This is a genomic window from Nostoc sp. DedSLP03 (genome assembly GCF_034530815.1).
GTDB lineage: Bacteria > Cyanobacteriota > Cyanobacteriia > Cyanobacteriales > Nostocaceae > Nostoc.
Genome location: NZ_JAVRCK010000017.1, coordinates 1 through 50,975, shown reverse-complemented (window position 1 = coordinate 50,975; position 50,975 = coordinate 1). Strand labels below are relative to the sequence as shown.

The 50,975-nt window shown below is 40.4% G+C and carries 44 protein-coding genes; 19 read left to right on the top strand and 25 right to left on the bottom strand.

Features of this window, described 5'->3' with window-relative positions:
• The 3 genes from RM368_RS10785 to RM368_RS10775 form a co-directional block, all read right to left on the bottom strand.
• Positions 1 to 690: Uma2 family endonuclease (locus RM368_RS10785; protein WP_322694070.1), on the bottom strand; the 690-nt coding region annotated here is incomplete at its 3' end.
• Positions 691 to 1,023: 333 nt separating this feature from the next.
• Positions 1,024 to 2,673: a PRC-barrel domain-containing protein gene (locus RM368_RS10780; protein ID WP_322694069.1), complete on the bottom strand. Its 1,650-nt coding sequence runs from the start codon at positions 2,671 to 2,673 to the stop codon at positions 1,024 to 1,026.
• A gap of 18 nt (positions 2,674 to 2,691) precedes the next feature.
• Positions 2,692 to 2,889, bottom strand: coding sequence for a hypothetical protein (locus tag RM368_RS10775; RefSeq protein WP_322694068.1), 198 nt, complete (start codon positions 2,887 to 2,889; stop codon positions 2,692 to 2,694).
• An 839-nt stretch (positions 2,890 to 3,728) separates the two neighbouring features.
• Here RM368_RS10775 and serA point away from each other — a divergent pair.
• From serA to RM368_RS10760, 3 genes are all read left to right on the top strand, one after another.
• Positions 3,729 to 5,309 carry a phosphoglycerate dehydrogenase gene (serA, locus tag RM368_RS10770; protein WP_322694067.1) on the top strand — a complete coding sequence of 527 codons (1,581 nt, stop codon included), beginning with the start codon at positions 3,729 to 3,731 and terminating at the stop codon, positions 5,307 to 5,309.
• A 71-nt stretch (positions 5,310 to 5,380) separates the two neighbouring features.
• Positions 5,381 to 6,301 carry a 50S ribosomal protein L11 methyltransferase gene (gene prmA / locus RM368_RS10765; protein ID WP_322694066.1) on the top strand — a complete coding sequence of 307 codons (921 nt, stop codon included), beginning with the start codon at positions 5,381 to 5,383 and terminating at the stop codon, positions 6,299 to 6,301.
• Between the two features lie 130 nt (positions 6,302 to 6,431).
• A complete protein-coding gene (locus RM368_RS10760) occupies positions 6,432 to 7,709 on the top strand; it encodes a hypothetical protein (protein WP_322694065.1) in 1,278 nt (425 codons plus the stop codon).
• A gap of 17 nt (positions 7,710 to 7,726) precedes the next feature.
• On the opposite strand, the gene RM368_RS10755 is transcribed toward RM368_RS10760, so the two are convergent.
• The 10 genes from RM368_RS10755 to RM368_RS10710 form a co-directional block, all read right to left on the bottom strand.
• On the bottom strand, positions 7,727 to 8,926 hold the full coding sequence (locus tag RM368_RS10755; protein WP_322694064.1) for a DUF4159 domain-containing protein: 1,200 nt from the start codon (positions 8,924 to 8,926) through the stop codon (positions 7,727 to 7,729).
• Between the two features lie 80 nt (positions 8,927 to 9,006).
• The gene (locus tag RM368_RS10750; protein ID WP_322694063.1) at positions 9,007 to 10,041 is read right to left on the bottom strand and encodes a phage tail protein; all 1,035 of its coding nucleotides are present in this window, start codon (positions 10,039 to 10,041) and stop codon (positions 9,007 to 9,009) included.
• Between the two features lie 135 nt (positions 10,042 to 10,176).
• Positions 10,177 to 12,372, bottom strand: a complete 2,196-nt coding sequence (locus tag RM368_RS10745) for a putative baseplate assembly protein (protein ID WP_322694062.1) — start codon at positions 12,370 to 12,372, stop codon at positions 10,177 to 10,179.
• On the bottom strand, positions 12,369 to 12,782 hold the full coding sequence (locus tag RM368_RS10740) for a GPW/gp25 family protein (protein ID WP_322694061.1): 414 nt from the start codon (positions 12,780 to 12,782) through the stop codon (positions 12,369 to 12,371). Before RM368_RS10740 ends, RM368_RS10745 begins: the two co-directional genes overlap by 4 nt.
• Before the next feature lie 598 nt (positions 12,783 to 13,380).
• Positions 13,381 to 13,878 (bottom strand): PAAR domain-containing protein, encoded by a 498-nt coding sequence (locus RM368_RS10735; protein WP_322694060.1) that lies wholly within the window; start codon positions 13,876 to 13,878, stop codon positions 13,381 to 13,383.
• A gap of 28 nt (positions 13,879 to 13,906) precedes the next feature.
• Entirely contained in the window at positions 13,907 to 15,640 is a 1,734-nt protein-coding gene (locus RM368_RS10730) for a VgrG-related protein (RefSeq protein WP_322694059.1), read from the bottom strand.
• Positions 15,641 to 15,756: 116 nt separating this feature from the next.
• Positions 15,757 to 16,320 carry a hypothetical protein gene (locus RM368_RS10725; RefSeq protein ID WP_322694058.1) on the bottom strand — a complete coding sequence of 188 codons (564 nt, stop codon included), beginning with the start codon at positions 16,318 to 16,320 and terminating at the stop codon, positions 15,757 to 15,759.
• 38 nt (positions 16,321 to 16,358) lie between these two features.
• Entirely contained in the window at positions 16,359 to 19,694 is a 3,336-nt protein-coding gene (locus tag RM368_RS10720; protein WP_322694057.1) for a hypothetical protein, read from the bottom strand.
• A gap of 23 nt (positions 19,695 to 19,717) precedes the next feature.
• A complete protein-coding gene (locus RM368_RS10715) occupies positions 19,718 to 20,242 on the bottom strand; it encodes a phage tail protein (protein ID WP_322671283.1) in 525 nt (174 codons plus the stop codon).
• On the bottom strand, positions 20,242 to 20,481 hold the full coding sequence (locus tag RM368_RS10710) for a hypothetical protein (RefSeq protein WP_322694056.1): 240 nt from the start codon (positions 20,479 to 20,481) through the stop codon (positions 20,242 to 20,244). The genes RM368_RS10715 and RM368_RS10710 overlap by 1 nt, the downstream gene beginning before the upstream one ends.
• Before the next feature lie 194 nt (positions 20,482 to 20,675).
• On the opposite strand from RM368_RS10710, the gene RM368_RS10705 reads away from it, so the two are divergent.
• The 4 genes from RM368_RS10705 to RM368_RS10690 all read left to right on the top strand — a co-directional run bounded on the left by RM368_RS10705 (position 20,676) and on the right by RM368_RS10690 (position 24,274).
• The gene (locus RM368_RS10705; RefSeq protein ID WP_322694055.1) at positions 20,676 to 21,938 is read left to right on the top strand and encodes a hypothetical protein; all 1,263 of its coding nucleotides are present in this window, start codon (positions 20,676 to 20,678) and stop codon (positions 21,936 to 21,938) included.
• A gap of 197 nt (positions 21,939 to 22,135) precedes the next feature.
• Complete coding sequence (locus tag RM368_RS10700) at positions 22,136 to 22,381, top strand: hypothetical protein (RefSeq protein WP_322694054.1); 246 nt, start codon at positions 22,136 to 22,138, stop codon at positions 22,379 to 22,381.
• Positions 22,382 to 22,414: 33 nt separating this feature from the next.
• Positions 22,415 to 22,786, top strand: coding sequence for a hypothetical protein (locus RM368_RS10695; protein ID WP_322694053.1), 372 nt, complete (start codon positions 22,415 to 22,417; stop codon positions 22,784 to 22,786).
• A 57-nt stretch (positions 22,787 to 22,843) separates the two neighbouring features.
• Positions 22,844 to 24,274 (top strand): DUF4157 domain-containing protein, encoded by a 1,431-nt coding sequence (locus RM368_RS10690; protein WP_322694052.1) that lies wholly within the window; start codon positions 22,844 to 22,846, stop codon positions 24,272 to 24,274.
• A 9-nt stretch (positions 24,275 to 24,283) separates the two neighbouring features.
• On the opposite strand, the gene RM368_RS10685 is transcribed toward RM368_RS10690, so the two are convergent.
• Entirely contained in the window at positions 24,284 to 25,156 is an 873-nt protein-coding gene (locus RM368_RS10685; protein ID WP_322694051.1) for an NAD(P)-dependent oxidoreductase, read from the bottom strand.
• 167 nt (positions 25,157 to 25,323) lie between these two features.
• Here RM368_RS10685 and RM368_RS10680 point away from each other — a divergent pair, with 167 nt between their 5' ends.
• Positions 25,324 to 25,932 (top strand): COP23 domain-containing protein, encoded by a 609-nt coding sequence (locus RM368_RS10680; RefSeq protein WP_322694050.1) that lies wholly within the window; start codon positions 25,324 to 25,326, stop codon positions 25,930 to 25,932.
• A 31-nt stretch (positions 25,933 to 25,963) separates the two neighbouring features.
• On the opposite strand, the gene RM368_RS10675 is transcribed toward RM368_RS10680, so the two are convergent.
• Both RM368_RS10675 and RM368_RS10670 read right to left on the bottom strand, forming a co-directional pair.
• Positions 25,964 to 27,577, bottom strand: a complete 1,614-nt coding sequence (locus tag RM368_RS10675) for a tetratricopeptide repeat-containing serine protease family protein (protein WP_322694049.1) — start codon at positions 27,575 to 27,577, stop codon at positions 25,964 to 25,966.
• 168 nt (positions 27,578 to 27,745) lie between these two features.
• Positions 27,746 to 28,489, bottom strand: a complete 744-nt coding sequence (locus tag RM368_RS10670; RefSeq protein ID WP_322694048.1) for a tetratricopeptide repeat protein — start codon at positions 28,487 to 28,489, stop codon at positions 27,746 to 27,748.
• A 642-nt stretch (positions 28,490 to 29,131) separates the two neighbouring features.
• Here RM368_RS10670 and RM368_RS10665 point away from each other — a divergent pair.
• On the top strand, positions 29,132 to 30,865 hold the full coding sequence (locus RM368_RS10665; RefSeq protein ID WP_322694047.1) for a trypsin-like serine protease: 1,734 nt from the start codon (positions 29,132 to 29,134) through the stop codon (positions 30,863 to 30,865).
• 193 nt (positions 30,866 to 31,058) lie between these two features.
• On the opposite strand, the gene crtO is transcribed toward RM368_RS10665, so the two are convergent.
• The 4 genes from crtO to RM368_RS10645 all read right to left on the bottom strand — a co-directional run bounded on the left by crtO (position 31,059) and on the right by RM368_RS10645 (position 37,201).
• Entirely contained in the window at positions 31,059 to 32,753 is a 1,695-nt protein-coding gene (gene crtO / locus RM368_RS10660; protein WP_322694046.1) for a beta-carotene ketolase CrtO, read from the bottom strand.
• 105 nt (positions 32,754 to 32,858) lie between these two features.
• On the bottom strand, positions 32,859 to 33,617 hold the full coding sequence (locus tag RM368_RS10655) for a DUF2993 domain-containing protein (RefSeq protein WP_322694045.1): 759 nt from the start codon (positions 33,615 to 33,617) through the stop codon (positions 32,859 to 32,861).
• Between the two features lie 341 nt (positions 33,618 to 33,958).
• A complete protein-coding gene (locus tag RM368_RS10650; RefSeq protein ID WP_322694044.1) occupies positions 33,959 to 35,335 on the bottom strand; it encodes a cytochrome P450 in 1,377 nt (458 codons plus the stop codon).
• Positions 35,336 to 35,818: 483 nt separating this feature from the next.
• The gene (locus RM368_RS10645) at positions 35,819 to 37,201 is read right to left on the bottom strand and encodes a cytochrome P450 (protein WP_322694043.1); all 1,383 of its coding nucleotides are present in this window, start codon (positions 37,199 to 37,201) and stop codon (positions 35,819 to 35,821) included.
• Positions 37,202 to 37,387: 186 nt separating this feature from the next.
• Between RM368_RS10645 and RM368_RS10640 the strand changes: the two genes are divergently transcribed.
• From RM368_RS10640 to RM368_RS10605, 8 genes are all read left to right on the top strand, one after another.
• Positions 37,388 to 39,601: a phosphoketolase gene (locus RM368_RS10640; protein WP_322694042.1), complete on the top strand. Its 2,214-nt coding sequence runs from the start codon at positions 37,388 to 37,390 to the stop codon at positions 39,599 to 39,601.
• Between the two features lie 219 nt (positions 39,602 to 39,820).
• The gene (locus tag RM368_RS10635) at positions 39,821 to 40,114 is read left to right on the top strand and encodes a hypothetical protein (RefSeq protein WP_322694041.1); all 294 of its coding nucleotides are present in this window, start codon (positions 39,821 to 39,823) and stop codon (positions 40,112 to 40,114) included.
• 167 nt (positions 40,115 to 40,281) lie between these two features.
• Positions 40,282 to 41,214, top strand: coding sequence for a hypothetical protein (locus RM368_RS10630; protein ID WP_322694040.1), 933 nt, complete (start codon positions 40,282 to 40,284; stop codon positions 41,212 to 41,214).
• Between the two features lie 311 nt (positions 41,215 to 41,525).
• The gene (locus RM368_RS10625; protein WP_322694039.1) at positions 41,526 to 41,786 is read left to right on the top strand and encodes a DUF2281 domain-containing protein; all 261 of its coding nucleotides are present in this window, start codon (positions 41,526 to 41,528) and stop codon (positions 41,784 to 41,786) included.
• Entirely contained in the window at positions 41,773 to 42,186 is a 414-nt protein-coding gene (locus tag RM368_RS10620) for a type II toxin-antitoxin system VapC family toxin (RefSeq protein WP_322694038.1), read from the top strand. Before RM368_RS10625 ends, RM368_RS10620 begins: the two co-directional genes overlap by 14 nt.
• Positions 42,187 to 42,365: 179 nt before the next feature.
• Complete coding sequence (locus RM368_RS10615) at positions 42,366 to 42,629, top strand: type II toxin-antitoxin system ParD family antitoxin (RefSeq protein ID WP_322671300.1); 264 nt, start codon at positions 42,366 to 42,368, stop codon at positions 42,627 to 42,629.
• Positions 42,630 to 42,634: 5 nt separating this feature from the next.
• Entirely contained in the window at positions 42,635 to 42,958 is a 324-nt protein-coding gene (locus RM368_RS10610) for a type II toxin-antitoxin system RelE/ParE family toxin (protein ID WP_322694037.1), read from the top strand.
• A gap of 77 nt (positions 42,959 to 43,035) precedes the next feature.
• Positions 43,036 to 43,263: a ribbon-helix-helix protein, CopG family gene (locus RM368_RS10605; protein ID WP_322694036.1), complete on the top strand. Its 228-nt coding sequence runs from the start codon at positions 43,036 to 43,038 to the stop codon at positions 43,261 to 43,263.
• Here RM368_RS10605 and RM368_RS10600 read toward each other — a convergent pair.
• Together RM368_RS10600 and treS are read right to left on the bottom strand one after the other, a co-directional pair.
• Positions 43,260 to 43,412, bottom strand: coding sequence for a hypothetical protein (locus tag RM368_RS10600; protein WP_322694035.1), 153 nt, complete (start codon positions 43,410 to 43,412; stop codon positions 43,260 to 43,262). The genes RM368_RS10605 and RM368_RS10600 overlap by 4 nt on opposite strands.
• Before the next feature lie 155 nt (positions 43,413 to 43,567).
• Positions 43,568 to 46,954, bottom strand: coding sequence for a maltose alpha-D-glucosyltransferase (gene treS / locus RM368_RS10595; protein WP_322694034.1), 3,387 nt, complete (start codon positions 46,952 to 46,954; stop codon positions 43,568 to 43,570).
• 633 nt (positions 46,955 to 47,587) lie between these two features.
• Here treS and RM368_RS10590 point away from each other — a divergent pair.
• Together RM368_RS10590 and RM368_RS10585 are read left to right on the top strand one after the other, a co-directional pair.
• On the top strand, positions 47,588 to 47,947 hold the full coding sequence (locus RM368_RS10590; RefSeq protein WP_322694033.1) for a hypothetical protein: 360 nt from the start codon (positions 47,588 to 47,590) through the stop codon (positions 47,945 to 47,947).
• A gap of 89 nt (positions 47,948 to 48,036) precedes the next feature.
• Positions 48,037 to 48,264: a PIN domain-containing protein gene (locus RM368_RS10585; protein WP_322694110.1), complete on the top strand. Its 228-nt coding sequence runs from the start codon at positions 48,037 to 48,039 to the stop codon at positions 48,262 to 48,264.
• A 96-nt stretch (positions 48,265 to 48,360) separates the two neighbouring features.
• Here the strand turns inward: RM368_RS10585 and aroH are convergent, their stop codons facing one another.
• The 3 genes from aroH to RM368_RS10570 all read right to left on the bottom strand — a co-directional run bounded on the left by aroH (position 48,361) and on the right by RM368_RS10570 (position 50,565).
• The gene (gene aroH / locus RM368_RS10580) at positions 48,361 to 48,771 is read right to left on the bottom strand and encodes a chorismate mutase (protein WP_322694032.1); all 411 of its coding nucleotides are present in this window, start codon (positions 48,769 to 48,771) and stop codon (positions 48,361 to 48,363) included.
• 131 nt (positions 48,772 to 48,902) lie between these two features.
• Entirely contained in the window at positions 48,903 to 49,724 is an 822-nt protein-coding gene (gene sppA, locus RM368_RS10575) for a signal peptide peptidase SppA (protein ID WP_322694031.1), read from the bottom strand.
• A gap of 544 nt (positions 49,725 to 50,268) precedes the next feature.
• Positions 50,269 to 50,565: a hypothetical protein gene (locus tag RM368_RS10570; protein WP_322694030.1), complete on the bottom strand. Its 297-nt coding sequence runs from the start codon at positions 50,563 to 50,565 to the stop codon at positions 50,269 to 50,271.
• Positions 50,566 to 50,975: the final 410 nt, after the last annotated feature.

Genomic DNA, 50,975 nt, shown 5'->3' with positions numbered 1-50,975 from the left:
TTGTTGGGCGCGTTGCGCTTCTTGTTGGGCGCGTTGCGCTTCTTGTTGGGCGCGTTGCGCTTCTTGTTGGGCGCGTAGTGTTTCTTGTTTTACTTGTTCTGCGGGCGTGAGATAACGTTGTCCTTGCTCGTCATACCAATACATCCATTCCCGCGTTACACCACAATAATTTCCCCTTTCGCAACCAATTCCCAAGTTAATTTCTGGTAGCCAAACGGGGTTTCCCTTTTGCAATTCATACTTACCATTAACTAACTTATGTACTTCCAGATGCGGTTTGCGGCGGCGGCGAGAGGAATAAATCACATAATAAAGTACACCTAAAGCCTCATATTCAGCCAATTTAGTAGTGTATTCCTTGCGATAATTTTGAGAAACTACTTCTAGGACGAAAATCGGTACAACGTTTTCATCCCACAGCACATAACTAGGACGCAGTTCCTCATCATAAAAGCGCTCTACTCCTAAACTCAAAAACCCATCTGGCACAATTGGCGGTTTATCAGGATGATAATAAATACCCATATCTATCGCAAATAACCAGTCCATGCGCTCTGACCAAAGCATCAGTAAGATCGCCTTCAGCAAGCCTGGTATCAATTCTTGCAGTTCATTATCCACAGGCGTTTCATCAGAGTCTGGTAGTTCCTCGGCTGAGGGCAAGTACCTTGGCAAGTTGTACTCTAACATGGCTGGTTTTCCCAAAACTCAAAGGATATTTGGTTCTATTTAGCTCACCAGAATTATAGCGATTTCTCTGCTAGCAATTAACGCCCATGAATAGTATTGGAACAGGAACGTGCATCAAGCCCAAAATTATTTATGTATTTGAGCTTGAGCAGTTGCCCTAAAATATGTCCATTTGTGCGATCGCAATCTCTATCCCAGGAAAAATGATATGTGATGTAGAAATTTTGTTGCGATCGCACAAATCAGTGGTTAGCGCATATTTTTGTTCTATCTAACTTGCTCGCACACGATAAATAATCATCTTGACCTTTTTTGATTATTTTATGGGCAAAGTCACAAGATCGATTCGGATTCAAGTTGCGATCGCCCATTACCATGATGTACTAAGGCTGCTGTTCCATGTTCTGAAGCACGTAACTCTTTGTCAGAGATTTGTGGCTCCTTGGTATAGACTGAACTTAGTAAGATATTCAGAACTCCACTTGTTTCAGCTTGGCTGACGGCGCGATGTGTAATCAATTCACCTACATTTAATATCACGTTGTCTTCTGGGTCAAGAATAACACGAGTAACTGGACGACCCAATGCTTGTTCAATCCGTTGATTTTTTATTGCCTGTCTGCTGCGTCCTTGTAACTTTTCTGTCTTCGCTTTCAAAGCTTGCCAGAAAGTGTTGAGATTCTCTTGAGCGATGCTTACTCGATCGTCCAGTTGAACTTTATTTTCTAACCATCTGTCACTTGCGGTAGAACGGACTGCGGTTGCCAGATTCAGACCGACAGCGTTCAGCAATTCTGCTTCTTTACCGTAAATCCGAGCGCGATTGAGAAGAGATTCTGTCACAATCTGCCCAGATGCCGCAATAATTAAGCCATCATCAGTACGCACTGTTCGCAGGACTCTGCGCCCTCTTGCCTGCTGGATCGCTACATTTGCTGCCAAGGAATCAACTGAGTGACGCAGACTAGCGGCGCTGCTCTGAGTTACGCTCCCAATTCGATTGCCAATAGATTCTGTTGCTGCTTGCAAATTGCGGCTGATGTTGGCAGTCAAACTGCCATCCGTAGCTCGATAGAGTTCATCAAGGATACCCAGGCGATCGGCCGCTTCTGCATCAATTAGGGTGACTTCTTGACCCTTTAGTAGCAGTACATTCCCATCTGGAGTCAGCACATCCCGCTCGAGACGCTTGCCAATCACATATACTTTTTGTTCGGCAGGATCGACCAAATTGTTAGTCAGGGAAGCAGTTGCATCTCGATTGAAGTCTTGTAGTTTGCTGCTAGTAGCATTAGTTGCGGCTTGCAATTGCTCACTTGCATTCTGGCTTGCTGACTGTAGCTCGCGGTTCACTTTCTCTACCGAGCTTTGTAGTTGCTCATTCACAGTTTGAGCTGCTGTTTGCAGTCTGCGGTTAGTAATCTGGGCCGAGTCCTGCAATTTATCTCCAGTTGCCTGAACGGCTCCTCGGATACCACCAACCTGTTCTTCCATCAATTGAGCAATTTCTGGAGGTACAAAAGCAACATCATCACCAATTTTCAGTGTTTCGCTAGCAGGAACAAACGATCGCCCCGAATAAGCATCGGCAAATACACCGCCAGAAACTTCGTATCCTTCCACCAGTCCACTATGCTCATCAAAGAACAAATCCACCAATCCACCGAGATAAAGTCCCTCTGTAGTTAGAATTTTCTTTTTTTTCAGGACGATATTCTGGTGCAGAATCTCTTTAATTACAGGGACACGATGTGCCTTCACAACCGATTTTTTCGAGTTAACTACGATCGCATCTGACCCGATGGCTTGTACCTCTTGTAAAGGAATCACTTTTGCGTCTCGAAACAGTCCCTTCTCTGCTACTAGAAAACCCAAAAGTTGATTGCGTTCCCGATCGACAATTAAATCGATGATTCGGACAATTTTCTTACCTGTGTCGTAGGTAACGACCACTTTATCGAGAATATCAGTACCTTTAAGCATTATATATCCCTGGTCTTTTTATTGATTTGGTTGTTGAATTATTTGTTCGTTAGTCGCCCGAAACTTCAATTGAAAATATCGTCCTTCTCGTCCAAAACCGGGAACTATATCAATCACACCAAAGTATTCGGAAAGTACCCCAAATATGGCCAGCAAAATGATTAAGCTGGTGATATTCGCTCCAGTATTAGATCGTTGTCCTACTAGTCTAGGCATTTGTTTTTTATTTATTGTTGTTTTCTAGGGCTAACCTTACTGAAAAAATCGTACAAGACTATTGATATATTTTTTATCTACAATTTGCCTTGATTAAATTTAATCTTTAGGAATAAAAAAATAAAAATTACTAATTCTAAAGATAGCTACAATCCGGTTTGCCTTCAATCTTTTGGAAGTAACTATTTTTAGTGAATTGAGCTTTATTCATCTTCAATAGAACATCAAACTTCTCAAAAAGCTTTCACGACTTCCTTTGACTTTTGCATAAATATTTTATGGTAAGATGGAGGTTTTACCAGAAAGCTAATGGTAATATGCGATACGAACAAGTCAAAAGCCGATCGGTTGGTGAATTTAGCGCCTGTTTGGGATAAAAGTTGCAATATTTTGCTTTGACTAAGGGGTACCACTTGTGGTATCTAGAAATAGCCAAGATTTTGATAGATATAATAGTTACTCGCTCGTTTCGTGGTTGTCTATAGCATTGCCCGATCTGAAGTTGCAGCCCAGTCAAGAATACGGGCATTTTTACCCCACTCAGAAAGTTGCTTCAGCCGAGAAAATTTTGGTAACTCTTAACTATTAATAAATATATCGGTGCTTAGTGCTATTCATGCTTTATATTTAGCGACATGATGATGCAAATAGCCACTCACCTTCAAATACTTAGGAGGCAGTATCCACCGAAAGCAACTCATGCTTTGATACCACCACCAGATAGTGTAAGTTAAGGTTAAGTCGATATTCAAACGAATAATTTTTGCTGAATTGCGACAGATAAAGACTAAACTAAAAAGTCTTGTGCAGCAAAACCTGTAGCTTTAAATGAAGTAATCATGTCTAAGGTTCTTGTCTCTGATTCGATTGACCAAGCTGGAATTGACATCCTTTCGCAAGTTGCAACCGTTGATGTCAAACTAGGTCTAAAACCAGCAGAACTGATCGCAATTATTGGTGAGTATGACGCGCTAATGATTCGCTCTGGTACGCGTGTAACTCAAGAAATCATTGATGCCGGCACCCAGCTAAAAATCATCGGTCGTGCTGGTGTGGGTGTGGATAATGTGGATGTTCCTGCTGCCACCCGCCGGGGAATTGTGGTAGTCAATTCTCCAGAAGGAAATACAATTGCCGCCGCCGAACACGCGCTAGCAATGATTTTGGCTTTGTCTCGCCACATCCCCGATGCTAACGCTTCGGTGAAACGTGGTGCGTGGGATCGCAATAGTTTTGTTGGTGCGGAAGTCTACAAAAAGACTCTCGGCGTTGTCGGTTTGGGAAAAATTGGCTCCCATGTTGCGGCGGTAGCTAAGACAATGGGGATGAAACTCCTAGCTTACGACCCTTTTATTTCTACAGAACGAGCCGAACAACTTGGCTGTCAGTTGGTGGAGCTAGATTTACTCTTCCAGCAAGCAGACTATATCACCCTACACATCCCGAAAACCCCAGAAACCACCCATTTAATCAATGCCACAACCTTGGCAAAGATGAAACCTACAGCTCGGATTATCAACTGCGCTCGTGGTGGAATCATTGATGAAGTAGCTTTAGCAGCAGCTCTGAAAGCGGGTAAAATCGGCGGTGCAGCCTTGGATGTGTTCGAGTCAGAACCTTTGGGTGAATCGGAATTGCGATCGCTAGGCAAAGAAATCATCCTCACCCCCCACTTGGGAGCCTCTACCACAGAAGCTCAAGTGAATGTGGCCATTGATGTTGCCGAACAAATTCGCGATGTCCTCTTAGGACTACCAGCACGTTCAGCCGTTAACATTCCCGGACTCGGCCCCGATGTGTTGGAAGAACTCAAACCCTATATGCAACTAGCAGAAACTCTCGGTAATCTAGTGGGACAACTAGCTGGTGGAAGGGTAGAAGTACTGAATATTCGACTACAAGGGGAACTCGCGACCAACAAAAGTCAGCCTTTAATCGTCGCTGCCCTCAAAGGACTACTTTACCAAGCTTTGCGGGAACGAGTAAATTACGTAAATGCCAGCATAGAAGCCAAAGAACGCGGAATTCGGGTAATTGAAACCCGCGATGCTTCCATTCGAGACTATGCCGGCACACTGCATCTAGAAGCCACGGGTACTTTAGGTACTCATTCTGTTACAGGTGCTTTGTTGGGTGAGCGGGAAATCCACCTCACCGACGTTGACGGTTTCCCGATTAACGTCCCACCCAGCAAATATATGTTGTTTACCCTGCACCGCGATATGCCAGGGATTATCGGCAAACTTGGTTCCCTACTCGGCAGTTTTAATGTGAATATTGCCAGTATGCAAGTAGGTCGTAAAATCGTCCGTGGTGATGCCGTCATGGCTCTGAGTATAGATGATCCTTTACCAGAGGGCATTTTGAATGAGATTATAAAAGTCCCTGGTATTCGGGACGCGTATACAGTAACACTTTAGAAGTCAGGAGCCAGGAGTCAGAATAAATAATTCCTCCTGACTCCTGAATTCTGACTCCTGAATTCTGAAAAATGGCAAACACCTGGTGGGAAATACAGATTTTATGCGAACCAGACCTAGAAGATACGATCTTTTGGCGACTGGAAGATTTTGGCTGTCGTGGTACGGCTAGTGAAAACAAAGGAAATTCATCTTTAGTCAGGGCTTATCTGCCGACAATTCAAACACAGCTTTTAGATTTAGCAGCGCTGTCGCTATGGCTGCGTCAAGATGCCCTCTGTGTAGGAATTTCATCTCCCTCCTTGCAATGGCAGTTAATTGATGAGGAAGATTGGGCGACTAGCTGGAAACAATATTGGCATCCACAGGAAATAGGCGATCGCTTCTTAATTAACCCCGCTTGGCTACCATTACCAGAAACAACGGAACGATTAGTAATTCGCCTCGATCCTGGTGTAGCATTTGGTACGGGCAACCATGCCACCACTCAGCTATGTTTGGAATCTCTGGAAATGCGACTAAGTGGAGTTCCGCAGTCCTTTGTGGGTAATAGTGGCAAACATGAACATCTGGTAATTGCGGATATTGGCTGTGGTTCTGGTATCCTTTCCATTGGGGCGCTGTTGTTGGGTGCTGAGAAAGTCTATGCAGTGGATACTGACCCTTTAGCGGTGCAATCAACTATCAGTAATGGTGCGCTGAATGATATTAGCCCAGAACGTTTACTACCTGCACAGGGAAGTGTAGACGTTTTGACAAAACTAATTGAAAGCCCAGTGGATGGTATTGTCTGCAATATTTTGGCTCATGTGATTATTGAATTGATTCCAGAAATGAGTGCGATCGCTAAACCTGAAACTTGGGCGATATTCAGTGGAATTTTACTAGAACAATCTAAAGCTGTTGCTGATGCTTTAGAAGAAAATGGCTGGGTTGTTGCTACCCTATGGAAACGCAAAGAATGGTGCTGCTTAAATGTACGGCGTTCTTAATTCGGTATAAATTATCGTCATTCTAAATTATTCGTAAACAATTAGATCCCCAACTTCTCAAATAAGCCGGGGATCTTTAAGTAAGTGACATAATATATAGATTACCCACTATTGACTTTTGAAACTAGCGATGAAAGAACGGCTACAAATCCACAAAAAAGCTGACTCATCCGCTTATTCGTCAGAGCAAAGTCAGTTGCAATCGTATTTATTCACTACCCACTCTCAACTTGCCTCCAAGAAGCCTATAGTACAGGCAAAGGTAGAAAATCAGAAATTTCAACAATATCAGTTTGAGGCAACGAAACTCCAAATACAAGCCAAGCATGGCACGATCACGCCAGAGGGACAAGAGCGACTCACTGTATTGCAAACAAAGATGAATGAGTCTTTGCAGCAAGGGAAGGAACACTCTTCGCAGTTTGGTCATAACCTGAGCAAAATGGCGATAAAACGTGCTGATAGCGTGTCAATAGGAGAAATACAGCCAAAACTGACTATTGGTCAATCAGAAGATCGATATGAGCAAGAGGCCGATAGTGTTGCTACTTCTGTAGTCAATCAAATTAATCGATCTCCTCTGCAAAACCAGGATGCACAGCAGACGATACCAGCTAATCAGAACGAACAAGCAAAGTCTGAAGAAATATTAGCAGCAAATAACTCAGCAGATAAAAAACAAAAATTTTTACAAGAATATTCACTAGCCAAAACACTAGTCAATGGTATAGATGACACATTACCACAAGATAAAATACTGGAACAACTTTTCAAAAACTTTGTAAATATCCAATTTCAATACACAATGGTAAGCAAGAGTCCAGAAACACTCTTAAAAGGCTCTCCAGAAGGAGATTGTCAGACATTAGCCCGTGCTTTTAAAAAAGTTGCAGAAGAGTATTTTGGCATTGAGAAAATCGCAATTGAAAGTATCGCCAAACCTTTTTTGAGTGAAGCTGGAGCTACCCCATACCAAGGGAAAAAACCTAATTGTGATGATGGAAAACGATGGTTTTTCCAAAACCATTATTGGGCTAGCTGGAATGGAAAAATTTATGATGTTTTATTCCTTAGCAATAAACGAACCGAAGCTGATATGGCAAAACAGGTGCAACCACTCACATCAATGTTGATGCCTGAACAAGAATACTATCAAACAGAAAAAGGAAAAATTGTATATCCCATTGTCAATAAATACTCCACTGTCGAGGTTTCGATTTTTGAAAAACTGAAAAACTTTGTTAATAATCTCGGTCAGTTTTTCTCCAATAGTATGAGTACGATAATTAATAAAATTCGGTCTTTATTTGCCCAAAGTGGAAATAATACCAGTGGTTTGGATTCTCTCATGAGAGAACTGGAACACGACAAAAATAATAGTGCGATCGCAAATAACCAAACTCAATAATCTTACTAAGTTGGCTTTCACCACTGCCCGGAATTATCTTCTTGTTGCAACCCAATTAACTGTCGCCGCTTCCAAGCATAATGAAGAATATTAATTCCTAATTCCTGAGCTGTCCGAATGGTCAATCTGGGTAAACTCAAATCTCTATCCAGCCCCCAAGCAGTTGCTAAATCTCCAATTACTAAAATAATTCCTCCACCAATTAACAGTTTTATCTGTTGTTGATTAACCATTGGTAAGGCAGCAAATAAGAAAGGTTTTGTCCTTAAAGGATGACTTCGTTGCAATTCTTCTAAAGGTCTTAAAGGACTCTCTAATTGTTGTGCCAAAGCTTGAGTACTCTCAATTAGAGGATTAGCATTTGTTGGTGCATCAACAAAAAGTACACCACCTAAATTTAAATAATTTTTGAGGGATTCAAATTCGAGACTATTTAAAGAAATTGCTTGTCCACCTGTGAGATAAAGGATGTCATAGTCTTGGATGTTTTCTGCTAAAGAAACCTGACCTGGTTCATCAGCCCCTCGCAAACTTGGGTACAGGGGTTCTACTGCTTGTAATAAATATGAAAGGCTGAAAAAATTACGCGCACATTCAGGATCGCTATGAGTCGCCTGTGCCATACATACAAGTGCTTGAGGACGCATTTGTGCCTGACGACGATAGCGCAAATCAATATTATTATATCCAGGAAAAAAAGCATCCGCAGGTTGGGTAATGTCAGTATGTCCTGGTTGTAAGAGTATTCGACATATTTCTATTTCTGAACTGGCTGGTGTAGAGTTTATTTGGTCAATTCGATAAGTTTCTTGAACAATATCTCTTTGCTGCCCGCGCTGCAATTCATCGGGATCTACATAGCTAACTACTAAGTAAATCATGAGCGGTTCAGAACTTACTACTTCTAAATCGATGGGAAAATCATAAGAAGTTGGTACAACAATTAAATTACCTGCTAAATCAATTGCAATCCCAGGTTGAATTTGTACCCAACGTCCATCTCGATATCTAGCTTCAACTTGGCTAGGGGCAGTTACATCTCGCACGCCTAAACCGCAGACAATTCCTGGTTGATTTAAACTTTGATATTGAGCATTTTGCCGATTACGGTGATATTCATGGGCTGTGCGCCAGCGTTCCGCATTGATTAATAAACCGTCTGCGGCTTGCAGGCGTTCAAAGGATTTAATTGGTGGGGGTGGGAAAGGATGAGACATAATTAATTCAAAATTCAAAATTCAAAATTCAAAATTAAGAAAAGCTCAGGCAGAGGGGCAGGGAAAATAAGTTTAAAATTTTATTGGCTAGAAGGATTTTCGATAGATAATTCATAGGTGCAAAAAGCAGGTTTTTCTTGTTCTATGATTCTTTTAATAAGTTCTTCGTTGATAACGCCACTAGAAATATTTGAACGCAAACGCACTATAAAATGATATGGTTGTCCGCCTGCTAAAACTGCATTTCCTAATTGTGCATCTCCGATAATAAAACTTGGGCCAAAAGGTTCTGTAATACTAATATGTTTATCAGCTTCATTCGGTAAATGTTTGTCTAGCGGTAAACCAGTATAAAGATGCAAGTAAAGACGCAATCCTTTACGAGTTCCTCGCCAGCGATAAAGTTCTACGGCTCGGCGAATTAAACGCCGTTGTTGCTGAAGATCCCAAACAGAATCTACTTGCCAAGCAACCCAATGAGCCATAAAGGGTAGTAATGCTTGCGGTGCTGTCAAAGGATCGAGGTTTGCCCACATGACGTTATAACTATCAACTATTGGTTGAAAAGCTTGCTCAAATATTTTCATAAAGCGACCAATAAAGTCCACTTCCCGATACAAAATTGGCAATAATTCCATGTATGCAGTATAAGGACGGATGTATAAATCAAAATACTCGCTTCTCTCGATTTGTTCGTTGTCCGTACCTGGGTCTATATGTAGAGTAATTAGGCTGCGAAAATTGAGTGTTAGTTTGTCTTTTTTTCCAGGAGAAATTGCTTCTTGGTCTTCAAAAAATGTGTCGGGAATTGAGAAGTGGAGAACAGCATCCATTTGTCCACGAGGCGGTATCTCACTGCCTTCTGTACCAATCTGACACCACTGGGATGGGAAGTTTCCCTCAACGCTTAAGCTTACCCGTAAAGGACGTTGTTCTAAGTTTTGCACCTGCACAATCATCTCGCTGGGATGTCCAGGATGCAAAAGCAAACTACGTCCAGCTACATCAATATTTTCGGCATTTGCAAATGCTAAACCTGCCACAGGTAAAGCTTCGGGAATTTGCATTGGCGTTAATTGAATGCTTACAGCTGGACTAGAGCGACTTTGAACCATAGGATTGGGGACTGGGGATTGGGGATTGGGGGCAGGGGAGAAATCAATTCAAAATTCAAAATTCAAAATTCAAAATTGAAGATTCAATCCCCATACTCAATGACAAATGACAAATGACAAATGACAAATGACAAATCAACGATTAATGATTTGGATGTCGTGATTGGAACGCAGATTTGTATCAGCCCAAGAACATATCAAACCTTCCGATCCCGGATCGATCAATTGTTCTGGTGATGGTTGTCGCCGCCAATTTTCTCCTTGCTTGCGGATGGGAAATAGCAAGACGGGGCCTAAATGACGCACGCCTGGGGTTTGTTGCAGTAATGCCACAATATCTGATGTATAAACTGGTCGCCCAAATGGCCAACCTTTGCCGTCGATTCCTCCAGTTAATGGATTTAAATATTTATACAACGATCGCCTTAAATTCCGACGAATTTCTTCACTGGCAAAAGGATTATTGTAGGCTGGCTCTAGAGCAATTTCTGTCTGTACCGAAACACCTACGTAATTCGGCTCTTGTAACTCTACTTGTACCCCTAGTAAGCGTCTTTCATCTAAATAACTCAAAATTTGCTCTTGCAGGGCATTACTCAGGGCAAAATCTTCTGGTGTCATCCCATTGCCTTGGGCGATCGCATCCGTATTTGCATAAGGAACTACCAGCAAACTAACTATACCAGCTTGCCTCCGAGAATTTGCTGGCAAACACCGGACGCGAGCGATCGCACCAGCACCCGCTTGTTGAGTTAAAACTTCAAAATCTTCAGCAGTGACGGCGCGATCGCGCGTGCGGAGGATGCGGGGAGCCTTCATCACAGCTTGTTCTAGCGATTCGGCATCTGCTCCATTGATTGCTGGTACGCGATTGACCACACTAGCAACATAAGGATATGCAGACTTCAAAAATTGAATTGCCCCAGTTTGCACATTGCCTTCTCTACCACCGCCTGTACGATAACTAACCATCCTAATCTCTGCACCACGGGGAGGAATTGCCCCATATTGATGTTCCGACTGGTTATTTTCGAGAATTTGTACAGATGTGTCATCTAGTGATGGTTGCTGAATTCGCGTTCGCACCTGTGTATGCTGTTTAAGTTGGCTAGGTTCCCGAATCAGCGGCCCGAATTGGATTGTACCAGTGATGGAATCAATGGTGTAATGGAAGTTATGCGGCCCAGAATCAGCAAAATCTCTCACCTCAGTCCACTTTTGCGGCAAACCACCAGCCGGAGTAACTAAAATATACTCATCTTCTCGGCGTTCTAAAATTGGTGCTGTTTGTAACTGGAAACTTTGACCGGGTGTACCATCACTAATTCCCAATCGCTCATCTTGAATCAGCGTACTATGGCTAGCCCTAACAGTACCGCCAATTGAACGCACTGCTAAACCAATAATTCGTGGCGGACGATTGTAACCAGTTTCATTCGATTCTGTGCTTACAAAGCTACAGCGCAACCAGCGGCCTCGGTAAGAGGTAAAATTAGCCACAGGCCAAATTTGAGGTAAATGCAGACGTACTTCTGCACCTTGAGACGGGTTTTCACCTTCTTGGGCGATTTCATAAAAACTGAAACCGCGAGTTTTATCATCTGATTCTTGCAATAAAACTGATTGCCAATTTTCCCCATCCCAAGCTTCCCATCTCCGGGGTGGTTGATTGGGGTTAATTCCCGCAGGGGTAGCCGCAGCCCCTTGGAAAATAATTTCTAAAACATTAGCGTCTAAAGGATCGTCAGAATTAATTGCTAAATAAAAGCAGTTACCAGGCTGGGGTTCCTCTTCAAAAATCGGTTGTTCGTTACCTGTCCAGTAACCGTTAGATTGACGAGTCCAGGAAGTTGTGACTCTTTCGCGCAGAGATTGGGGAATATCTTCGGTAGTTTGGGCAGTTAAGAAATGTTGGATGCGAGGTTTGCCGATAATTAAAGGAGAATCTGTGCTGAAGGTAATTGCTTCTGTGGTTTCAGTGCGAATAGTTGAAGCTTCTAATCCGGCGGGAATCGTGTAGGCTTCAGGGAGTGCAGCGCTTAAATAAAAAGTTAATTCCGTGCGGGCTGGGGCGGGAGGCTGGAGACGAATACCTAGTAATTCTAAAAAAGCAACATAATTTTTTCGAGGTACTTGGTTGAATCTGAGCAACATTTGGTCGGTTAACCAAGCAAATAATTCAATGAGCGTAATTCCTGGGTCGCTGAGGTTGTGGTCAGTCCATTCTGGACAATAGCGAGGAATACGCATAATACATTCTTCCACCAAATCATCAAAGGCGCGATCGTCTAAGTTGGAAGAAGGTAATTTCGGTAAAAAATCAAAGTTCACGATTCCTCCCCAGCTGACACCAAATAATAAGGATAAACAAAACTATAAATATCGGGACTGTCTTTAAGCCGATAATTGATGATGATGTCCACTCTGCCACGCACAGGGTCAGGATCGGTAACAACTTCATCGATAGTAATGCGTGGTTCCCAAACTTCTAAAGCTTCTAAGACATAAAGACGGATTCGCAGTAGGGTATCGCTATTCAAAGGTGCAAACGCCAGTTCCGACAGGCGCGAACCAAAGGTAGGGCGATAAACTCGCTCACCTACACCTGTGCGGAGGATAATCCAAATAGATTCTTTAACTTTTTGATCTTCACGGCTAAGTTGTATCCCACCTTGCACGTTTAAATGCAGTGGATAAGCCCAACCTGTTCCCAAATAGGCTCGTTCACGACCATAAACCATATCTGGCACTTAGACAGCTGTTACATGGATATCTTCAAAGATATCGGCACAGAAGTTTTAAGCCTATTCGCCAAAGGTCGAACCCTGCCGATAATTCAAAATTCAAAATTCAAAATTCTCTGAAACTGGGAACGAGGTTTAAGACAAGAGTGAGAAATTATTGAGATGTACTACAGTTAATTTCTAGTCTTGAGTACAAAGACCTTTATTTAAACTGTAACTGAATCGTATTAGAATATATTATTAAAAAAGTAATTCCAACCAAGATAAACAAGATTAAAGTAGCAATTAGACCACGATGGAGAGAGATAGCATTAAGAAGTACTAATAGCCATATCAAAGCAACCTCAACTGCACTAGAATCGGTAGAAGAGTCATAACCTTTACTAGCTGAGGAGTTCGTAAAAAACCAAACCAAGGAGGCTGTAACCATATCTGGATAACCTCTATTTCTAGGAAAAAAATTTGTAAACCTACTATTGCTATCAGTAATTCAACGATCCCCTGAAATAATTTACTTATCATTTTTCTGCTATAGTCAAACCTCTTTCAGATAAATAATCACGAATTGCGGCTGATTTAGTGCTTATTTCTCCAATCAACCGCCAATCAAAACAGTGGGATTACCTTTGATAATTTTATTCGGCGGCCCTAATGCTTCTAAAACAGTGTCGCCCATCCGAGAGGCAGGCAGATTGTTAATCAGCACTGTCTGACTACCGTCAATCACAACCCCAGGGCCGTGAGGAGGGACGGGCAAGGGTGTGGCGCAATTATGAATATCAGCACCAGCAGCAGCAGCAGCGATCGCACTACCCATAGTAGCTGCTGATGTTGCCTTTGTAGTTTGTTCCGCAGCTAAGGCAGCAGGTGCCCCTGGTGTACCAGCTGCCGCTAAAGTAGCAGCCTCAGCGGCTTGGATAGCTGTATCAGAAGCGGTTTTGGCAGACTGCAAACCTGGTACTGCGGCAGCAAGCACACCCCGCCACGCAGGTAAAGACCCAATCAACACATTGGGACTACCCGGCCCTCCTGTTAAAACTGGGGGTAAGGGGTGCGCTACGTTGTCAGTAATTCTTGCTGCTGGTCTACCCACGACAACCTCCTATTGTGTTAATTACGAATTAATTAAGTCGAATCAACGCACCTTTAACTGTAATCGTACCGTTGGCTGAAATATCGATATTTCCGGCAGCATCTAATGACATATTACCTGTTGATTTCACTGAAACAGATTTAGCCATATCGTCCATTTTGATTCTATGACCGCCTTTGGTTTCAATCTCTATGCACCTTTGACTGTCATTAAGATATATTTTGTGACCGTATTCAGTTTCTACGCGAATACCTTTTTTGCTAGTTCCTTTATCTTCTTCAATAAACTGTAGTGTATGACCTACACGAGTTTTAATGGTGCGTAATCTTACACCGTTTGTAACTGAATCCCTTACCTTTTCTGGTGGTGCATCCTTGCCATTCCATACTCCGCCAATAACGTAGGGACGGTGGATATCGCCATGCTCAAAACCTACTAAAACTTCATCGTTTACCTCTGGTAAACAGTCAAAACCTCTATTTTTGCCTGCTCCCACAGCTACAACTCTCGCCCAGTCACTTGTATGTTCTTCTGTGAGCGTGGGAAACTTAACCTTCACCCTACCCCATGCCTCTGGGTCTTTGTTATCAGTGACAATCCCCACTAATAAAGTCTCAGATGGCTGGAGACGTTTTTCTGGAGATAGAGTTGTGAATAAGCTACCAGAACGTAGTCCCCGCACGCTGAAATAAGTTTCATAAACGCGTTGACTAAAGAAATGGCGGGTTTCTGTAACATAATACTTACCACTATAGCGATCGCCCATACCCTGAAGATTAATAACCCGTCCCGGACGAATCTCAGGATTCCCTTCTGCTTTGGCATCTGCATAAACAAATTCTCCCCCTAGTTCATCACACAAAGCCTGAGCCATCGTGTCTGCTTGTTTTTTGCTGGCAACAGGTTTATCTACAACAATCATTTTGGGAGATTTAAGATTAGAAAATGCATTACTAGTACTACTTCCTAGCCGATTACCTGTCTCGGTTATTTGCTTTTCTTTCTTGGCTGTTCCACTAATCAATTTTTTCTGGGTATAGTCCCAGGCGCGTACTTCTACAGAACTTATCTGTTCAGCACTGGTAACGCGGGTACTAAATTTATTAATATCAACTAGCCATTTTAATGATAAAGAACCCTGAGTTTTTGGTTTGCAAAAATTGAGTTTTTCCTCTGTAATAAATAACTCAAAACCAATGCGAGCAGCCCTTTCTCGCAAAAACTCCATATTGGTTTGATTTTCTTGAAATACATACTTATGAACTTCACCAGTTGCCTCTATATTGCCCAGTTTTATGCCTACTTCTTTAACTATTTGCTTGACTATATCGCTATCAGTTTTATTTAAAAAAGAACGATTATAACGACCTCTGTGCAGACGATGAGAAATATCATAACCGCGAACAATGATATCAGCTTCAGATTTTTCATTGAAGTTAACTTCCATCGCTGTAATTTCGCCTTCAATGAGGAATTCTCCTACCTCCTCTTGGAAGTTATTATCTAGAGTCGTACTAGAAGTAAAACCCAATTTCACTTTTTTACCAATTTTAAATAAAGGCTCATGTCGCCAAGCTTTGTTTTCTGGTCGGTCAGATGCGGGAATATAGCTGTTATGGATTACTAGCGTAAACATTGCTGGTAAATGAAGGCTTTCTTCGATTGTGATTTGCAATAAATCCTTCATTAATTCAGGAGAAGCCTGTTTTCCATCTATCTGTATTTTAGGTTCGCTTAAATAAAGGCTTTTTTTTGCAGGCATAATTATTAATTTATAACTTATGGAATGTTCAGTAACACCTCTTTGGCTAAAGACGCGATTCATCGCGTCTCTACAAATGGTCTATTTGTCGCATTCTTTTTTCAAATTGGTATTACTTATTTTGTTTTACTCAGTGTTTGTCCTTTTGGATCTCCCGCACGAGCATTGCCTGTAGAAGCAGATTGACGGCCTCCAGGAAGGTTATTCTTATCTACTTCTTGCAAGGCTATATCTACCAGTGCCCTTACTGGTGTACCATCACTCAAAAACATATTTAAAGTGTAGGTTAAACTCGTGATTACACAATAAAAATACTCGTTCCCCCATGTAAATATATAAACAGGTGGTCGTTTATCAGTTGCTTTACTGATAGTTTCTACACCTTTCTTAATTTTATCTATATATTTTTTCATCACCGATTCTTTTGTTTCATAAGTATCATAAAGTAACTGTTTGAGCGTAAATTTGTAAGGTTCAACGCCAGAAAAGTTTACTTTCGGAAGTAGAGTAGTTCCTCTATTACCATCCTTACTTTCCCACTTAACAGTTCGAGAGAAACTAATATCTGTAGGATTAAACATTAATTCAATATCTGGCGCTTCACCGTTATAAGCTACAAGTTTGGCTTTCTCAAGTTGCGGTTGACGTTTTTGAATAACAATAATTGCTGGACTTGCCATTTGAGTATTTCTCCAAAAATTAATTCTTAAATACAAATTTACCAAGGTAATCTACCAGAGGAACCACCATGTCGTTCTCGCTCAATTTCTATTCGTTGTCGTAATCTGCTATAAACTTCACGAGCTAGAGCTTCAAGATCGGCTGTATCATCTTTATCATCTCCTTGAGAAAATGAAGATGCGCTCTCTATCGTCTCTGTTACTGGTGCTATTTCTCTAGATATGTCGGGTGGAGTGACTTCTTCCCCATCAGCAAAGCCTCTAGGTGAAGGAAGATGTTTAGCAAAAACTTGTGGTGATTCTGAAACATGAGAATATTCATAATTTTGGCTATTAAATTCTCCATCATGAAAATTAAAGCTCGTGAATTCATCATCATTTCCATTTAGTAAATCTTCTACACTTGACCATTGAGAAGGTGTATTTGACCATTGAGAAGATGTTTTAGTGGGAGAATTTGCTTTGCGGAAAATCAGGGGAGGCGATGAGTATTGAGGTGAGGATTCGCCTACATCAATTGTTTCATTGTGAAGGGTATGAATCTCTGGAGAATTGAGGATCGAAAGTCTCTGTTTATTAATATTCAACCCCAAGGAAGAAGGAATTAAAGAATTTGATATCTCAGGTGAATCAGTCTCAGCACTTTTTAGCTGTAATGAAGTGTCTGGAAAAGAATCGACTTTAGTCGGAGTCTCTGAAGAAATTGTTTCTTCTGGTTCTGTGGAATTGGGTGTCTGTAAACTTGGAAGAATAATATCTTGGGGTGTTCCACCCGTGTTGATGTGATGTAGTAGGGGTAGATTCTTCTGTGCATCTCTAGTATTAATCACAAACTCCCCAGGCGTAAGCATTGCAGGTACTGTATCCGAGGCTGCTATCTGCTGGCGATTTTCAACGCGGGAATCTGTTACGTGGCCACCAGTAGCATAACCTTTAGGTGCTGGCAAATTTTCTGCGATCGCATTTTGCTCAACTTGAGGTACTGTGTTTACCTCATTTTGTGGGGAGGTTGGATTATCTGAGGTATCAACAAAGGTTAATATTTCAGGATTTTCTTCATTTGTTACCGCAGAGGTAAATTCTGATTCTACTATTTGTTCATTGTCAATAATTTTCCTGAAAATACTCGCAGTTTCAACAATCTCAGGTGATGTAGGAGTAATTATTGGTATTTCAGAAATCTCTGGTGATGTGGCGGAAAGTGGTGCGATCGCAGTTTCACCAATTTCAGGCGATGTCGGAGTAATTATTGGTATTTCAGAAATCTCAGGTGATATGGCGGAAAGTGGTGCGATCGCAGTTTCACCAATCTTAGGCGATGTAGGAGTAATTATTGGTGTTCCAGAAATCTCTGGCGATGTGACGGTAAGTGGTGCGATCGCAGTTTCACCAATCTTAGGCGATATGGCGCTAATTATTGGTGTTTCAGAAATCTCTGGCGATGTGACGGTAAGTGGTGCGATCGCAGTTTCACCAATTTCAGGCGATGTAGCGGTAATTATTGGTATTTCAGAAATCTCAGGTGATATGGCGGAAAGTGGTGCGATCGCAGTTTCACCAATTTCAGGCGATGTCGGAGTAATTATTGGTATTTCAGAAATCTCAGGTGATGTAGCGGAAAGTGGTGCGATCGCAGTTTCACCAATTTCAGGCGATATAGCGTTAATTATTGGTATTTCAGAAATCTCTGGTGATGTGGCGGAAAGTGGTGCGATCGCAGTTTCACCAATTTCAGGCGATATGGCGCTAATTGTTGGTATTTCAGAAATCTCTGGCGATATGGCGCTAATTATTGGTGTTTCAACAATCTCTGGTGATGTAGCAGAAAGTGGTGCGATCGCTGTTTCACCTATCTTAGGTGATGTAGGAATAATTGTTGGTATTTCAGAAATCTCTGGCGATGTAGCGGAAAGTGGTGCGATCGCAGTTTCACTAATCTTAGGTGATGTAGGAGTAATTGTTGGTATTTCAGAAATCTCTGGCGATGTAGCGGAAAGTGGTGCGATCGCTGTTTCACCTATCTTAGGCGATGTAGGAGTAATTGTTGGTATTTCAGAAATCTCTGGCGATGTGACGGAAAGCGGTGCGATCGCAGTTTCACCTATCTTAGGCGATATGGCGCTAATTGTTGGTGTTTCAACAATCTCTGGTGATGTGGCGGTAAGTGGTGCGATCGCAGTTTCACCAATTTCAGGCGATATAGCGTTAATTATTGGTATTTCAGAAATCTCTGGTGATGTGGCGGTAAGTGGCGCGATCGCAGTTTCACCTATCTTAGGTGATGTAGGAGTAATTGTTGGTATTTCAACAATCTCAGGTGGTACTAAAATGGGCTGACTTTCTGTAAATTCGTTATTAGTACTCTCAAGATAGCTGTCACGTTGCAGTGAAGTTAGATTTATTAAAGCATCTGAGACATTAACCACCATAGCAGACTGTGACTCTGAAATTACTAACGGTTCATGATTATCAGAGTTTCTGAATAAATTAGGTGTATCTTCAATATCATCTAAAGTAGGTGTTAACTGAACAGGTATATTTGCTAAAAAATCACTTGAAACATTGGAATCAATTTCTTGTTGTATTGCAATAGGATTTTTTGCAACTGAAGATTCAGAATTAGGTACAGCAATATGCTCTACTACAGTATTTTCATCATTCACCAAAGGATGAAGCAAAGTAGGTGCATCATCAAGTTCAGGTGAGGTTAGTGCTGACGGCAAACCTAGAGAGTTATCAACGACAGCATTATCCAGTTGCAATGTAGGTATTTCCAAATTAGTCTCAATAGACAGAGGCTCATCTGATGTTAATAAGCTATTTTCATTACTATTAATATTAACATTTTTTTGAACACTCTTCTTAGCTACAGATGGTTTTGCTGCTTTCCTAGATTTTGAATTGGATTTTTTCTCAAGTAGTTTTTGAGATTTATTTGCTTTTTTTGATTTAGATTTACCTTTAATATTTAATTGTTGCGAGGTATCATCACTTGTTTTTTTATCAATTCGATTTGGCAGTATATCTGGAATACTGTTTTTTAATATTTCATCAGTATTAATATGACTATTTTCGGGTAGAGGAATTGAATCAAAAGAATCAGATTCAAATAATGGTAAATCACTATTTATATCTTGATTATCCCAACTATCCCAACCTATTAATGGTTGTATCGATGGTTCATTTTCACGAGATAATAAAAATTTAGAGGATGTAACTAATGGTAGCTTAGTTTGTATCGGGCTAATAAAATTACTTCCTGAATGCAGAGAATGAGATTGTTTTCTCAATATCATTCTCTCAGGATTTGATAAAGATGATATTACCCCAAGGGGATGAATATTATTTCCTAGTGGAGATTGAATAATTTGCATAGTTATCGTTGAAAAATAGCCAATTAGCTAGAAACGAAATACCCACTTTTTTGATTCCGTTGTACAGAAGTGCCTCCTCCTGTAGACCTTGCAACTTGTAAGCCTTCATAAGCTAAAGTTAATTCTTCAATAGCAACCGCCTTACCATCTGCTTGAAGTGCAGGTGTTTTCCAGGTTATAGGAATAGCACCAATCAAAGTCCAACTCATCATCGTTTCACCGGCTTGATTGAAAATCAGAATATTGACATTGCGTCGAGACGTTTTCTTTTTTTCATCAAAAACTGCATTCATCCAGTTCCAAAAACCTGGATGGTCGGTAACTCCACGTTTAAGAGTTATGTCTGCAAATTCTGTATGACCTAAATAAATTCTTTGTTGGTCATTAACACCACCTTCCTGGAAAACATTTTTCTTAATTTGAATACTTAATCCTGAACATTCCGCAAAAGATGCAGCAATAGAACTGTCTATTTCTACGTAGAAACGATTAGTAGTGACATAATTTAATTCGTGAGTAATGTTGCCATTATTAGCGCCTGTAGCCATCACAACCACCTTTGAGAATTATAATTACCTACTCTTTCGCGCTGCGATCGCAAATCTTCTAGCAAAAGTTTATACACGTGTTCTGTCAGCTGGTTCATCAGCAGTGAGTCGTTGAGATATTTACTTGCCGTTTTAGCCGCGTTAGTAGCATCAGATGCCGCCGAAACCCCAGCGTAGCCAGCAGTACCGCCAACATCTCCATCAAAGGTGAAAAAATTTTGTTGCTGTTTTGAGTCCATAAATAAAAAAACTCTCCCTAAATCCAGGCTAAAGGTACTGCATCAGAATCAAAAGTAGCCAAAAGTCGAACTTAGTTTTTGCCTAGATTTTGACTTTTGAGTAGTTGTGTTACTAGTGCGATCGCAGTACTCTAAATTTTGATTAACAGTAAAATAATTTATCTAGCTACTGCTTGGGCAACCAGGAAAAGAAAATGAGAGAACACGTCAGTCGGCAGAAAAAAACTACTACAGGCTTCTCAATTCCATCCCTGAAACACCCAACACGCGGCTTTGGTTTGGAGTCGCCGGCAATTTCACGCCAAGCGGTTCCTGAAATACAACCACTCGATAAACCAGTTACTCACGATATCAGTCGCATACCACTGCGTAGTCCCCAAGCAAAACTCTCAATTAGCCAGCCTGGAGACAAATACGAACAGGAAGCCGATAGCGTCGCACAGCAGATGAAATCTCTGGACATACAACGACAACAAGCGCCAGAGAATGAGGAAGAATTACAGATGAAGCCGATGGTGAAGCGATCGCCGATGTTAATGATAGGTAGCAAAACAAGAGAACCTATAATCCAGCGAGATATCGAAAATGCTACCTATGACAAATCCGATCCAACAAGCGCCGAGGCATCTAGGGCTTTCTTCACAGCCTATAATGAAACTGTTCAAAAGGCATATAACTATGCAATCACCGTACCTAGTTTAGGAGCTTATGGGGAATTGAACGGTTATACCAAACTTTGGGTTCAAAAGTGGAATGAACATTTATCGCAAAAGCGCCCGAAGTTGATGGCAGCAGCCTTTGGATATGTGATCGAATCGTTGGTGAGTGACTCAAACTCGGAGTTTCACCCCAAAATCGGTGGAGAGTATTCAGTGGATACACAGGTAACGGTAGGTGGAACCCGTCCTGATTTAGTTTTGCGGTTAAAAAAAGGAAGCAACTATATTGCATGGCTAGACCTAACAGCCTCAGATAGTGTTGACCATATTTACACAAAGGATAATTGGTCTTTAAAAGTTAGCAATTTTGCAGAAGTTACCTATCCTTCTCTTGATCTTGGCACTTTAGCCTTTATGCAACAAAATAAAGACAATAAGGGCGGAATAAGCGAAGCGGATCTCAAAACAAGATTGGCTGCTGCTCAGGCAGAGTATGGAAAACGTAAAGAGCAATGGAAGCAGCTTGGTCAAAGGTTTGCTTTCAATCAGATTTGGAAAGAAATGAAGAAGAGTCGGGAGGCCTTAAGTATGATGCCAGAATATCCACGACAATTTATCTTGGAAAAAATAAAGAAGGAATTCCAGGTTGCTGAATTAGATGAAAAGCTGGTGCCAAGTATCTTAATTGCTATGGGCGTATCGGCAGCACCTTGGGGCTATACAACGGGATATAGCAGCAGTGAAAAAGCAGGTGAGGCATGGCTGATAGATAATGCGCCTGCTGAAGCTTCAACTTGAATATGTGCGATCGCCCGATCTTGTAGGGTGCGTTAACGAAGTAACGCACCAAACCGATAATTTGGTGAGTTACGGCGTAAACAACCAAATCGCTTGTCAAAATATCCAAACACGAACGCTTAACGCAGCCTACGAGAGATATTAATTCGGCATAAACAATGGATATTTTAAGACAATCGACTCATCAATGAATACCTATGCCCAATTACCACCGAGCCAAACTTCCTGGTGGTACTTATTTTGTCACTCAAGTCACTCATCATCGCCAACCTTGCTCACCAGCAACATCGCACGCCTTGCACTGCGTGCTGCTATCACTCATGTACGTCAAAAATATCCCTTCACCATCGACGCATTTATGCTATTACCCGATCATTTCCATTGTTTATGGACAGAGCAAGGATATCTTTGCAGGGGAAGAGAAAGTCCTTTTGATTCGATGAAATTGGATGATTTATTTTTTAGAGTTCTCTTACTTGAAGACAAAAGTTACTTCAGGGAAGGCAGAAGTTGCTACAGAGTGCGCGAAACACCGAAACGTCTTGGCAGAATTTAATTCCGAGAAGGCAGAAGTTGATACAGAGTGCGCAAAACACCGAAACGTCTTGGCAGAATTTAATTCCGAGAAGGCAGAAGTTGATGCAGAGTGCGCGAAACACCGAAACGTCTTGGCAGAATTTAATTCCGAGAAGGCAGAAGTTGATACAGAGTGCGCGAAACACCGAAACGTCTTGACGGAAGTTAATTCCGAGAAGGCAGAAGTGCAATCGCTCGATACTATAGAATGGGGTTCCCGAAAATTTAGACTTTCGACAAATTGTATTACAAGTGCGATCGCAGTACTCTAGATATTATTAACAGTAAAATATTCATCTAGCTACTGCTTGGGCAATCTGGAGAAGAAAATGAGAGAACATGTCAGTCGGCAGAAAAAAACTACTACAGGCTTCTCAATTCCATCCCTGAAACAACCGATACGTGGCTTTGGTTTGGAGTCGTCGGCAATTTCACGCCAAGCAATTCCTAAAATACAACCACTCCACAAACCAGTTACTCACGATATCAGTCGCATACCACTGCGTACCCAAGCAAAACTCTCAATTAGCCAGCCTGGAGACAAATACGAACAGGAAGCTGATAGCGTCGCACAGCAGGTAATGCAAACAATGGCGCAACCTGTAAATCGCCAGTCTATCCAACGAGAAGAAGCGCCAGAAGATGAAGAAGAATTGCAGATGAAACCTCTGGCAGATTCCATCACTCCTTTGGTGCAACGAGAAGCATTGCCAGAGGATGAGGAAGAATTGCAAATGAAATCTCTGGACAATAGCATACTGCAACGAGAAGAAGTGCCAGAAGATGAGGAAGAATTGCAAATGAAATCTCTGGACAATAGCACACTGCAACGAGAAGAAGTGCCAGAAGATGAGGAAGAATTGCAAATGAAATCTCTGGACAATCGCACACTGCAACGAGAAGAAGTGCCAGAAGATGAGGAAGAGTTGCAAATGAAATCTCTGGACAATAGCACACTGCAACGAGAAGAAGTGCCAGAGGATGAAGAAGAATTACAGATGAAGCCGATGGTGCAGCGTCAGGCCAAGGCTGGGATGGTTGGTGCGCCAGACTTGGAAGCGTCCATTAACCAAGCTAGGGGTGGTGGACAGTCTATGGCAGACAATATCCGCAAACCGATGGAGGTGGCATTTGGTGCAGATTTCAGTAGGGTGAAGGTTCACACAGATGGTCAATCTGACCAGTTGAATCGGTCAATTCAGGCGCGTGCTTTTACGACGGGACAGGATGTGTTCTTTCGTTCGGGAGAATATAATCCTGGGAGTCGGGCTGGACAGGAGTTGTTGGCGCATGAGTTGACCCATGTTGTGCAGCAAAATGGGGGAGTATTAGATACCGCAAATGTGCAGCGAGTGTGGGGAAGTGGACTACCTGCTAGTGTAAAAGCACCCCCTACAGAAGACCAAAAAGCCAAGGCAAATGCCGAAGAGCAGGAGAAAAAAAAAGCCCAAGAGCAGGAGCAGCATCAACAAGAAGTACAGAGTTTCATCAATAAAATTGAAGACTTTATACTAAAGGATGATGGAACAGCTGATGGGACAAAGACGGGAAGATGGAATTATTTTCCAACGTTTAAGATTTCACAGAAAATTTGCGATGACGTGATTAACGCATGGAGGGGAAAAAGCGGACAGAACTACCATGTGCTTGACAGTCACAGAAATAATGAGGGTTATATAAATTTTTTAAGGACAGATCCCAAAAAATCATCTTCTACAAAATCTGTAAACGCGAATATCCATGTATACATATCCAATTAACACTAAGCTTTAGCTGAAGTGTATTGCCTCTAATTCTTCCCTTACAGATAAAGGCTGATACCCCAATGCAAAAGCTTTGGAACTATCCAAAGAAACATCCGTTGGTCTAGGTGCTGCCATTTTCACATCTTGTTGCCGACACGATTTAAGTCTAGTGGCGGGAAGTTGAAATACTTCTACTAATATTTGTCCAAAATCATAACGTGAAATCCGCTCTTTGCCACCTAAATGAATGATGCCATTAACTTTTTCTAATGCTAATAAAAGTCCTTTGGCGGCAGTTGTGCCACTTACTGGGGTGCGAAATTCATCAATAAATAAATTTAGTTCTTTTTCAGCTTGTAAAGTTTGAAGAAATGGCTGAATAAAGCTTTTCGCTGTGGGTGTTGCTGCACCAAACATCAACGGCATTCGACACACTGCGGTCATGGGATACCTTTCTAGCATATCTGCTTCTGCGATCGCCTTTTGCTCACCGTAAAGATTGACAGGACACACGGCATCTGTTTCTTGATATGGAGCATTTAAGCCATCAAAAACTAAGTCGGTTGAGGTAAAAACACAAGCAATAGAATTATCCGCGCAAAGTCCGGCAATATTGCAGGATGCTATCACATTAATTGCGTGCGATTCTTTGGGGTTGGTTTGACAAAAATTTGGTTGCGAATGTGCGGCAGTATGAATAACTGCTTCTGGTTTGACATCATTAAATATGCGTTTCAATTCCTGAAAATTTGTTAAGTTCGCTGGTAAAATTTTTATGCCAGGAATCTTTAAAGGATGGGATAAATAAGTGCCATAAATATCCCATTCTTGTTTTGCAAGCTGGCAAAGATGCCATCCTAAAAAACCACTTGCTCCGGTTATTAATAATCTTTTCATATTTTATGTAAAACTAAAGTTCTATTTGATAATTCATTTATTTGTAGATATATTAACCTGTGTTTTTATCGCGATCGCAATTACTTTAAAATTCTTTCTGTAATTTGTTGTGTAGCTGATGTATCTTAATAATGCCAGCACTTTACGGGGATTTGAGGGCAGGTTCTATGTCTAAAAATAAAAATATATTTGACGGAGTGAATTTGACTATTGGCTTTATTGGTGCAGTGGCGAGTGTTGCTGGTTTAGCTTTGGCATACCTTGTTGCTACTGGCTGGACTCCAGAAACACCAGGCTTCGGTTCAAAAGACCGCTTTTCTTGTGCTTTACAACCTGATACACAAAACGGCGGTGAAGTGTGGACAGTGATGTATCGTAACGATCGAGGCAAAAAGCCTTGGCTAAGGATGGTTAACAGCTTTGGTAATGATTGGGATACACAAAAACGCTGCGATGTAATTGCTCAACGATTGGAAGGCTTTCGCCAGGATGGTTTAATTGGGTTGAGTCATCGTCTTGACCCAAAAACACCCAGCCAATCTGTAATCTGCGTCAATACCAAGCTAGACCGCAACAATTGCAATCTGTTAGTGACTCTCAAAGTTAGTGCTGATGGCTACGACTCGCTGCGACGGATGACACAAGCTTTGAAGAATGGTACTACTGTTGAACAAGGCTCTGGTTCTCCAAGTGTTATCTTCAAATCCTCTGAGATTAATTTTGAAAACTATCTGGCGGCTGAGGATATCAAGGCTGGCTCAACTGCTATTAAATAACATTAATTTATTTTTAGGCTTAAATTTACACCTAATTTGACCGCCCAAGCTGCTTCAGTAAAATATTGCGATTATTGATCGCTAATTGATAATCAGGTTTGATGGCGAGTGCCTTATCATAAGATGCGATCGCTTCAGAATACCGTTGCAAGTTCTTTAGGGAAACACCTCGGTTATTCCAAGCTTCATGGAAGTCAGGTTTGATGGCAACTGCTTTATCATAAGATGCGATCGCTTCAGAATACCGTTGCAAGTTCTTTAGGGAAACACCTCGGTTATTCCAAGCTTCATGGAAGTCAGGTTTGATGGCAACTGCTTTATCATAAGATGCGATCGCCTCAGAATCCCGTTCCAATTTTCCTAGAGAAAAACCTCGACCATACCAAGCGTCCTGATCGTCAGGTTTGATGACGGTCGCTTTATCATAAGATGCAAGCGCCTCAGAATAGCGTTGCAACCTCTCTAGAGAAACACCTCGATTATGCCAAGCTAGATGGTAGTCAGGTTTGATGGCAATCGCCTTATCATAAGATGCGATCGCCTCGGAATAACGTTTTAAGTTATCTAGGGAAATACCTCGACTATGCCAAGCGTCCTGATCGTCAGGTTTGATGGCAACCGCTTTATCATAAGATGCGATCGCCTCGGAATAACGTTTTAAGTTATCTAGGGAAATACCTCGACTATGCCAAGCGTCCTGATCGTCAGGTTTGATGGCAACCGCTTTATCATAAGATGCGATCGCTTCAGAATACCGTTGCAAGTTAGCTAGGGAATTACCTCGGTTATACCAAGCTTCATGGTAGTCAGGTTTGATGGCGATCGCTTTATCATAAGATGCGATCGCTTCTTTATACTTTTGCTTGACAAAGTAATCATTGCCTTCATTCCAAAAATCTTCCGACTTTTGGGTAATCTCCGCTTGCTTCACAACTTCAGTCAAATATGTATTAATCGGGATACCCCATTTGAAAGTGCCATCGCCAGGTTGTGAATTAGCAATTGTTGTAGACTGCTGTTGTGGTGGTGGTGTTTCACCTTTAAGTTCAGCTTGTCTAATAAGTTCTAATTCGGTAAGCCCATGCACTGCAATCACTTCTCCTATTGCATTCATCGCTGGGCCCCCACTCATCCCTCCTGCGGTTGTTGCACTGTAGGAAATTCCATAGCCATCGGTTAGGCTGTCAATTGATGATACTGTACCGACAATAAATTGTCTCTTTAAACTATTACCAGGAAAACCAGTGATGTAGATGCTATCTCCCAGACTCACTTTGTCAGAATCACCCAAAGGAAGGGCTTTATAAAGACAGGTTCCACCATCAGGTTTAAATGTCACTACAGCTAAATCTTGCTGGGGAAAGCGTGTGATATCTGTTACTGTCCAGATTTTTTGATCGTTGGTTTGCAATTTTAATTTGGCGCTGGGTGGTACTACATGACGCGCCGTAAGTACGGTACAGACTTCTTTGTTTTTTCCCGGCACAAAAAATCCTGTACCTTGTCCTGGTTTATCTGCGTAGTTGATTAAAACCACGCTTTCTTGCGCTTCTTTGGCAATCTCTCCAGGTGTTTTGCGGCTGTTACAGCTGATGAGAGATAAAGCGATAAAACCAAAGGTAGCATACCAATACCAAGGTATCATACCGTACCTGTATAATTTAATGGTTTAATTCATTTTGACTTGTCTTTTATTTTAAAGTAATTGATCTTACATTTTGCACTGGACGATTAAAATCGCTACTACAGAGGGTATGCATAGGAATATAGTGGACTTGAACTTTAATTTACGCCCAGTAATGATTACAAAATACTATTGCAGTAATTCTTGAAACTGCTTTTCATTACGCACTTTGCTAAAGTCTGGGTCAGTTTTTGCTAACTTCTTGTATTTATCAGGAACAAGCTTGATTGCTTTGTCTAGGTTCTCAATTGCTAGTTCTAGATTGCTTTGTAAAGCATAAGAGCAAGCTTTGTTGTAATATGCTTGGTGCAAATCTTGCTTGATGGCGATCGCTTTATCATAAGATACAATACCATCTTGGTAGCGGTGCAGCTTTGTTAGAGCTATGCCTCGGTTAATTAAGGCTTCATATTTATCGGGTTTGATCGCGATCGCTTTGTTGTAAGATGTAACAGCATCTTTGTAGCGTTGCAACGATGTTAAGGCGATGCCACGATTATACCAAGCTTCATATTTGTCGGGTTTGATGGCGATCGCTCTATTATAAGATCCAAGAGCGTCTTGGTAGCGTTGCAACGATGTTAAGGCAATGCCACGATTAATCCAAGCTTCAGGACTCTCAACTTTGATGGCGATCGCTTTATCATAAGCTTTTATGGCATCTTCATAATTATGTCTATCTAATAAATTGTTACCTTGATGAAAGTAATCTTCTGCTTTTTGGGTAGCCTTCGCTTCTATGAAAAGTTGGGTTACATTGCTTTCTTGGACAACCTGTGTAGTATTTTCTGCCGATGAGTTTGCCCCACCACTACAGCCAAATGTCAAGAAAGCTATCAAGCCAGATGCAACGAAGCAGTGCCGAAAAACCATGCTGTACCTACAAAAATTATTAGATGATGTTAAAATTTGTTAGTTTTTTGAGTATTATCAAAATACACTAGTTTTTACCCATTAATTTACTTATGTTTATTTTCCCAAAAAGTTTTGTTGACGATGCATAAAACTTTATCAAAATCAAGCGTATGTAATAATATCATATTAAATACACATAAAGCAATCGCTTAGAACCTGCTTTACTCAAAAAACAATTTATTCGTGTTGCTATATATATTGCGTAGCTGTGACTCGTCGTAAACATCGCACTCGTGTAGTAATTCATCCTGATGAAAAGCTTTTTCAATCCGCCAATGCCGACGGTATAAATCAGCCAGGATCGCAGAGGTGAAGACAGAAGTAATATCAGAATAGTTAGTTTTTCCAACCTCTATCTCTATTAATTACTTTTATTTTTTATTGCAAAATAAAATTCAACCTAAGCTCTAGATATTGATAAATCGTAGAAATAATTTATATTAAATATATGGGGATTTAAAGTTTTAATTTTACTTCAAAAATTAGGAACAGGAAAAAATCTCATAAAAATTGCTAGTGCATTCATAATGTCATGAAATAATTTTTGGCATTAAGATTGTATATTTTGTATTCATCATTTTTTATTTAGGATATAAAACTATGTCTCTTTTCTCCCCTGATGGTCGGACAAAAGTTAGCAACACTACAACTTCTCCATTTAGTGCTATAGGAAAGATGAGAATAAGTTGGAAAGGCCCAGATGGGATTATTAATACTGCTGATGATATTATCATCAACGGTTCTGGTGCCATGATTGATTCCTACCACTTTTTAACAGCAGGACACTGTGTATACGATACGAGATATGGAGGTTGGGCAGATAAAATTGAGGTGATGCTTGGTTCTAAAGGAAATATCATTGCTGGTACAAACCGGGCTGATTATGAATATTATAGTGAAGCTAAATCTGTTTACACACGTTCTTTTGATGGATGGACTCAAGGAGATCAAACTAAAAGCGAAACTTTTCAATACGATATAGGATTGGTTACTCTTGACCGCAATATTGGAAACTTCACTGGCTGGTTTAACTATGGATATGACGATAATCTCAGTAGTGGAACTTTAATGAATGTCACTGGATACCCTTCTGATAAATTTGATTCCAATAGCGATGGGAAATTTGACAACTATGATATGTGGACTCAGAGTGGAAAAATCACAAGTACAACTGACTCGATCTTGCGTAGTAATGAGCTAGATATCCTACCTGGAAATAGTGGAGGCCCTCTCTGGCTTAATAATTCCAACACAAATAAACCAACTATTTATGGAGTAGCTTCAAATGAGACAACCAGCAACAATACTCCGCTTTACAACGAGTTCGCCCGAATTACAAGCACTCGATATAATGAGATTCAAAACTGGATAGACCAAGACAATACCGCGCGCCAACCCACTGACAAAGCTGATTTAGTAGATTCTGATGTGTGGTTTAACACCACTCTTGGAAGTTTTAATAATAAAACTATCAAATATGGGGAAAATTTCAGCATCACAGTCTATCCTCGCAACAATGGTACAGCCGCGACAGGCACTTTTTCGGTTTCGTTTTACGCTTCTACTGATACCAATATCACTGATAATATTGGTTCTCATTACTTAATTGGTAATACAACTATTTCTTCGATTAATCCATTCAATTCGGGAACAGCGACTTGGAGCGGTGCGTTTCCTAATATCCCAATTGGAAATTATTATGTTATTTCATTTCTAGATCCAACTAATTCAATCCAAGAGTTTGATGAAAGTCTAAGCAGCAACCAAAAGGTATTTAGAACTTTACTCACTGTTACCAATAGTACGCCTACTTCGACACCTCAGACCGTTTCATCAACCGTTAGCTCGCCTTTATCAGCCAATGAAGAAAATCTCACTTTAACAGGTGCAGATGATATTAATGGGACTAGTAATACTAGTAATAATAATCTAAATGGTGGAAATGGCAATGACATTCTTATAGGCGGAAGTGGTAATGATACTTTCGTTGGAAGTTTAGGTAACGATACCCTAACGGGAGGAATTGGATCTGATGTTTTTACTATTAATACCCCTGCTGAAAGTATTCATAACATTACAGATTTTTCGTCAGATGACACAATTTATGTTTCTAAAATCGGGTTTGGAGGTGGACTTAGTGAAGGTATACTTCAAGCCACACAATTTTTTATCGGTTCAGTAGCAGAAGATAGTAGCGATCGCTTTATCTACAACAATAATACAGGGGGTTTATTCTTTGATGCCGATGGTGCAGGCTCATCCAGTCAAATCCAAATTGCTCAATTAGGAATGGGTCTAGATATGACTAATACAAATATTTTCGTGATTGCCTAAATAATCCAGGATTTATACCAGTTTAATTAATGATTGCAAAACATCCTTGGGTAAAGACGCGATGAATCGCATCTCTACAAATGGTCTATTTGTCGCAATTATTTTTTTAAATTGGTATAACCCCTTAAAAACATAGCTTTTAAGGGGTTTCGATGATACTTATGCGTAAGTCCTAACTCTATCTGTGCAAGGCTTAACTAATGCCAAACACTGACTCGACAGTTGACTTAATTGAATCCCGCGCATCTTTTAAAGTTTGGCTAATGGGATGTTTTGCCTGCAAAAATGCGCGCGCACAATTGCGTCCCGGCATTCCCGAAATTGAACCACCTGGATGAGTCCCTGCACCAGTCAAAAATAGATTATCAATTGGCGTTTTGTAATTGGCTATTTCTGGCAATGGACGGAAAAATACCATCTGATCTAGGGTCATGTCAACATGGTAATAATTCCCTTTGTACGCACCTAATCTTTCTCCTAGTTCGGCTGGACTTTCTACCCGACGGGCGATAGTTGCATTCTTGACATTGGGTGCATAGTCTGCCAATTTATCAATCACCCTATCTGCAACTTTGTTTTTCAATTCATCCGTCCAACCAGTACCTTTTAAACCAGTGCCTTCTGCACCAGCAATTTGATAAGGAGCAAAAAACTCAATCCATAGAGTGTGCTTACCTGGTGGTGCTAATGTGGGGTCTAAATAGCTAGGCATCACCAAATACATTGATGGGTCAGCATCAGGAATTTCTCCCAAAGTACATTTACTATGAGCCTGTTCAACATGAGCCACAGAATCAGCAATCAAAATAGAACCAACCAGATATTCATCTTTGTGAGCATGGTGAGGAAAGTGGAGTGGTTCGTCTAAAGCCAAATCTATTTTGAGGATGGTTTCGTTGTTGTTAACGATGCGGCGTTCTAATCTTTCCCATAAATTTGGGTCGGCTCCATCAATATCGCTTTTATCTGTCATTTGTAAGAACAACCGCTTGGCATCAATATTAGAAATAACCCCGTATTTAGCGCGATATTCTTTTCCACCAGCAACCCGCACACCTACAGCTTTGCCATCATCAATTAAAACTTTATCAACGTGCTGATCTGTGAGAATAACGCCACCTTTACTTGTGACTAAATTCACCAAAGCTTGCACAAGTGCGCCAGTTCCGCCGCGAGGTCTGGCCATCCCCGGATTATGACGCATTGCCATCATAATTGCACCTATAGCAAGGGTTTTTTGTGATGGCGGCGCACCAAGTTCTGCTGCTAGTCTAGCTAGTGGTGCTTTCAGAAATTCTTCATCAAACCACTCGTTAAGCAAATCCTCAGCGCTGGTTAACATCGTGCGAATGAAGTCCAGCGTTTTGTTAGGGGAACCAATAACTGAAACTAAATCTTTGATTTTGGTGATGTCGTAGTTACCAAGAATGTCTATAACTGATTTTGGTGGTGCATTAAACATAGGAATCATTGCACCTAGCGATCGCTGCCAAAAGTCTACAAATTCTGCATATTTTTTGGCATCACGTTGGTTGTAACGGGCGATTTCTGCACAAGTCTTTTCCACAGACTTATGTCCTAAGAAATACTTCCCATCAGGATGAGGACAGAAAACAACTGGATCGCATTCCAAATAATGCAAGCCATATTTTTCTAGTTCTAATTCTTCAACAACTGGCCCTAAATGAATAAATTCATGGTCAATCGCACACAAATTGAATTTAAATCCAGGAGCTTCTTGCGGTAAGCATTCTTCAGTTGTTGCTGCGCCACCTGGTACAGAACGCTTTTCTAGTAACAGAACGCTATAACCAGCTTTTAGCAAATAAGCTGCGCAAACTAGCCCATTATGTCCAGCACCGATCAGCACAACATCATACTCTTGCATAGTTGGAAATTAGAAATAAGTAGCTTTCTGAAATATTAGAAAATTTTTATTACATTGACATCATCCCTCAGTAACAAAAATTATCTTTAACTCGTGTCAATCCTACTAAGGAGATATTAAACTTGACGATGAGGGTATTTGCTTTACTTGAATTTCTAACATAAGTATTAAAGTACCTTTTTGTACTTCTAAATTTTTGATAGAAAAAGCTATCTCCTCCCATTTAAAGGATGGTATATTCATTAATTCTTTAGCTTTATGCATCAATGCTGTAGTTAATTCTATTGAAATCCCTTCTCCCTCAGTGCATTTAAAAGCCTCCAGCATGGCGGGTTGTGAATTAGTTCGTGGGCGAGCGATCGCAGTGTAAGCTAAAGGGCGAGTATTTCCCATTTCCTTTAACTGCACCTTTCCTTTAAATTCTAGTTTGCCATCACCAGGTAAAAATATCTGAATTTCTTCTGGCTGAAAACTGACAATTTCTCCATCTACATTCAACTCAAAGTTTTGCATCTGGCTACGAACAAACTCTGAGGTCAAGGCGCGGTTAATATCTACTTCTGTGAGTATAACCTTAGCAATAGTATTGATTGGCTCATTCAGTTCTATTTGACCAAAAAGAGCGCTAAAAGGATTGATGGCTATACTATCTGTTTGCAGTTTTATTTCCTGTACGCGAATGTCTTCTTTAATGACTAATCCTTGCCCTGCAACTGCAACTCCATCCGCCTGTCCCTGAAGTATTTTTAACAGATCGGTTTTTACATCTATTTCTATTTCTTCTACTTCATCTAGCTGATTGGATACTTGTTTTTCAGCTTCTTGGGATAGAAATTCTTCTTCTAACCGATGCTCATTAGGCATGAATTACTAATTCTCATAAATGTCCTCTTATTATTTACTGTAAAGGCTAGATACTAACAAGCGGCTCTATATTACGATATATGCAAATGGGGGGATTGAGTAATTAAGTCGGCGAGAAAAATTCAATGTATGTGAACAAATATAAATTGATGTAGATGTAGTAGCGTGTCAAGGCTAAATTGTTGCAATAAATTTTCTTGTGGGATGGGTGTCTTCACCCGTCCGGGCGGGCAAGATGCCCACCCCACAAGAGCTAAATTTTATGCACTATTTTAGCCTTGACACGCTACTACTGGAATGTTTATTAACATAGCTTGAAATATTAACACCGACTTACTTAATTAAGTAGAAAGTATTGTTTGTTTTTTGAGTTTTGCTTTTTTAGTAACAACCATTTTTACACCACCGCTAGGGACAATTGTAATGCCACGACGGACGGGATGCACAGGACGTTTATCAGTAAGGCTTAATTCAAAACGGGATAATATTATCGCTGTTACTAATTTTAGTTCGTACATGGAAAAGGCTGCACCAATACAACCGCGATAACCTCCACCAAAGGGTAAATATTCGTAAGGTGAAAATTTTTGGTTGAGGAATCTTTCTGGCTGAAACTGTTCTGGTTCTAGGTAAGTCTCGGCTCGGCGATGTGCTAAATAAATACAGGGAACTAAAACTGTTTCTGATGTAAATTTATGCCCCATAATTTCTACTCTATCTTTTACCATTCGCGGCGTGCAAATTAAAGCAATAGGGTGAATTCGCAGTGTTTCTTGACAGACGGCGGTGAGATAAGGTAATTGTGCAATTGTTTCAGGATTTGTGAGATTGCCCAAGGTATTTAGTTCTTGCATTAGCCGATGTTTAACCTTTGGGTGAGAGTGAATTAAATAAAATATCCAGGCTAATACACCAGATGTAGTTTCGTAACCCAATAGCAATAATGAAACTAGTTGATCGCGTAATTCTTCATCTGTCATCTGTTGCCCATTTACGTCATACGCTGACATCAGCAGACTGAGAATATCTGTACGCGCAGGATCATTTTGCCAACGTCTTTCAGAAATTTCGGCATAGATGAGTTTGTCAATTTGCTCTCGTCTTTTTAAGAAAAGTCCCCAAGGACTCCATGCACCTAAATCTTTTTGCAGCGAAGGAAAGAAAAACAAGCTGGAATACCAAGGTTTAGTTACGTCTTCTAATAAAGAACTCAATTGTTCTTTTAATTGTTGGTAACGCACACCATGAGTAATCCCAAATACAACTTGTAAAATAATTTCTAAAGTGATATTTGACATTAATTTGTGTATACCAATATCTGTATCTGATGTCCAATGTTGTGTCATCTCTTCAGTTATTTGACAAATTGCTTGTCCATAAGATTTTAAATTATCGCCATGAAAGGCTGGGAGTAATAGCTGTCGCTGTTGTTGGTGCGATCGCGCTTCTTGAAATACAATAGAATTCTCACCAAACAAAGGTTTAAATACATGGGTTGCTTTCTTAAAATCTAACTTGTGTGCAGGGATGGCAAAACAATCGCTAATTGCTTGGGGATGGCTAAAAAATACTATCGGTGGCGATTTTAAACCCATTACCTGTACTGTGAAAACATCACCATACTTGGCAGCATTATTTTCTAAAAACTTTGTTGGTTCAGCAATTAATTGCAGAGTTTGTAGCAACGCTGGTGTGTATAGATTATCAAATAGTTTCATTGTTGATTTGATACTTTTAGGATTTCAGAAGGTGCAAATAATTCAATCAGCTTGGGTTAAGGCTTACTTCTACCTAACACTCCTTAAAAAAGATGCGATTCTAGCAAGCTTTTTTAATATTTTCAGGGTATAATCGGGAGTTACCTACCACTAAGTGAAACGTAGTGTTAATTAATCACCATTAGTTTTTACAAAATTAATAATAATATTTTTTATGATTTTTTAAATGCATTTACAGAAAAAACTTACTCAATTATTTTGGGATACATTTATTAAAATTACGTCTTTTGGTGATATTAAAATACTTTATCTTGGTGTACGGTCACTCTTAAAATTCATTCTTTTTACAGTTGTAATATATTAAAATTCCCCATAAACCTCTTTAAAATCGGACTATAGGGGATTGTTTAAAAGCATTGAAAATCTATCTAAATGTATAGATGATTGAAAGTTTGCTGAACGCAACCATTAAATCTCGCAGCATCAAACAGCAGTTGTCTGTAGAATGGGAGACTTAACCTGACGTTGACTCGTGACAACCATCTGAATGGGACGATCTGGCCCTGTCACTAAACCACGGCGTTTAGGTCGCACTTCACTATTATTAACTAGTTCTAATTTCTTACTAGAAAGGATTTGAGCAAGTGCTAGCTTCATTTCCAACTGGGCAAACGCTAGCCCAATACAGCGTCTAGCACCAGCGCCAAAGGGCAAATATTCATAAGCAGAAAATTGCCGTTCTAAAAAGCGTTCTGGCTTAAACTGCTTAGGTTCTGGATAAATATCTTCCCGTTGGTGGGTCAGATAAATAGAACCAATTAGGACTGTACCCGGTTCTAGTTCGTAACCGCCCAGCGATATTGGGGTTCTAACTCTTCTGGGAAAAGTTAGCATACCTACTGGATAAATCCGCAATGTCTCGGAACAAACAGCGTTGAGATAAGGTAATTTGAAAACAGTGCTAGGATCTGGGTTATCGCCCAAGCTATCTAATTCTTGCAGTAGTTTTTGGCGCACTGATGGTATTTTATGAATCCAGTAGAATGCCCATGCTAAGGCTGTGGCTGTGGTTTCGTGACCAGCGACTAACAAAGTTATCAATTCATCGCGCAATTCTTCATCGGTCATGGGTTGACCGGCTTCATCTCTAGCAGCCATGAGTAAGCTAAGAATATCCGTGCGCGATGAATCTGGTTGTTCTCGACGTTCCCGAATTTCCTCGTAGATGAGTTTGTCAGCTTCTTGCTGAAGGCGTATCTGATTTCCCCAGAAGTTAATCGGGCCAAAATCCCTTTGCAAAGCTGGAAAATAAAGCAAAGCTATACTTAAGCGAGAACTGGCCTTTTCTAAAAGATCGCCCAAAAAATGCTGTAGTTTTTCGGCGCGAGGCCCTTCATATAGACCAAATACAGCTTGCATAATCACCCGCAGGGTAATAGCTTGAGTTGCAGATCGGATATTAAAGGGTTTACCTATTTGGTATTGGCTAATAACTTGCTTGGTGACATCGGTAATCACTTGGCTATAGTTCCGCATTCTTTCGCCATGAAAGGGAGGCATTAACAACTGACGTTGGCGCTGGTGTTCTGTGCCGCTGATGGTAATTACAGAATGCTTGCCCAATAAAGGTTCAAACAGCTGATTCACATCGCCAGGTGCTTCCAATTCTTTGGTATCAGTTGTCAAAATTTGCTGTTGCGCTTGGGGGTTGCTGACAATCACCATAGGAGGCAGATTTTTGTCTAATCGGAGAGTAAAAATCTCGCCATAGGTTTTGGCACAATCCTCCATAAATAACATCGGATTAACAATCCAGCGCACCATCTGTACAACTGCTGGAGTTTGCGGCCCATTTGGGAATTTCATAAATTTTTTTCCGATTAAATATTTTTTGCTACTTCAACTAATTGAAATTTTGGTTGCCTGACCATTTAAAGTACTTATTCTAACGTTGCAAAAAAGCAATAAACTGTTACAACCTCGAAGATGTAAAATTTTGGTTAAATTCAACGAGCATCTACAGTTTCACTTCATCGTCAAAAGGTACTCAGCATGACTGCAATCTCCGCAAAGGCATCTTCAGCGCTTCCCAATTTTTCGGAAGGGATTCAATATTTTGGTGAAGCCTTACCAGGTTTTGAAACTTATGGTGCAACTCCTGCTATCGAATCGGGCAAAATCGCGATCGCATCACCCACAGATAAAGCCGCTGTATATCAAACTTTACTAGCTGCCGATGCCCTGCGCTACCTGACTTTACAAGTTACCGGTAGTAAGGCTTCTGGGCATCCCGGCGGATTCGCCAGCCAAGCGGAAGCTTACGCATCTCTTGTCATGCTGGGATACAAGAATATTATTACTGAAGTTGGACACCACGCCCCCGGATTTTATAGTGCCATGTTCTTGGATCGTTCGCTAGAGGACATGGGAATTCTTACAGTCCAACAATTGCGCGATCGCTTCCGAGAAAAGCACGGACTTTTAGGACACCTTTCTGGTTACATTCCCGGTATTCTCGCACCTGCGGGGCCATTAGGACAAGGGCAACACTTTGCAATGGCGGCTGCACTGTTGCACAAAGATAAGTTGTTCCCCTTTACAGTTGGCGATGGGGGATTGGGTGAGCCTTACATTATAAGTGCGATCGCGCATTTTCATACAGCTTATCCTACTGTCACCAATTTTTTACCAGTGTTGGTGTGGAACGGTTACAGCCAAGAACATCACAGTATGGTTTCCCTGAAAACCAACCCAGAGATGCAAGCATATTGGCAAGGTAACGGTTTTGATGAAGTTGTGTTAGTGGATGCCAAGGATTTCGACGATCGAGATCAGCCAGGGGATTACGTTGATAGTACCGCCTTTTCCTTTGAGAAACGCCTAGAATTTATTCAAGCAGTACTTTCTGGTATAGATAAAGCCGCGCGATCGGCTCTTAGTGGCAAACTTACCGTCTTCATTATTAAACAACTCAAAGGTGCAGGAGTCCACGCGCGGGGTGCGAAATCTCACAACTTGTATCCTAAAGATACGCTGGATGCGCCGCATATTGTTAGTGCATTGCAAACCCGTGCTTTATCAGCAGAAGCTTGGCAATTAGTCAGAACAAATGCCGAACGCGCCGGTGGTGGCCCAGCAGCAAAAACTGTGGTAACAGAATTTGAATTTCCATTACCAGAATTAGGCGAATTACCTTTAGAAGAATATGCAGTTGGTGGCGAACCAAAAGTTTCTACAACTGCGATGGGACGATTGGTAGGAATAGTTGGAAATAAAGATCGGAATTTCCTTGTCACCAACGCCGATGGTAATGAAGCATCAGGAATTGCTAACATCAACCAAGCATTAAAGATTATCCATCCCACAACCGACGACTTATATAACCAAGCACCAAACGGACAAGTTTATGAACCATTGAGTGAAGATGCTTGTGCCGGTTTAGCTGCGGGTTTAGCGTTAATGGGTGCGAGAACTTTGTGGTGTTCCTACGAATCTTTTGCCATCAACGGATTACCAATTTGGCAAACTGTGACTCAAGCAATGGCAGAATTACGCCGTCCAACTCCCTCGACTATTACTTTATTCACAGCAGGTGCATTAGAGCAAGGGCGCAATGGTTGGACTCACCAACGTCCAGAAATTGAAGCTTACTTTGCTTCGTTGATGCGAAATGGAAATGTTTTCCCATTATTTCCGCCTGATGCTAATAGTATTCAAGCCTGTTATGATTGGGCATTGAAAACTAAGAATAAGGGAATTGTAATTACAGCCAGTAAATCGCCGTTACCAATTCGCACAACTTTAGAACAAACTCGTCAAGGGTTGCGCGATGGTGCAGTGTTATTACATGAAATCGCTGGTGATAAACAAGTCGTATTTGCTGTAATTGGCGATATGACATTAATGCCAGTATTTGAAGCTGCGGCTTTTTTGGAAACTGAAGGTATTGGTGCGAAGATAGTTTCTGTTATTAACCCCAGACGTTTGTATCGTCCCCACGATACCGCATGGGATATCTGTTCCGAAGCTGATGGCGATTTCTTAGATGATGCGAAATTTGCCGAATTATTTGATGGCGATGCGTTAATTGCTGTTACTGGTGGTGCTGCATCGATGCTGGAACCGATCCTGTTACGGAGTACAGCGAAGCGCGACACCTTTGCATGGAAACGTGGCGAAACTACAGCCAGTGCTGGCGAGTTGATGGCGTTTAATGGATTGACTGCTGAAGCGTTAACAAAACGTGCGATCGCATTAGTGCATTAAATAATGTTGCATAAATGCGGGATGATTTTATTGAATTTTCCTTTGCGTTTCATTCCTAGATTCAGCAACTCCCATTAAATAAAGCTGAAATTGTTTCTACTTTTATCGCATTTATACGTATAGAAACGCTGAAATTGCGTCGGAATGCGTATATTTGCGTTTTTTTATTGAAAAGAACTTAGCAAGTAGGAAAAATGGGAGTAGATTTGCTGAAATTCTTTGACAAAAGCTGGTTTTGATGTCGCAAAAGCTAGTTTTAAAGTCGCAAAAGCTAGTTTTGATGTCGCAAAAGCTAGTTTTAAAGTCACAAAAGCTGGTTTTGATGTCGCAAAAGCTAGTTTTGATGTCGCAAAAGCTAGTTTTGATGTCACAAAAGCTAGTTTTAAAGTCAGAAACTTAGTTTACAAGTCGCAAAACTTGATTTTTGTAGCTAGGACGAAGGGTGATATTTTTATCTGGAAGCGTGGGGAATGTAGAGACTTGAGGAAAGGTGCGATCGGGTTAGTGCATTAAAGCTGGGTGTGTAGGTGAAAAATCTGAATTTTTAGCCGCATATATACGCGGATAGATGCCGATAAATTGGTGTTTTAATGCGTGTATTTGCGGTTTATAGTTTTATATTATATTTGTTAAAAAGTTATATTCTTATCTATAATTTTGACGCTTTTTGGTAAAAAACTATGCATGATTGTGACATTATTGTGGCGGTTAGAAATCTTGATGGAACTATTGATTCTCGCTACATTCAGCCTCTAAATGATTTCTTGTATAAACATCCATCTCCAGAGATCGTTAAGCGATTAAGAGGAGAAGAACTGTTTGATTTACTGGCCAATGATTTAGGAATTGTACGTGTTGAGTGTGAAAAATTAAAACTTAACTATATTAAACCTGGTCAACGTAAAGATGTGCGTCCAGAAGTTATGATTTTATTAGGTAGGCTCGCTGAAGCATTAATTGTACGTAGATGTAATCAAGATGCGAAAAAAAACCGTGTGTGGGCAAGTTATGCTCGACGGGGTAATCAGGTGTCAAGTCTTGATAACTATATCGCAATTGGAACAGGTTTTGCTAGTACAAAAAATAACATCCTCTACAAAACAAAATATAGTCCAAATGATACGCAAAGAGATATAATTTGGGTTAAAAAGGATGAACCGATGAAAGAATTGTCTATGGGAACAAAGCGTAATGGAGGTTATCCAGTTGGACTTCAAATTAAAGTAAGCAGAAATAAAGATAGTGTATTTAATAATTTATCTAATAAAACTTATGCAGTCCCAGTAGTATACTTTGATTTGAATCGAGACTTTACTAAAGTCGCTGAAAAACTCCGTCAGGAGACTCTACTATTTGCTGAAAATAACTGGAAAATTGGAGAAGATTTAATATGTGGCAGAGACGTAGATCCAGAGTTACATGATAATTTATTACAATTCTTACCACTTATTGAGCTACTTCTAAAGGGTAAAATAGAACTTGCTGATTTATTAGAAGAGATACCAGAATTTGATACAGCGATTAAAAGCAGATTTATAGAAACCACGGGAATAGGTTTGCAGTTACACCAGCAGAAAAAGCAACAAATTGAAATCCTAACTTTACCAATATGATTCAATTAATACATCTCATAAGAGGTGAAACGCGGAGCATGAAAAATGGGTTACTGAGGTGGTAGATTAAACGGCTCTGCCACTCCCCTTATAGTAATTGACAATTGATTATACCGAAATATTTATAGGGTAGGGCTTACAAATGATTGTACTTTTGTTATAGATGAAATTCTTACAGAATAGTGCTTTCAATAATATTGAACCCGATTTTGTATAAAAGGAGCAGTAAAGCCAGAATTACCACTTACCCTACCATCACAGCGTAGTTTATAATAGGATAATACTGAAAATACTCAATTTAGCAGTTAATTATGGTAATTAAATTTGAAGAGATATCTAAAGATATTGATACTTTACCAGAAGAAGCTCAAATCTTACTACTAGATTTTATTCAATTACTCAAAAAGCGGTATCCTCAAGTAGAATCAGAAAATCATAGTCAAGAAAAAAGTCTCTATGATAAGTTTGATGAAATTGGATTAATTGGTTGTTGTTCTGTTGACGAAAATTTATCAACAACTTATAAAGAAGTTTTATCTAATACATTGACAACCAAATATGATCGTAGTTGATACAGGATTTTGGTTAGCTCTTATTGATAAAAAAGACACATACCAAGAAAAAGCAAAACAGGCTTTAAAACAATATAATGAACCTTTAATTACAACATGGTGTGTTGTCACAGAAACCTGTTATCTTTTGCTAACTTGCAAGGGAATTGACACTGAAATTATTTTTCTAAATAGTCTGCAACAAGAATTATTTACGATTTTTAATTTAGAACTTCACCACACTCCCCGAATTATTGAATTAATGAAAAAATATGCTGATCTTCCAATGGATTTGGCTGATGCTTCCCTAGTAATTTTAGCAGAACATTTAGGGCATGGACGCATTTTTTCAGTAGATCAACGTGACTTTAATACTTATCGTTGGAAGCAAAGTTATCCTTTTGAAAATCTCCTATTTTGAAGTAATTATAAATTTATCAGCCGCGATCGCGCAATTTCTCTTCTAACAATAGGGCGTACTTGTATGCTGTGGAGTGAAACAATTACCACAGTTAAATAGCAAATAACATCTTCTGTGCAATGGCATAAAATGGCAAAAACTGCCATAATATAGAAAAACAGATTCAAAAACTAACCCTCGTGAAAAGTATCAATATTTCCTTACCTGACACCATGCGAGCTTATATAGAAGAACAGGTAGCTCAAGGAGGTTATAGCAGTGTCAGCGAATATTTTCGTGAATTAGTGCGACAAGACCAAAAACAGAGAGCTAAAGAACGTCTAGAAACAATGCTTCTGGAGGGATTAAACTCTGGGAATGCAACAGAAATGACTGTTCAAGATTGGGAAGATATACGTCAAACAATCCGAGAAAGAATGAACAAACATCAAGATGCAATTTAGCCGTGATGTTTGAAATAAAAAAAAGACCTCAAGTTATTCGGGACTTAATAGACTTAGCAACGTACATAGCACAAGATAACTTAGATGTTTCAGACCGCTTTTTAACAGCAGCCGAAGGAACATTTAAACAATTAGCAAAAACCCCGGCTATTGGAAAACCATGTAAATTTGTCCATCCAAATCTAGCAGAAATTCGACAAATATCTATCAAAGGATTTCAGAAATATCTTATCTTTTACCGCATCACTGAATCAGCAATTGATATTCTACGGGTTATTCATGGTGCAAGAGACATTGAATTAATATTTGATGAAGACTTAGAACTATAGCTTATCCTGCAAGTCATCAATTTTTTCCTGTAGTTAAGATTTTACACAAGGATGGAACCATGACTAACACTCAATAGATGGTTCACTTAAACTTAGATTTGTCACCTGAACTAAATCAAATATTAGACGAATTAGCAAATAAAATAGGCACAAGTAAAAGTGATGTTTTGCGTCAGGCTATAACCTTGATGCAAATTATGGTTATAGCTAAAGAGGAAACCAAAAAATTAGGAGTTCCAGAAGCAAATCAATTGATACCGATTGGACGTACATTTAGGAAGTATACATCGCAGTGTTCACATTAATTTATCAAGCGCGATCGCGTTACCTCATTCAGGTTTAAAAGTTGTAGTTGTAGGTTGGGGAGCCACTGCGTTGGACGGGTTCCCCGGCTTATTCGCGCAGCGTCTCCGACAGGAGAAGCAAGTGGCGTTTGAGGAACGAAACTCAACATCCACGCCTCTGTTGGGTAACACTAAAGTTCAAACGCCACTTTGCTCAAGTCGGGAAACCCGCCCATGCAAGTGGCTCCCCAACCTACAGTTAAGATTTCCATACTACGCTTTAAAACCTGCAAAGGCAGATTTTGTTTGTACTATGAAAAACTGTTTAAGCAGTTTCACTCAGTAATCGCAGAATAAATTGAAGTGGAATTTCCACTCGCTCGGAGCGATTATTTAGTTCATTACCTAGTGCATCAATCGCTTGCTCTAAAAGATAGGCAAAAAGCAGCACATCTAGTTCTTGTGTTGTCTTGGGAAGGAAAGATTCTTGACTAGCAGTTTCTAAATAAGAATTGAGAAAGCTAGTACTAACCCAGGTATACCAAAACTGTCCCCATTGTTCTATAAGGGGTAAATTTTCAGACCGGATCATTCCAGATTCTTCTTGATAACCCAGAGCTTCGTTAACTGCGTAGTTGAAAGATAGCAACATTCCTGCTACATCTTGTAGAGGCGATCGCTTTATGCGTCGTTCGCTAAAACTACGATCTGCTTTGCCTTCAAAATCAGGAATAATAAAGTCTTTTCCTGTGTAAAATACTTGTGATAAATGGTAGTTTCCATGATGACGAGTACGCAATGCAGTAATTTTTTGCCCAACAACTAACTGAAAGCGTTCTAAGATTTTCTCTTGGTTATTCAGAACTTCTAATGCTAATGGTTGAGTATCAGTTGACAAGGATTTTACTCGTTCTTTTAACAACCGAAATACTTGTCCAGTTAAGTTACGTGCATTTTGATATATCGAACGTTGATAAAGTGATGAAAAAGATTCTGGAGCAAAGTCTGAGCTATCTATATTTGTAGCCAGCCCTATATGGAATTCAGCTGTGGATTTACCCAATAGCTCAACACTTTGCAAGTAAGAAGTGATAGTTGCAATTGCCAATTCTGGAATCTCAATTCTCTGTAAATCCAACAAAGAACCTGATGGCAGAGGCACTTCGGTAATAGTGGCGTGTTCTGTGGTAACTAAATCAAAGTAGTTTTGCAAACTATCAAGGGTGTAATCCCAACCACTGCGGATATCTGGAATAAACTCTTGTAATATGCCTATAGTCGTGGCTTGGGCAGTTTTATTGCTTGTTTTATTTCCACGGCGGTACTCTAAAGCACCAGCTAGAAAAACTGACTGTTGTAAGCGTTTTTTCTGGTATAGTAAACGCCGGATTTCTAAATCTGGGTGCAAACCCTCTTCGACTTTGCGGAAGAGTTTTAACAACAAGCGATCGCCATAAATTATATAAGTATTGGTTTGTTCTTCTTTATTCAGAACAGTCGGCTCATGATTGGTTAACTGTCGGCGCAATTCGGAGAATGAATCAGTAGTAGTGCCAAATAATTCTCCAGTTATCCCTTTATAAGAGTGATGATTAGCGATCGCATCATCTAGCAGTGAGGTGAGAAAGTTCTTGTCTGCTAAAGCATCAAATAAAATTCCAACTTCTTGAGTATTAGGTGGAGGAGTGTCTGTTTTGCCTTGCACCCCAAGCCGTGCAATTATAGCTTGCGGCATTTCTGCCAAAAGATGTGTTGCAAGATCGCCTTCTGCATAGGCGAGAAATAACAGATAAGTTTCGTGGTTTCCCTGGGTATAGTCTACCTGCAACCAAACAATTTGAGCTATCTGCTGGTTATAGGGTAAAGAAATCGCTTCAATGATTTGTACTGATTGTACAGTCTGAGTTTTGCCGCCAAACCAGCTACAGGTATAGAGATAATCCCGCAGTGTTGATTCTAGAACGCTTTTTGACTCTCGTTGCTCAATCACATTCTGCCATGAACCATTTACTAGCAGAGTTACTAAATCTGCTTGGGGTTTAGGCTCTTGAGTTGAGCTAAGTTTACGTTGTAAGGTGAACCAGTAAAACCCGTAAGGACTTAAGCTGAGGAAATAGGGCGATTCTGTAATCGGTGGAAACTCAGTGGAACCAAAAATTTCTACTGGTAGTAGCCCATTGAAAGTTGATAAATCTAACGTCACCGTTTGCACGTAATGAGATAAATTTGCTACTACCAAGACATGTTCTTCTGAGGTAATCCGACTGAAGGCAAAAACTTTGCGATTATTAGACTGTAGCAATTCAAAACGCCCTTTACCCAATGCCGCAAACCGTTTGCGAGTAGCGAGTAAACGTTTCATCCAATACCAAAGAGAATTGCTATTAGTCCGTTGTGCCTCGACGTTGAGTGCTTCGTAGTGATATTCTGAGTCAACGATGACGGGTAGATACAAGCGTTGCGGGTTGGCGCGACTAAAACCAGCGTTGCGATCGGAACTCCACTGCATAGGTGTGCGAACACCATTGCGATCGCCTAGATAAACGTTATCTCCCATACCAATTTCATCACCGTAGTAAAGTACGGGGGTTCCTGGCAAAGATAATAGTAAACTATTGAGTAACTCAATTTGGCGGCGATCGTTACCCAAAAGCGGCGCTAATCGGCGACGGATGCCTAAATTTACCCGCATCATCGGGTCTTGTGCGTAGGCCCCATACATAAAATCGCGGTCTTCATCTGTCACCATTTCTAGAGTCAGTTCGTCATGGTTGCGGAGGAACAATGCCCACTGACAGTTATCAGGAATCGATGGAGTTTGCTGAAGAATATCTACAATCGGGAAATTATCTTCCATCCGCACTGCCATAAACAAACGCGGCATTAGGGGAAAATGAAAGTTCATGTGACACTCATCCCCTGCACCGTAATACTCGGCTGCATCTTCAGGCCATTGGTTCGCCTCAGCTAGTAACATCCGGTTAGGAAATTTCGCGTCGATGTGCGATCGCAACTCCTTCAAAAACGCATGGGTTTCGGGTAAGTTTTCGCAGTTCGTTCCTTGCCGCTCGTAGAGATAAGGCACAGCATCCATGCGTAGTCCATCTACACCCATCTCCAACCAAAAATCTAGAACATCAAATACTGCCTCGCGCACCAAGGGATTGTCATAATTCAAATCCGGCTGATGGGAATAGAAACGATGCCAGCAATAAGCTTTGGCAACTGAATCCCAAGCCCAGTTAGATGTCTCAAAATCTTGGAAGATAATTCGCGCTTCTTGGTATTTTTCAGGAGTATCACTCCAAACATAAAAATCTCGCTCCTGACTTCCTTTCGGGGCGCGACGCGCTCTTTGAAACCAAGGATGTTGGTCAGAGGTATGGTTAATAATTAACTCTATAATTACCCGAATACCGCGCTGATGAGCAGCGCTCAAAAACGCTTTAAAGTCTTCTAGCGTGCCATAGATAGGATTGATACTAGTATAATCGGCAATATCGTAACCATCATCTCTGAGTGGGGAAGGGAAAAAAGGTAACAACCAAATGGCAGTAATACCTAAATCTTGTAAATAGTCTAGTTTTTCTGTCAGCCCTGGAAAATCACCAATCCCATCACCATTACTGTCAGAAAATGTGCGAACACCTAATTCGTAGATAATTGCATTTTTGAACCATAATGAGTCATCTTTCAAGCTGGAGTTTGGCATTCTTTTAAAAAGATATGCGATCGCATATCCAATAGAACTATATTTTTACTTGATACAATCGCTGAGATTATCAGCTTATTTATCTTACACGAGTAATGTTTACGCTTTCTTACTTAAGTAATGAAACTACCAAAGGAGCTACATTTAGTCAGAAATAATCATACCAACTGCGTATATACATATAACAGTTTTCATTTGCATGAAGTACAAAGTTACAAGTTTTGAAGCAGGAGTCAGAAGCTTTTTATATCTGATGCTTCCGTACTGCATTTTAATTTCACTTAAAAAGCAACCTGCTGTATAATTTTTATTTCTGGATGGGAAAATGTAACAAAACTTATTGTAAACTATAGCAATCCTAAATGAGATTGTAAAAATTTTTGTTATGGTCGTCCTAAATAAATTGCAAATGACAAAGCGCAAAGTCGAGCCAGTCGCACAGGAAGGGTTTCCCTGGCGTTGAGCGGAGGTTTCCACTCCAAAGCGCAGCCCGCCGCAGGTATAAGACGCCAGGTCGTTTAAGCGGGGGAAACCCGCCAACAGACTGCCTCAACTTTGTAACAGAGGACGAATGACTAATGACTAATGACAGCCAACTATAATGTACTTAAGATTTTACACAAGGATGGAACCATGACTAACACTCAAAAGATGGTTCACTTAAACTTAGATTTGTCACCTGAACTAAATCAAATATTAGACGAATTAGCAAATAAAATAGGCACAAGTAAAAGTGATGTTTTGCGTCAGGCTATAACCTTGATGCAAATTATGGTTATAGCGAAAGAAGAAACCAAAAAATTAGGAGTTCCAGAAGCAAATCAATTGATATTGAATGAAATCATTCTCTCATCTGAACAGCAGCCAAAACTGCATCCACTAGACACGTTTATGGAAAGGCTTGGTTCTTGGGAAGATGAACGTACTGCTGAGGAAATAGTCAAAGATATTTATGATAGCCGTACTATTTCTAACAATGACATTAGTCTGTGACTTATTTACTTGATACTGATACTTGCATCTATTGGATTAAAGATACTAATTCAGTCAGAACTAAAGTCAGAGAAATAGGCTAGGAGCAAATTTATATTTGCAGCATCACGGTTGCTGAGTTATATTTTGGTGCTTATAATTCTCAACGAGTAGTGGAAAATTTAACTCGTGCAGAAGAATTTATTCAAAACTTACCCGTTGTACCTTTAACCGATCCTGCTCTAAGAAAGTATGGTGAATTAAAGGCAGAACTTCGTAGAATGGGACAAACTATTGCTGAATTTGATTTACTAATTGCTAGTGTTGCAATTGCATAAAATTACACTTTAGTAACAAACAATACTCGTCACTACAGCCGCATTTCTAATTTCCAATTGGAAAACTGGATTTCATCTGAAAAATATTAAGTCCTGTTACACTTTTGACTTAACTGCTTGCTGTGATGCTTGTATCTGAGGCAAACTCCAGTCGGGACGCAAGCTAGCAGCGTTGCGTAAATAAATATGATGAATTGAGGCAGAGGTTGGCAGATAAGCGTGAATTAAGAAGCGAATACAGCGCTGCAAGCTGCCTTCGACGTGCATTTGCTGCACATCCAACATAGCCACATTATCCCAACCAGGACGCGCTCTAGCGATCGCAGCTGGAAAAACTGCATCCAAATCGCGTGTCACTGAAAAAGTCACACTAATAATGTCTGTTGGCTGGAATTGATTCCGGTTTTCCAGTTCATCTAGTAGTTCTGTAACCATTTCTTGGATTGTCTCAACAGTATTTTCTGAAGCGGTTGTTGCTCCGCGAATAGCCCGCATTTGCCAGTCCACGCCAAAATCCTCCTTAATTAGTCATTGGTCATTGGTCATTGGTCATTAGTCATTGGTCATTGGTCATTGGTCATTTGACTGTGAGCAAAAGACAAAAGACAAAGGACTAATGACTAATGACAAACAAATATTTATGGTCGATATAACCACAGAGGTAAACCGCTAGTAGACATTTCAAATTCGAGCCAATCAATACCAGCTCCAATTCCTGATGAAAACTGACGACTTCCTGGTATAAAGCGACTCAATAAGGGTTTACGTTCTTCTAATGTATAGCAGAGAGTTTTTTCTGGATCGAGACCAACCAGTTCTGCTGTCCAACGACGGGCATCTTCTTCTGTGCCCAAGCGGTCTACAACACCCAAAGCTAGGGCTTGCTGTCCAGTAAAAATCCGACCATCGGCGAAACTTTTTACAGCTTCCACTGTTAAAGAACGGCCATCAGCTACCGTTTGGACAAACTGCTGATAACTTGTGTCAATCAACTCTTGCAGGATGCTTTCTTCTGGTTCGGTCAGTTGCCGATCGAAAGCCAAAATATCTTTGTAAGGGCCAGATTTAATTACCTGGAAGGAAACACCAATTTTTTCTAGCAAACGTTCCAAGTTATTCCCACGCAGAATCACACCAATGCTACCCGTAATTGTACCTGGGTTGGCAACGATGTGTTCGGCTCCCATGCCGATGTATACTCCTCCAGAAGCCGAAATATTGCCAAAGCTAGCGACGATTTTGATTTTTTCGCGCAAACGCTTCAGGGCACTGTAGATTTCTTGAGAATCTCCGACTGTGCCGCCAGGGCTATCGATACGTAGCAATAATGCCGGAAACTTTTTTTCTTCTACAGTTTTCAGGGCTTCTAGGACGCGTTTGCGAGTAGCACTGGCGATCGCACCAGTAATTTCAATCCGCGCAATTTGTTTTCTAAACTTGGGCTTAAACGGCCAAACCATGAGCTGTCAACATACCTCGTAATAAATTCAATATAAGATCCCCAACGGTCAAACGACCTGCTTTCCTCTGTTAAGAAACATGAGCAGGCATTGCGCTCGTCAGAATTTTAAGGAAATTTTTATATTTTTCAGTGAGTTTTATTTGATATTCTCAATTAATGCTAATCAAATCCTTAAAGATTACAGCTAGCACAAAATGCCAAACTCTAGTTTAGCGTTAACCTGATGATTTAGAAAAGCTATTTTAGCTATTTTGTAAAATTAAAACTTCTCAATGCCTTGTTTTTCCGGCTTTTTGAATGATTGAAGACTGTTTTTACTCGCGTTCGCACACGTTTACTAGTTGTCAGTAATTAATCACTAATAACTAATGAATATATAAATATTTAATCAATTACTTCGACACTCAATTTAATTAATAAAAATTCATTCAGCAACACCAATCTCTATTTAGGTTAAGATCGGTTGTGTTTTCACTCTTGAAAATATCACTTTTTCCTGTCTTCTACAGCCCAATAATCTCCTGATGAAGCGATTTCACTACTCAAGAATCTATTCGTAAAATTTGATACCGATAATAGACAAACATATCAAACAGTGCGCCAACGAAACTACAGGTTAAGCTAATTACAAATAATCCGCGTAGGGGAGTTCCACTGCCGAAGGTGGCGAGAAAATGGATAATCTCAGTTGCGATCGCCTCAGTGAAGTCTTGTAAGCAGGGGAAGTGACCAATGAGGGATAGAACGAGGAATCCGCCGCCAACGAAAAATATGGGAAGGACAAAACTAAAAATGATTGTGAGTAGTAGGGAGCGGAGAAAGTTAGTGAAAATAGTCATTTAAGACAAACTCCGTGAGTAGAGATGACAAAAGCAAGATAGGTTTGTCATTTTCTACAATACGGGCGATCGCTCCAAAGCAGCCAATCTGTCAAAAATCTTAAGTTTTCATTAAAATAAATGGCTAGCAGTTACAGCCCATGCTGTAGATATAAAAAGCGGTTTAAATCTACAAAAGCCTTGCAAAATAAAGGTTATTGCCAAGAGTATTACTTATTTATTGCTTTGCAGCACATTTAAGAACAGCTTTATTTTCTGAGAACATCTTTAATCTAAGTTAATATTCAGCCTTCTTGGAGGAGTGGGGAGATGAAGGCAGAGGAGCAGGGGAGCAGGGGAGCAGAGGAGAATAACTAATGACAAATGACAAATGACAAATGACAAATGACAAATGACAAATGACAAATGAC

Coding starts and splice junctions, on each gene's coding strand:
- RM368_RS10780 (WP_322694069.1), bottom strand. CDS start 2,673: ATGCTTAAAGGTACTGATATTCTCGATAAAGTGGTCGTTACCTACGAC.
- RM368_RS10775 (WP_322694068.1), bottom strand. CDS start 2,889: ATGCCTAGACTAGTAGGACAACGATCTAATACTGGAGCGAATATCACC.
- serA (WP_322694067.1), top strand. CDS start 3,729: ATGTCTAAGGTTCTTGTCTCTGATTCGATTGACCAAGCTGGAATTGAC.
- prmA (WP_322694066.1), top strand. CDS start 5,381: ATGGCAAACACCTGGTGGGAAATACAGATTTTATGCGAACCAGACCTA.
- RM368_RS10760 (WP_322694065.1), top strand. CDS start 6,432: ATGAAAGAACGGCTACAAATCCACAAAAAAGCTGACTCATCCGCTTAT.
- RM368_RS10755 (WP_322694064.1), bottom strand. CDS start 8,926: ATGTCTCATCCTTTCCCACCCCCACCAATTAAATCCTTTGAACGCCTG.
- RM368_RS10750 (WP_322694063.1), bottom strand. CDS start 10,041: ATGGTTCAAAGTCGCTCTAGTCCAGCTGTAAGCATTCAATTAACGCCA.
- RM368_RS10740 (WP_322694061.1), bottom strand. CDS start 12,782: ATGGTTTATGGTCGTGAACGAGCCTATTTGGGAACAGGTTGGGCTTAT.
- RM368_RS10730 (WP_322694059.1), bottom strand. CDS start 15,640: ATGCCTGCAAAAAAAAGCCTTTATTTAAGCGAACCTAAAATACAGATA.
- RM368_RS10725 (WP_322694058.1), bottom strand. CDS start 16,320: ATGGCAAGTCCAGCAATTATTGTTATTCAAAAACGTCAACCGCAACTT.
- RM368_RS10720 (WP_322694057.1), bottom strand. CDS start 19,694: ATGCAAATTATTCAATCTCCACTAGGAAATAATATTCATCCCCTTGGG.
- RM368_RS10715 (WP_322671283.1), bottom strand. CDS start 20,242: ATGGCTACAGGCGCTAATAATGGCAACATTACTCACGAATTAAATTAT.
- RM368_RS10710 (WP_322694056.1), bottom strand. CDS start 20,481: ATGGACTCAAAACAGCAACAAAATTTTTTCACCTTTGATGGAGATGTT.
- RM368_RS10705 (WP_322694055.1), top strand. CDS start 20,676: ATGAGAGAACACGTCAGTCGGCAGAAAAAAACTACTACAGGCTTCTCA.
- RM368_RS10700 (WP_322694054.1), top strand. CDS start 22,136: ATGCCCAATTACCACCGAGCCAAACTTCCTGGTGGTACTTATTTTGTC.
- RM368_RS10690 (WP_322694052.1), top strand. CDS start 22,844: ATGAGAGAACATGTCAGTCGGCAGAAAAAAACTACTACAGGCTTCTCA.
- RM368_RS10685 (WP_322694051.1), bottom strand. CDS start 25,156: ATGAAAAGATTATTAATAACCGGAGCAAGTGGTTTTTTAGGATGGCAT.
- RM368_RS10680 (WP_322694050.1), top strand. CDS start 25,324: ATGTCTAAAAATAAAAATATATTTGACGGAGTGAATTTGACTATTGGC.
- RM368_RS10675 (WP_322694049.1), bottom strand. CDS start 27,577: ATGATACCTTGGTATTGGTATGCTACCTTTGGTTTTATCGCTTTATCT.
- RM368_RS10670 (WP_322694048.1), bottom strand. CDS start 28,489: ATGGTTTTTCGGCACTGCTTCGTTGCATCTGGCTTGATAGCTTTCTTG.
- RM368_RS10665 (WP_322694047.1), top strand. CDS start 29,132: ATGTCTCTTTTCTCCCCTGATGGTCGGACAAAAGTTAGCAACACTACA.
- crtO (WP_322694046.1), bottom strand. CDS start 32,753: ATGCAAGAGTATGATGTTGTGCTGATCGGTGCTGGACATAATGGGCTA.
- RM368_RS10655 (WP_322694045.1), bottom strand. CDS start 33,617: ATGCCTAATGAGCATCGGTTAGAAGAAGAATTTCTATCCCAAGAAGCT.
- RM368_RS10650 (WP_322694044.1), bottom strand. CDS start 35,335: ATGAAACTATTTGATAATCTATACACACCAGCGTTGCTACAAACTCTG.
- RM368_RS10645 (WP_322694043.1), bottom strand. CDS start 37,201: ATGAAATTCCCAAATGGGCCGCAAACTCCAGCAGTTGTACAGATGGTG.
- RM368_RS10640 (WP_322694042.1), top strand. CDS start 37,388: ATGACTGCAATCTCCGCAAAGGCATCTTCAGCGCTTCCCAATTTTTCG.
- RM368_RS10630 (WP_322694040.1), top strand. CDS start 40,282: ATGCATGATTGTGACATTATTGTGGCGGTTAGAAATCTTGATGGAACT.
- RM368_RS10625 (WP_322694039.1), top strand. CDS start 41,526: ATGGTAATTAAATTTGAAGAGATATCTAAAGATATTGATACTTTACCA.
- RM368_RS10620 (WP_322694038.1), top strand. CDS start 41,773: ATGATCGTAGTTGATACAGGATTTTGGTTAGCTCTTATTGATAAAAAA.
- RM368_RS10610 (WP_322694037.1), top strand. CDS start 42,635: ATGTTTGAAATAAAAAAAAGACCTCAAGTTATTCGGGACTTAATAGAC.
- RM368_RS10605 (WP_322694036.1), top strand. CDS start 43,036: ATGGTTCACTTAAACTTAGATTTGTCACCTGAACTAAATCAAATATTA.
- RM368_RS10600 (WP_322694035.1), bottom strand. CDS start 43,412: ATGTTGAGTTTCGTTCCTCAAACGCCACTTGCTTCTCCTGTCGGAGAC.
- treS (WP_322694034.1), bottom strand. CDS start 46,954: ATGCCAAACTCCAGCTTGAAAGATGACTCATTATGGTTCAAAAATGCA.
- RM368_RS10590 (WP_322694033.1), top strand. CDS start 47,588: ATGACTAACACTCAAAAGATGGTTCACTTAAACTTAGATTTGTCACCT.
- sppA (WP_322694031.1), bottom strand. CDS start 49,724: ATGGTTTGGCCGTTTAAGCCCAAGTTTAGAAAACAAATTGCGCGGATT.
- RM368_RS10570 (WP_322694030.1), bottom strand. CDS start 50,565: ATGACTATTTTCACTAACTTTCTCCGCTCCCTACTACTCACAATCATT.